The organism is Streptomyces sp. NPDC093064, from assembly GCF_044754605.1.
Lineage (GTDB): Bacteria > Actinomycetota > Actinomycetes > Streptomycetales > Streptomycetaceae > Streptomyces.
Window position 1 is genome coordinate 116919 of sequence record NZ_JBIVPK010000015.1, and the last position, 55805, is coordinate 172723.

Below are 55805 nucleotides of genomic sequence, written 5' to 3' on the forward strand. Positions count from 1 at the left end.
GGGTTTGCCCCCCCCCCGGGGGGGGCGGGGGGGGGGGCCGGCCCCGCCCCCCCCCGGGGGGGGGGGGGGCGCCCCCCCCCCCCCGCCCCGCCACCGCTGCCGACCCGCCGCACCGCGAAGGAGCACCTGCATGCCCTCGCCCCACCTCAGCCCGTCCCCGCCGTCCCTGCCTGGAAAGGGACGGCCGGGAAAGGGCCTGTCCAGAAGGGGACTGCTGCTCGCCGGTGCCGCGCTCGGCCTGGCCGCCCCGCCCGCCGGTGCCGCCGCCCGGCCGCAGCCGTTCGGCCGCCACGGCTCACCGGCCGCCCGCCATAACCCGCGCACCCTCTACGTCGACCCGGACGGCCGCGGCGACTTCACCCAGGTGCAGGCCGCGGTGAACGCTGCCGCCGGCGGCGGCTGGACCCTGGTCCTCGCGCCGGGCACCTACGGGGAGACCGTCTCCGTGGACGCCACCCGCACGGACATGACCTGGATCGGCGCCACGGGCGACGCCCGCGACGTGGTGATCGTGTACGACAACGCGGCCGGCACGCCCAGACCCGACGGCGGCACCTACGGCACCAGTGGATCGGCCACCACGACCGTTCAGGCGGACGGCTTCACCGCCCACCGGATCACCTTCGCCAACGACTGGCTGCGCGCCGACCACCCCGGTGTCAGCGGCACCCAGGCCGTCGCCGCCAAGGTGCAGGGCGACCGCTCGGCGTTCTGGCACTGCCGCTTCCTGGGCCACCAGGACACCCTGTACGCCGACACCAGGACCCTGTCCGCCTTCGCCCGCCACTACTACGCCCACTGCCACATCGAGGGCGACGTCGACTTCGTCTTCGGCCGGGCGACCGCGGTGTTCGAGCACTGTCACTTCCGCGCGCTGGACCGCAGCGATCTGGCGGCGGCACCGTACGGCTTCGTCTTCGCGCCCTCCACCGCGGTCGCCAACCCGCGCGGCTACCTGGTCACGCACGGCCGCGTCACCAGCCGGGCCCCGGACGGCGGCTACAAGCTCGCCCGCCCCTGGGTGCCCAGCTCGGACACGACCGCCCGCCCGATGCTGACCGTCCGCGACACCTGGCTCGGCGCGGGCATCGACACGGTCACGCCATACGCCAACATGTCGGACACGTACCCCTGGCGGGACCAGCGTTTCGCCGAGTACCGCAACTCCGGCCCCGGCGCGCGGATCACCGACCCGGCCGACCGTCCCCAGCTCACCCGCGCCGAGGCCCGGACGGCGACCCGGGAGGCGTACCTCGGCGACTGGACGCCGTGGCAGGGGCGCTGACGGCGCGTGACCGGCCGAGGTGAACGGCGGGTGGCGCAGGCGAATTGTCGGCCACGCCGGATATCGATCGGGCAAAAGGTACCCCGCACGGTCTCGCGCATCCGGGGGTGACGCGCGTAGAAAACGACTCATGCACAAGCCACTGCGTATCGCTGCCCTCGCCGCCACCTGCGTCCTCACCGGTGCCGTGATCTACGGTGCCGGTGCGGCCACCGCAGGTCAGTCGACCGCCAACTCCACCCACGAGCCCTACAACATCGGGCTCCTCACCCAGGACATCGACACCTACTACGGCACCAAGCCCGACGCCGACGGCGTCTACCAGGCGTCCCCGGACAGCCCGTACGCCAAGGACCTCGCGCGCGTCGACGCCGACGCCAGGAAGTGGATCGACAAGGCGGCGGACAAGGCGGACCACAAGGGCAAGAACAAGCCGGCCGTCGTCTTCGACATCGACGACACGCTGCTGCTCAGCCTGGACTACGAGAAGAAGAACAGCTACGGCTACAACAGCGCCACCTGGGCGGCCTATGTCAACAAGGCCGACCGCCCGGCGGTCTTCGGCAGCCCCGAACTCGTGCAGTACGCCGCGAAGAAGGGCGTCGAGGTCTTCTACAACTCCGGCCTGAGCGAGGCACAGCGCTCCGCCGCCGTGGAGAACCTGAAGAAGATCGGCGCCGACGTCAACCTCGACGCCGCGCACATGTTCCTCAAGGACGCGGCCAACCCGCCGTCCTACCTGAAGGACTGCGCCACCCCGGGCGCCTGGAAGTGCACCACCGTCCAGTACAAGTCCGGCACCCGCAAGCACATCGAGGACCTCGGGTACGACATCGTCGCCAACTTCGGCGACCAGTACTCCGACCTCGACGGCGGCCACGCCGAGCGTGGGTTCAAGCTGCCCAACCCGACGTACTTCGTCGGCTAGGCACATGACGTGCCCCGCCCGCTCCACGAGGCCGGGCGGGGCACATCACGCGTGCGCCCGTTGTCACCCGGCGTCGGCCCCCAGCGACAGCACCACCTCGTCGATCTCCTCGCCGCGCGCCTCGGCGAACCCCCGGGCCCGCGCGGACTCCCGGAAGCCGCATTTGGCGAGCACCCGCAGCGAGCCGGCGTTGTCCGCCGCCGCCCGCGCGTACAGCGGGCGTTCGGGGACCTCGGCCAGCAGGGCGCGCAGCGCGGCCGTGGCGACGCCACGGCCCCAGTAGGCGCGGTCCACCCAGTAGGTGACCTCGCGCTCGCCCGGCTCGCCGTAGACGGCGGCGCTGCCGACCACGTCACCGTCCAGCAGGACGGTGCGCAGCACGACGGAAGAGGCGCGCAGCCTTCGCCAGTGCGCCTCGAAAGCCTCGTGGTCGGCCGGGTCCTTCGGGGTGAAGGCGGCCATCCGCAGCGCCTCCGGGTCGTTCATCTGCCGGAAGAACACCGGCAGATCGCTGTCGTGGACCTCGCGGAGTACGACCTCCATGTGTCACAGCCTCCGGGTGGCGAGCGTCAGTCGGTCACGGGCGTCGAAGAGAGCATCCTTCACCATCTGCTCGTGCGCCGGCGTCAGACGCGCCACCGGGACCGAGCAGCTGACCGCGTCCCGGGCCGGGGTGCGGTACGGGATCGCCACCCCGAAGCAGCGCAGGCCCAGGGTGTTCTCCTCGCGGTCGACGGCGTACCCCTGCTCGCGGATCTGATGCAGCTCCTCGATGAGCCGCTCGCGGTCGGTGATGGTGTGCTCCGTCAGCGCGGGCAGCGTCTCGGGGAGCATCTTGCGCACCTGCTCGTCCGTGTACGTGCTCAGCAGTGCTTTGCCCAGCGAGGTGGAGTGGGCGGGCAGGCGGCGGCCGACCCGGGTGAAGGGGCGCAGATAGTGCTGCGACTGGCGGGTGGCCAGGTAGACGACGTTCGTGCCGTCCAGACGGGCGAGGTGGATCGTCTCGGTGGTGTCGTCGGACAGCCGGTCCAGCGTGGGACGGGCCGCCGCGACCACCTCGTCGCCGTCGATGTAGGAGGTGCCGACGAGCAGCGCCCGCACGCCGATGCCGTAGCGCGTGCCGGTGGCGTCGGTCTCCACCCAGCCCAGCTCGACGAGCGTGCGGAGCAGCATGTACAGGCTGGACTTGGGATAGCCGACGGCCTCCTGGACCGCGACCAGCGAGTGCATACCGGGCCGGCCGGCGAAGAACTCGAGCAACTCCACGGTCCGTACCGCGGACTTGACCTGCGCCCCGCCGCCTGCGTCGCCTGCCGACATCGCCCTGGACCCCTTCGTTCGAGGAGAAGCTGGAGATATAGTCTCCGACAGTGTATTCATCATCAGAGACAGCGTTCAGCATATCGAACGCCCTGGTGGTGACCCGAATCCGGCCGACCGTAGGGACCGGCCGGATACTGCGGCAAGACATGTGGAGGGATCCGCGGTGGCAGCACCAGTCTGGAGTGTCGACCCCCGTACCGGGAAGCAGCGGGAACAGGTTGCGGTGGAGGCCACAGCGCAGGAGGTGGACGCCGTCGTGCGGGCCGCGCACGAGGCGCGCGGGGCGCTCGCCGACCGCGCCGTCCGCGCGGCCTTCCTGCGCTCCGCCGCCGAGCGACTGGAAGGGGCCCGGGGCCGGCTCGTCGAGGCCGCCGACGCCGAGACCGCGCTCGGACCGGTCCGGCTCACCGGCGAACTGGCCCGGACCTGCTACCAGTTGCGGGCCTTCGCGGACATCGTCGACGAGGGCGCCTTCCTCGACGTGATCATCAACCACCCCGACGCCACCGCGGCCCCGCCGATCCCGGACCTGCGCCGCTTCAAGGTGCCGCTCGGGGTCGTCGCCGTCTACTCCGCCTCCAACTTCCCCTTCGCCTTCTCGGTCGCCGGCGGCGACACCGCGAGCGCGCTCGCCGCGGGCTGCCCCGTCGTCGTCAAGGCGCACCCCGACCACCCGGCACTGTCCGAACTGGTCGCCAGGGTGCTGCGCGGAGCGGCCGCGCACCACGGCATCCCCGAGTCCGTGATCGGTCTCGTCCACGGCTTCGAGGCGGGCGTCGAACTCGTCGGGCACCCGCTGGTGGCGGCCGCCGGCTTCACCGGTTCCGTGCGCGGCGGCCGGGCCCTGTTCGACGCGGCGGCCGCGCGGCCGGCGCCGATCCCGTTCCACGGCGAGCTGGGGTCGCTCAACCCGGTCCTCGTCACCGAGGCGGCGGCCGCCGAGCGGGCCGAGGCCATCGGGACCGGGCTGGCCGGGTCGATGACGATGGGGGTCGGGCAGTTCTGCGTGAAGCCCGGACTGGTCCTCGTGCCGTCCGGAGCCGCGGGCGACGGCCTGGTCAAGTCGCTCACCGACGCCGTCAGCGACACCGACCCGGGCGTCCTGCTCGACCACCGGATGCGCGACAACTTCCTCACCGGCATCGCCGAGCGCTCCGCACTGCCCGGCGTCGAGTCGCCGGTCACCCCGGGCGCGGGCGGCGAGCACTCGGTCAGCGCGGGCTTCCTGACCGTGCCGGCCGAGAAGCTCACCGAGGACGGGGAGCACGACCTGCTCCTGGAGGAGTGCTTCGGACCGGTCACCGTGGTCGCCCGCTACGAGAACGAGACCGAGGCCGAGGCCGTCCTGTCGCGGCTGCCCGGCAACCTCAGCGCGACCGTGCACCTGTCCACCGAGGAGGCGGCCGGCCAGGGACGCGGCGCCGAACTGCTCGCCCGGCTGACCCCGCTCGCCGGACGCGTACTCGTCAACGGCTGGCCGACCGGTGTCGCGGTGGCCCCCGCCCAGCACCACGGCGGCCCCTACCCCGCGACGACCTCGACGTCCACCTCCGTCGGCGGTACGGCGATCGAGCGGTGGATGCGCCCGGTGGCGTACCAGAACGCCCCGGAGGCGCTGCTCCCGCCCGAGTTGCGCGACGGCAACCCGCTCGGGCTGCCCCGTCGCTTCAACGGCCACCTGGAGCGCTGACCCCGTACAGCACGGAACCGGATCGCCGGGCCTCCGCGTCCTCCCTCGCATGATCGACAACAGTGCGGGCGGACGCCTGGTGATCCGTACGGCCGTACCCGCCGAGGCGGAGGCCGTCTCCGACCTGATGGTGCGCGCGCGGTCCACGTACTCCCCGGACGGCATCCCGGATGCCGACGCCGACTGGACCGCGCGATGGCACGAGGCCATCGCGCGCCCCGACGGCCATGTGCTGTGCGCCGTCGACCAGGGCCGCATCGTCGGCATCGCCTCCTTCCGCACCCCGTCGGACGGCCCCGCGGACACGGTCACGCTGTTCCAGTTCCACGTCGACCCCGGCCGCTGGCGCTCGGGCATCGGCACGGCGCTGCACGCGGCCTGCGTCGAGCAGTGGCGCACCGACGGCAGGCGGACGGCCGTCCTGGAAGTGCACACCGGCAACGAACGGGCACAGCGCTTCTACGCCCGGCAGGGCTGGACTCCGGATCCGCTGCGGCCCGCCGACGAGGGCGGCCACCATCTGGGGCTGCGCTACACGGTGACCGGGGAATGAAACCCGCTGATTGAACGTTCACGGACCCGGCGGAGGACGTCCACCTCCGCTTCCGTACGAGCGGGAGAGAGCCGAGAGCATGCGCGTCGAGATCTGGTCGGACATCGCCTGTCCCTGGTGCTACGTCGGGAAGGCGCGCTTCGAGAAGGCACTCGGGGCCTTCCCGCACCGGGAGCAGGTCGAGGTGGTGCACCGGTCGTTCGAGCTGGATCCGAGGCGGGCCAGGGACGACGTGCAGCCGGTGATCACCATGCTCACCAAAAAGTACGGGATGAGCGAGGCCCAGGCGCACGACGGCGAGGAGAACCTGGGACGGCAGGCCGCCGCCGAAGGGCTCGCGTACCGCACCCGGGGCCGGGACCACGGCAGCACCTTCGACATGCACCGCCTGCTGCACCTCGCCAAGGAGCACGGCAGGCAGAGCGAGCTGCTGGACGCGCTGTACCGGGCGAACTTCGCCGAGGAGCGGTCCGTCTTCACCGAGGGCGACGAGCGGCTGGTGGAGCTGGCCATCGCCGCCGGGCTCGACGCCGACGCCGCCCGGAAGGTGCTCGCCGACCCCGACGCCTACGCCGCCGAGGTCCGCGCCGACGAGCAGGAGGCCGCGCAACTCGGTGCCTCCGGCGTGCCGTTCTTCGTGCTCGACCGGAAGTACGGCGTCTCCGGTGCCCAGCCCGCCGACGTCTTCACCCAGGCCCTCACCCAGGCATGGGGCGAACGCTCGCCGCTGACCCTTTTCCAGGGCGGCGACGCGGACGGGGACGCCTGCGGCCCGGACGGATGCGCGGTGCCGCGGAGCTGAGCGGCGAGGACGAACCGCAGGTCGCGGCGGATCCATAAGGAATCTTTCGCGGACCTGCGTAGAAACGCGCGATGGACGGGGGCCGCGACGGGCCGCACAGTGGATCCATGGAAACCTTCGAGACCCTCGTCCGCGCCGAGTTCGCCCCGAAGACCACCTATCTGAACAGCGCGACCCTCGGTCTCCTGCCTGCCCGTACCGTGGAGGCCCTGGGCACCGCCGTGGCGGCGGCCGCCGCCGGGCAGCCGACCGACATGTTCGCCGACGTCGAGGCCGCCCGTGCCTCCTTCGCCCGGCTGATGAAGGTGCCGGACCGGCGCGTGGCGGCCGGCGCCTCCGTCGCCGTCTACACCGGGCTGATCGCCGCCGCACTGCCCGAGGGCGGCGAAGTCCTCACCGCCGAGGGCGACTTCAGCTCCCTGGTGAACCCCTTCCACATCCGCCGGGACCTGAAGGTGCGCAGCGCACCGCTGGAGCGGATCGCCGAGGCGGTACGGCCCGGCACGGCCCTGGTCGCGGTGAGCGCCGCACAGTCGGCCGACGGCCGCGTCGCCGACCTGCCCGCCATCCGCGCGGCCGCGCGCGAGCACGGCGCGCGCGTGTACGTCGACGCCTCCCAGGCCGCCGGCTGGCTGGACCTCGACGCGGACGCCTACGACTACGTCAGCGCCGTCGCCTTCAAGTGGCTCCTGTGCCCGCGGGGCGTGGCCTTCCTGGTCGTCCCCGACGACCTCGGCGGCCTCGACCCGCTGTTTGCGGGCTGGGTGGCGGGGGAACGGCCCTGGGACAGCTGCTACGGCCCCGTCGAAGAACTCGCCCACTCCGCACGGCGGTTCGACGAGAGTCCCGCCCTCTTCTGCTACGCGGGCGCCCGCCGCTCACTCGAACTCGTCGAGGAACTCGGCGTGTCCGCCGTACGCGCCCACGACCTCGCGCTCGCCGACCGCTTCCGCGCAGGGCTGCGCTCCCTCGGCCACGAACCGGTCCCGGCGCCGGGCTCCCCGATCGTCGCCGTGCCCGGACTCGGCTCCCGCCAGGGCGAGTTGAGCGCCAAGGGCATCGAGGTCTCCCAGCGCGCGGGCAATCTGCGGGCCGCGTTCCACCTCTACAACACGCCCGCCGACGTCGACCGCCTGCTGGACGCGCTGGCCGGCTGAGGCCGCCGCCGGGATCCGGACACGGGCCGGGGCCTCCCGTCCCACACGAGGAGGCCCCGATCCGTATCACCCACGGGTCACCGCACCGGGGTGAAGTCCCGCGCCCCAATGAACTCCGGACGCCGTACCGGCGCCGAGAACGGGTCCACCGCCGCGTTCTCCACGCTGTTGAAGACGATGAACACGTTGCTGCGCGGGAACGGCGTGATGTTGTCGCCGGAGCCGTGCATGCAGTTGCAGTCGAACCAGGTGGCCGAACCGGCCCTGCCCGTGAACAGCCTGATGCCGTACTGCCCGGCCAGGGCGGTCAGCGCCTCGTCGGACGGCGTGCCCGCGTCCTGCATCTGAAGCGACTTCTTGTAGTTGTCCTTCGGCGTGGCCCCCGCACAGCCGAGGAACGTCCGGTGCGACCCCGGCATGATCATGAGGCCGCCGTTGGTGTCGTAGTTCTCGGTCAGCGCGATCGAGACGGACACCGTCCGCATGTTCGGCAGGCCGTCCTCGGCGTGCCAGGTCTCGAAGTCCGAGTGCCAGTAGAAGCCGCTGGCCCCGAAGCCCGGCTTGACGTTGATCCGCGACTGGTGGACGTACACGTCCGAGCCGAGGATCTGCCGGGCTCGCCCGACGACGCGCTCGTCCCGCACCAGCCGGGCGAACACCTCGCTGATCCGGTGCACCTCGAAGACCGAGCGGATCTCCTTGGATGTCGGCTCCACGATGGAGCGTTCGTCGGCCCGGATCGCCGGGTCGCCCACCAGCCGGTCCAGCTCCCGCCGGTAGACGGCGACCTCGTCCTCGGAGATCAACTGGTCGACGGCGAGGAAGCCGTCGCGCTCGAACGACTGGAGGCCGGCGGCGTCGAACGGTCCGGGCGTGTCGGGGGAGCCCCAGACGACCGGGTCCTGACGGGGAGTGGTCACCTCGGTGGCGCCGCGGGTGGGGTACAGGTCGGTGACGTCGGTCATGGTGGTGTTCACACCTCCTCGGGCTCGCGGAGCAGGGGGTAGACGCCGTTCTCGTCGTGGTCCTCCCGGCCGGTGACGGGCGGGTTGAACACGCAGATGCAGCGGAAGTCCTCCTTGACGCGGAGCGTGTGCCGCTCGTGGCCGTCGAGGAGGTACATGGTCCCGGGCGTGATCGTGTAGGTCTTCCCGGTCTCGCGGTCGGTCAGCTCGGCCTCGCCCTCGACGCAGACGACGGCCTCGATGTGGTTCGCGTACCACATCGACGTCTCCGTACCCGCGTACAGGATCGTCTCGTGCACGGAGAAGCCGACCTTCTCCTTGGCGAGAACGATGCGCTTGCTCTCCCAGGTGCCGGACGCGGCCTTCACATGCCGGTCGGTGCCTTCGATGTCCTTGAACGAACGGACGATCACGGTGGTACGCGCCTCCTTGCGTCGATTTTTTTGGGGTTCCAGGGTTCCGGGGTTCCGGTGTTGCGGTGTTCTGGTGCTCCGCCGCTCGGTGGTCAGGCGGTCTCGCGGACCGCGCGGGCGAGGACGCTCATGCCCTCGTCCAGTTCCTCGGGGCTGATGGTCAGCGCCGGCAGCAGCTTGACGACCTCGCCCTGCGGGCCGGACGTCTCGACCAGCAGCCCGAGGTCGAAGGCGCGCCGCGCGATCCGCCCGGCCCGCTGCGGGTCGTGGAACTCCAGGCCCCACACCAGGCCCCGGCCCCGGTACTCCCTGACGTCCGCGAGGTTCTCCTCGGTGATCGAGATCAGCCACTGCTCGAGCAGCTCACCGCGGGCGCGGGTCTGCTTCTCCATCGCCGAGCCGTCCGTCCAGTAGGCCTCCAGGGCGGCGGTGGCCGTGACGAACGCCGGGTTGTTGCCGCGGAAGGTGCCGTTGTGCTCGCCCGGCTCCCACACGTCCAGCTCCGGCCGGAACAGACACAGCGACATCGGCAGGCCGTAGCCGCTGATGGACTTGGAGACGGTGACGATGTCGGGCACGATCCCGGCCTCCTCGAAGGAGAAGAAGGCCCCGGTGCGCCCGCACCCCATCTGGATGTCGTCGACGATCAGCAGCATGTCCTGCCGCTCGCACAGCTCCTTGAGCGCGCGCAGCCACTCGGGCCGGGCGACGTTGATGCCGCCCTCGCCCTGCACGGTCTCGACGATCACGGCGGCCGGCTTGTTCAGACCGGAACCCTGGTCCTCCAGCAGCCGCTCGAACCACAGGAAGTCCGGGACCTTGCCGTCGAAGTAGTTGTCGAACGGCATGGGCGTGCCGTGCACGAGCGGGATGCCGGCGCCGGCCCGCTTGAAGGCGTTCCCGGTGACGGCCAGGGAACCCAGCGACATGCCGTGGAAGGCGTTGGTGAACGACACGATCGCCTCGCGCCCCTTGACCTTGCGGGCCAGCTTCAGCGCCGACTCCACGGCGTTGGTGCCGGTCGGGCCCGGGAACATCACCTTGTACGGCAGGTCGCGCGGGCGCAGGACCAGGTTCTGGAAGGTCTGGAGGAACGTGCGCTTGGCGGTGGTCGACATGTCGAGCCCGTGGGTGACCCCGTCGCGCTCCAGGTAGTCGATCAACGCCCGTTTCAGTACGGGGTTGTTGTGGCCGTAGTTGAGCGAGCCTGCGCCCGCGAAGAAGTCGAGGTACTCGTGGCCGTCCTCGTCGTACATGCGGCTGCCGCGCGCCTGGTCGAAGACGGTGGGCCAGCCGCGGCAGTAGCTGCGCACCTCGGACTCCAGGGTCTCGAAGACGCTCAGGTCGGGCTGGGTGATGGTCACGACGAATCGCTCCTCGGTGGGGGAGTGAGAGGGAGGCGGGGGAGGGAGAGGTGGCCGGGGGCCGGAGAGCCGGAGGGGGAGCGGTCAGAAGGAGAGTGGACCGATCCGGTGGAGGACCTCCGGGTCGTGCGGCCCGTCCGGGAACTGCTCGGCCCCGAACAGGACCTCGCGCTCGACCGTGGCGCCGTGCCGGGCGGCGTAGGAGGTGAAGAGCCGCTCGGAGGCGGTGTTGCCCGGGGTGATCGTGGTCTCCACGGAGGTGAGCCCGCGCTCGGCGGCGACCCGGGCGGTGAGCGCGTCGAGCAGCCGGGCGGCCAGGCCCCGGCCTTGGTGGCCGGCGTCCACCGCCACCTGCCACACGAGCAGGGTGTGCGGGCGGTCGGGCCGCACGTATCCGGTGACGAAACCGACCGGCTCGCCGTCGGCGTCGCGCGCCACCGCGGACGTGGCGGCGAAGTCGCGGCACCAGAGGAGATAGCTGTACGAGGAGTTCACATCGAGCGTCCCGGATTCCTTCGCGAGCCGCCAGAGTGCGGCGCCGTCGGTGGGGGCGGGACGCTCGATGCGGAGCGCCTCGGGCAATTCTGTGTGGGGGGAATGCAGGTCTGCTTGGGCGGCAGTCATGTGGAATGAACTTACCGAGCAGAATTCAAAATTGCATCGCCCTGAGGCCTTACGTGAACCGGACTCGTGTGTTATCGCGCGGGCGCGTGATCGCGCGAGAGGGCAGCGATGCGAGTGGGTTTGTGCGTAATTTACTGGGCAAAAGGGTCGCTTTTGTGGAGTGCGTCACAGTCGCATAACGCTGCCCGGGGCCTTCGAATTGTGTCGCCGAGCGTTCATGAAATCTCTGCGTTTAGGCCCGGGGAAACGGGGCAGAAGAATATGGGAAGCTGCCCGGAATTGAATTCCCGAATTACTTCGCCGACAGGCCCCGTTAATCCCGTCCATCCGCTTTTGGAGAATGCGGGCCCGCCATTGTGCCGGGCGTAGTCCTCGATCGTGTCGCCCTCATGTTCACGAACACCACCACATCCCGGTCCCCGGCCAGCCCGCCGTCCGCGTGCCTGTCGCCGTCCGCGTGCCTACGGCCGCCAGGCCTCCGCGACCGCGTTCCGGGCTGCCGCGACGTCCACGGTCGTGCCGAGGCCGGTCAGGGCGGCGCCCAGGGCCGTCAGGGCGGCCTCGACCACGTCCCGGGTGGCGTCCGTCCCGTAGTGGTTGACGCGGATCATCTCCTTGGCGAGCGGGCCGCCGCCCGCGGCCAGCGGGAGGGCGGGGTCGGCCGCCAGGGCGCGGGCCACCAGCTCGGAGGCGTCGATGCCCGACGGGGCCCGCAGGGTGGTGGCGACCGGGGCCGCCTCGGACGCCTCGTGCACGTACGGCTCCAGGCCGCCGCCGAGGGCGTGCGCACCCGCGCGGGTGGCCGCGGCGGCGCGGCGGTGGCGTTGCATCACCGCGTCCAGGCCGACCGCCTCGATGCGCTCGAGACAGGCCTCGAGCGCCAGCATCTCCAACTGCGCGGGCGCGTGCAGCAGCGCCTTGCGGCCGCCGTCGATCCAGCGCTCCTTCCAGTCCAGCAGGGACAGGTAGGAGCGGCGCGGCGCCTGCGGGTTCGCCGCCATCCGGGCCCAGGCGCGCTCGCTGACCGACACCGCCGACACCCCGGCCGGCCCGCCCATCGCCTTCTGCGCCCCGATCACGCACAGGTCCACACCCCACGCGTCCGGCAGCACCGGTTCCGCGCCGACCGAGGCCACGGCGTCCAGGTAGAACAGTGCGCCCTGCTCCGACACGGCCTTGCCGATCTCCGCGACCGGGTTGGTGTTGCCGGTCGCCGCCTCCGCGTGCACCAGCGACACGAAGTCGATCTCCGGGTGCTCGGCGAAAGCCTCCCTGACCTGGTCCGCCGTGGCCGCCGTGTGGTACGGCACCGACAGGTCGTACACCGTCGCGCCGCAGTCGCGCAGCCAGTTGCCGAACGTCTGCCCGTACGGCCCGGTGATCACGTTCAGCGCGGTCGTGCCGGGGCCGGCCGTCCCTCTGATCGCGCCCTCCAGCGGCAGCAGCGCCTCGCCCTGCGTGATCACGACATCCTGCTCGGTGCCCAGCAGCCGCGCCACCCGGTCCTCGATCGAGGCGAATCGGTCGGCGCTCAGCGGAGCGAGGTCCAGGAACGGGTTCGTCACGGCGGTGCTCTCTTCGTACGGGCGAGGGTGAACGCGTCGAGCGTAGTCGGCGGGTCTGCCCCGCTTTCACCCGGTGACCCCGGACCGGGTGGTCCGCTGCGGGCACCGGCTCATTAAGGTGCGGTGCATGAGCGATCACGCGGTGCTGCACGTGAAGGGTCGGGTGCTCGTCGGCCCGGACGAGGATCAGGTCCGGGACGAGTTGTGGGTGGTCGACGGCCGGATCTCCTACGACCGTCCCGCCGGCGCCACCGACGTGACGACCGTCGAGGGCTGGGTGCTGCCCGGCCTGGTCGACGCGCACTGCCACGTCGGCCTCGACGAGCACGGACCGGTGCCCGACGACGTCTCGGAGAAGCAGGCGCTCACCGACCGCGAGGCCGGCACGCTCCTCCTCCGGGACGCGGGCTCGCCCTCGGACACCCGCTGGATCGACGAGCGCGAGGACCTGCCGAAGATCATCCGCGCGGGCCGCCACATCGCCCGCACCCGCCGCTACATCCGCAACTATGCCTGGGAGATCGAGCCGGAGGACCTGGTCGCCTACGTCGCCCAGGAGGCCCGGCGCGGCGACGGCTGGGTCAAGCTGGTCGGCGACTGGATCGACCGCGACCTCGGCGACCTGTCGGCCTGCTGGCCGCGCGAGGCGGTCGAGGCGGCGATAGCGGAGGCCCACCGCCTGGGCGCGCGCGTGACGGCCCACTGTTTCGCGAAGGACTCCCTGCGCGACCTGGTGGAGGCGGGCATCGACTGCATCGAGCACGCCACGGGGCTGACCGAGGACCTGATCCCGCTGTTCGCCGAACGCGGCGTCGCGATCGTCCCGACCCTCGTCAACATCGCCACCTTCCCCCGCCTCGCCGCCGGCGGCGAGGCCAAGTTCCCGCGCTGGTCGGCCCATATGCGACGCCTGCACGAACGCCGCTACGACACGGTCCGGGCCGCCTACGACGCCGGCATCCCGGTCTACGTCGGCACCGACGCCGGCGGCTCCCTGCCCCACGGCCTGGCGGCGGCCGAGGTCGCCGAACTGGTCAAGGCCGGCATCCCGCCGCTCGAAGCACTCTCGGCGACGACCTGGGCCGCCCGGACCTGGCTGGGCCGCCCCGGCCTCGACGAGGGCGCCCCCGCCGACCTCGTCGTCTACGACGAGGACCCGCGCGCGGACGTCCGCGCCCTGGCGGTACCGCGACGGGTGGTCCTGAACGGCAGGGTGGCCGGCTGAGGACCGGGCGTTGACGTGTGGCGTCACCGATTTCGGTGGCGTGCGCGCTGTTGTGGGCGTCGGGGTGGTGCCTCGTGTGCTCGTACGCGGAGGGGATGTGCGAGGGGCGGATGGGAACGTCCGTGCCGGGAGAATCGAAAGGACGGTCGGAAACCCCCCGAAGGGGTGAAGTCACGCTAGATCGCTGACCGTTCACCCTCAGTACGTAATTCTTACCGGGTCCCAAGCATTCCTTTCTGGGGGTCCCACACCTTGAACGGCAACAACTTCCGCATGTCCGCTCGCCGTTGCGCCACCGCCGCCGCGGCCACCGTCCTGGCCGCCGGCCCGGTGACGCTGGCCGGCGCGGGCTCCGCGCACGCGACCGGTGGGCAGGAGGGCCACGCGAGCGCCTCCGTCCTGCGCACCGAGCTGGACGTGTCCCTGCTCAACAAGACGGTGAACGTCCCGCTCGCCGTCTCCCTCAACGAGGTCGAGGCACCGCAGAGCGCGCAGCAGACGGCACTGACCGCCCGTCTCGACGGCGTCGACGGCGGGAAGCCCTTCAGCGTGATCCGCGCGGACGTGGCGAAGACCGACGCGACCGTCTCCGCGGACAAGGCGGAGGGCATGGTCCAACTGGCCCACGCCCGCATCCACGTCCCCGGCCTGCCCTTGCTGTCCCTGATCGAGGTCGACCAGGTCACGTCCAAGGCGACCTGCGAGGCCGGCGAGTCCCCGGTGGCGAGCAGCAACGTCCTGGGCTCCGTGAGGGTGCTCGGCAAGAGGGTGACGCTCACCGCCGGCGGCACGACCGACGTCCGTGTCCCCGGCGTCGGCGAGGTCCGCCTGGACCTGTCCAAGCGTGAGACGACCTCCCGCACGGCCGCGGCGACGGCCCTGGAACTCAAGGTCTCCGTCAACCCGCTCGAGCTGAACGTGGCCGAGGTGGAGGGCACGGTCACCCTCGCCAAGGCGACGTGCGAGTCCCCGACGGCGCCGGAGAAGGAGGCGGCCCCGCCCGCCGACCAGGGCGGCGACGACAAGCCCCAGGGCACCGACGAGAAGCCCCAGAGCAGCGACGTGAAGCCCCAGAGCGCCGATGTGAAGCCGCAGGCCGCAGCCGAGAAGAAGACCGTCGACCTCGCGGAGACGGGCGGCAGCTCCCTCACCCCCTACCTGGCGGCGGGCTCCGCCGTCCTGCTGGCGGCGGGTGGAGGCGCGCTGGCCGTGGCACGGCGGCGCCGGGGCTGACGGCCCTGACCCCGTGGCCCAGCCGGGAAGTCCTGGAGCGGCGGGACTTCCCGGCCCGGTGAGTCAGGGGGCGGCGGGCGGCGACAGCGCCGAGCCCAGGGCGCGCACGAAGCCGTCCACCGTCCCCCGGTCCCGCACCGCCAGCCGCAGCCATTCCCCGCCAAGGCCGGGGAACGTGTCCCCGCGCCGCACCGCGTATCCCAGCGTGCGCAACCGCCGCCGTACGTCCGCCGCCCCCGGCATGCGCACCAGTACGAAGGGACCCTCGGCCGGTCGCACCACCCGTACCCCGTGCCCCGCGAAGGAGGCCAGGCCCGCCACCAGGTGGGCCCGGTCCGTGGCGATACGGCGAGCCGCGTCCTCCGCCTCCGCCAGCGCCCGCGGCTCCACGCACGCGACCGCCGCCGCGAGCGCCGGAGTGGACACGGGCCACAGCGGCTGGGCCCGCTCCAACTCGGTGATCACCTCGGGCGACGACAGCACATAGCCGATCCGCAGCCCCGCAAGGCCCCACGTCTTGGTCAGGCTGCGCAGCACCACCAGGCCGGGCACGTCCGTCCGCCCCGCCAGCGCCTCCCGCTCGCCCGGCACCGCGTCCATGAAGGCCTCGTCGACCACCAACACCCGTCCCGGACGGGCCAGTTCGGCGATCACCGAGGCCGGGTGCAGCACCGACGTCGGGTTCGTCGGGTTGCCGACCACCACCAGGTCCGCGTCCTCGGGGACGGCCGCCGGATCGAGCCGGAAGCCGTCCTCCGCCCGCAGCAGCACCCGGTCCACCGTGCGCCCCGCGTCCCGCAGCGCCGCCTCCGGCTCGGTGAACTGCGGGTGCACGACGACCGGCCGCCGCACCTTCAACGCCCGCGCCAGCAGCACGAACGCCTCAGCGGCGCCCGCCGTCAGCAGCACCCGCTCCGCCGGCAGCCCGTGCCGCGCCGCCACCGCCGCCCGCGCGGCCCGCCCGTCCGGGTAGGCGGCGAGGCCGGTCAGCGAGGCGGCGATCCGCTCCCGCAGCCACGCCGGCGGCGTATCCGCCCGTACGTTCACGGCCAGATCGACCAGTGCCGCCCCGCCGTCGCGCACCTCGGCGTCCCCGTGGTGCCGCAGATCGTGCCCGGCCGCGTCCTCAGTGCGCATGGGAGTGAGCGTGCCCTCCATGGTGGTGGTGCCCGTGTCCGTGCCCGTCGTCGTCCGGGTGGAAGTGCGGCTGCTGCGGCAGCCCCACCTTGTCCTCGAAGCCCGGCAGCGCGATCCGGTACACGCACGAGTCGCAGTTCATCCGCAGATCGCCCCTCACCGCCTCCTCGTACCGCTCCAGCACGAGGTCCAGCAGTTCCGGCTCCGGCCCGATCACGTCCGCCGAGCGCACGTCGGTCTCCGGGTGCGCCGCCGCCCAGTCCGCGGTCTGCCGCCGCACCCGGTCCGGCAGGATGCCCGTGAACAGGAAGTAGGGGAGGACCACGATCCGCCGCGCGCCCAGCCGCACACACCTCTCCAGTCCGCTCGTCACGTCCGGAGCCGCCAGCGACACGAACGCCGTCTCCACGCCCGCGTATCCGCGCCCCTCCCACAGCAGCCGCGCGGCCTTGTGCACCTCGGCGTTGGCGTCCGGGTCGGTCGAGCCGCGCCCCACCAGCAGCACCGTCACGTCCGACCGCTCCCCGGCCGCACCCTCCAGCGCCTCCTCCAGCCGCCGCTCCAGCACGCTCAGCAGCGCGGGGTGCGGGCCCAGCGGCCGGCCGTAGGTGTACGAGATCCCCGGATGCCGTTCCTTCTCGCGGGCCAGCGCCGCCGGGATGTCGCCCTTGGCGTGCCCGGCGGACACCAGCATCAGCGGTACGGCGGCGAACCGCCGCACACCCCGCTCCACCAGTTCGGCGACGGCCTCGCCCAGCGGCGGCGGGGACAGCTCGATGAAGCCGCCCGCAACGGACAGTTCGGGCCGACAGCGCCCCAACTCCCGTACGAAATCGCGGAACGCCTCGGCTCCGGCGTCGTCCCGGGTGCCGTGACCGGCGATGAGCAGGGCGGGCGGCGGCGGGGTGGTCACAGGGTCTCCTCAAGCGAAGTGGGGTGGTACAGCAGGGCGTTGAGCGCGGCCGCGGCGACCGCCGAACCGCCCTTCTCGGACACGTTGCTCACGGCGGGCAGCCTGCTCTCGCGCAACGCGGCCTTGGACTCGGCCGCCCCGACGAAACCGACGGGCAGACCGATGACGAGCGCGGGGGAGGCGTCCAGCTCCAGCAGCTCCTCCAGGGCGGTCGGCGCGCAGCCGATCACCCACAGCGCACCCGGGCCGACGTCCTCGTACGCCAGCCGGATCGCGTGCGCCGAGCGGGTCATCCCGGGACCGGACCTGGCGTCCCTCAGCCGGCAGACGCTGGTGCGCCGGGTGATCCCGGCGGCCACCATCTCCACGTCCGCGACCACCGGAGCCCCCGCGTGCAGCGCGGCGTGCGCCGTCACCAGCTCGCCCTCGTCCATGACGAGGTCGGAGGCGTACTCCAGGTCGGCGGAGGAATGGACGACCCGCTCCACCACCGCCCGCGTCAGCGGCGCGAGGCGCGAGGTGTCCAGGCGGGAGCGCAGCCGCCGGAACGACTCCTGCTCGATCGGGTGGACGACACGGTTCACTTGGACTCCTCCCCAGGTGCCTGCCAGCGGTAGCCGCGCGGCGTGACCACGCGCCCCGCGATCTCGCGGGTCGCGGTGTTGCCCACGGTCACGACCGTCATCATGTCGACCGTCTCCGGGTCGAGACCGGCCAGCGTGGTGACCCGGCTGGACTCGCCGGGCCGCGAGGCGTTGCGCACGACACCGACCGGCGTCGTCGGCTCCCGGTGCCCGGCGAGGATCGCCAGCGCCTTCGGCAACTGCCAGTCCCGGCCCCGGGAGCGGGGGTTGTAGAACGTCACGACGAGATCCGCCTCGGCCGCCGCCCGCACCCGCCGCTCGATGACCTCCCACGGCGTGTGCAGGTCGGAGAGGCTGATCGACACATGGTCGTGCCCGAGCGGCGCGCCCAGGATCGCCCCGGCCGCGAGCGCCGCCGTGACCCCCGGAACGCCGGTCACGTCGATGTCGTCGGACGCCTCGGCGAGCGCAGGGGAGGCCATGGCGTACACCCCGGCGTCCCCGCTGCCGATCAGCGCGACGGCGTGCCCGCGCCGAGCCTCGGCGACCGCCGTGCGCGCCCGCTCCTCCTCCGCGCCCAGCCCCGACTGGAGGATCCGGGTGCCGGGCCGCAGCAGGTCGTGGATCTGGTCCACGTACTGGTCGAGCCCCACGAGCACGGAAGCGCGCCGCAACTCCGCCTGCGCGCGCGGCGTGAGCAGGTCCCGCGCGCCCGGCCCCAGCCCGACGACCGCGAGTCGCCCACGCCCAGGACGCCGTACGACCGCGCACGTGGCCATCGCGGGCGCCCCGTCGGTGCGCTCCGACTTCCGTTTGGGCACGAGGAGTTCACCCCCGCGCACGAGCGCGGCGGCCTCCGCGACCGACGGGGTGCCGACGGCGGCGAGCGGCGCCCGCGACGGGTTGGGCACGTCGACCGCCGCCAACTCATCGGCGGAGTACGTGATCAGGGGCACCCCGAGCCGCCGGGCCGCCTCGACGACGCCGGGCTCCTCCGCCTTGGCGTCGACCGTGGCCAGTTCGGCGAGCGACGCCGCTGACAGCCCGGCCTCCGCGAGCGCGCCCTCGACCAGGCCCACCACCTCGTCGGCAGGTGCGCCCCGGGACGCGCCGACGCCGACCACCAGGGTCGGCGGCCGCAGGACCACCTCCCGCTCGGCGGGGACGGCGGCACGGTCGGTGACCCGGATCGTGTACGCGCCCTCGGCGGCGACCGGCAGCGGCGGCAGCGGCCAGCGCACCTCCGCGTCCAGCACGACCGGCTCCCCGTCGAGCAACGCCCGCGAGACCCCGGCGACATCGCCCTCCACCGGAAGCCCGAGCGTGTCCAGGCCGGGCAGTCCCACGGCGTCCGTCGCGGTCGTCACGACCGGCTCCGCGCCCAGCACCTCGCCCACCGCGCGGGCCAGTTCGTTCGCCCCGCCCGCGTGCCCGCCCACCAGGGACACCGCGAACCGGCCGCCCTCGTCGACGCACACCACACCCGGATCGGAGGCCTTCTCGCCGAGCAGCGGCGCGATCAGCCGGACGACCGCCCCCGTCGCCAGGAAGCACACGAGCTGTCCGCACTCAGAGAAGGCGGCCCGCACGGCCTCCCCGACGGGCCCTTCGTACACCCGGGTACGGTCCGGCCAGGCCGCGGCCAGCCGGTCCCGCGCAGCCGCGCCCGCCGCCGTGGCGGAAATGAGGCCGATCACTCTGCGACTCCTTCATGAAGCACCGGGGGCCGCGTGCCCCACAGCAGAAAAACAGGATTGGTGGCCGCGAGCCGGGTCACGTCGCCCGGCAGCGGCGCCAGCCGCGAGGACTGGAGCAGCACGCCGTCGCAGGCGAACCCGGCGGCGGCCAGCGCCTCGCGCACGGCCGGCACCCGGTCGAGCGCCGCCACGGCGACCACGACGCTCCGCCGGGCCCGCCGCGCGCACGCGGCCACGACGGCGGGCAGCGCACGCCCACCGCCGCCCACGAATACCGCGTCGGGGTCGGCGAGTCGGGCCAGCGCCTCCGGCGCGGACCCGTGCACCACCGACACGTCCACGCCGTGCGCCGCCGCGTTGGCATGGATCCGCTCCACGCCGTCGGCCGTCTTCTCGACGGCGGTGACGGCGGCGCCCAGCCGGGCGCACTCGACGGCGACCGACCCGGAGCCCGCGCCCACGTCCCAGACCAGGTCGCCGAGGCGCGGCCCGAGCCGGGCCAGCGCCAGGGCGCGCACCTCGAACTTGGTGATCATCGAGTCGCGGTGGGCGAACTCGCTCTCCTCCAGGGCCCATCGGGACGGGCCGGCCGGCGGCCCCGCGACCGTGCGCAATGGCCCCGGCGTCCGCGCCCCGGAAAGACACAGCACCACGTTCACCGCCGTGCCCCAGTCGCGGGCGGCGGCCTCGGCCGGGGTGAGCCGTTCCACGCGTTCGCCCGCCGGGTCGCCCAGTGCGGAGGCGACGACCAGCATCCGGTCGTCGCCGCAGGTGCCGGCCAGCGCGGCGCCCAGCTCGGCGGGCCCGGCCCCCGGCCCGGTCAGCACGGCGACCTTCGCCCGCGCCCGGCACACGTTCACGGCCGTACGCAGATCCCGTCCGTGCGCGCTGACCACCACCGCGTCGTCCCAGGGCAGCCCGATCCGCGCGAAGGCGGCGGCGACGGAGGAGACCCCGGGGCGGACGTCCAGCAGCCCGGGCCCGAACCGCTCGGCGAGCGCCCGTACGATCCCGAAGAAACCGGGGTCCCCGGAGGCCAGCACCAGCACGGGCCGCTCCTTGCCGACGTACTCCCCGATGGTGTCGAGCGCGGGCGCCAGCGGACCCAGGACGACCCGCTCGGCGCCCTCCGGCAGCCGTGCGGCGTCCAGATGCCGCCGCGCGCCCACGACGAGCCGGGCGCCGGGCGGCACCGGAGTACCGTACGCCGCCCCGGTGCCCGTGCCGACGACCGTGATCACGTGCTCGCACCCCGCGCGCGCAGGGCCCTGCGGGCCTCGGGGTCGGCCTTGCGGTGGCCGTGGAAGTGACCGGGGTGGTACAGGTGCGAGCGGGTGCCGTGGGCGTCGAGAGCCGGTCCGACCAGGAACAGCGTGTGCTTCCAGAGCTTGTGCTCCTTGACCGTCTCCTCCAGCGTGCCGACCGTGCACCTGACGATCAGCTCCTCCGGCCAGGTCGCCTGGTACGCCACCACGACCGGCGTGGACGTCGGGTAGCCGCCCTCCAGCAGCTCCCGCACCAGCTGGCCGCTGCGGGCCGCCGACAGGAACACCGCCATGGTGGTGCCGTGCCGGGCGAACTCGCGCACCTCCTCGCCGGGCGGCATCGGTGTCTTTCCGCCACCGAGCCGGGTCAGCACGACCGACTGCGCGACCTCCGGAATCGTCAGCTCGCGCCGGGCCAGTGCGGCCACGGCGGAGAAGGACGAGACGCCGGGCACGATCTCCGTCGCGATCCCGATGTCCGCGCACCGGTCGAGCTGCTCCTGAGTGCCGCCCCACAGCGCCGGGTCGCCGGAGTGGATACGGGCCACTTTCAGCCCCTCCGCGTGCGCCCGCTGGTACACGGCGACGACGTCCTCCAGGGACATGGCCGCCGAGTCCAGGATCTCCGCGTCCTTGCGCGCGTGCTGGAGCACCTCGGCCTGCACCAGGCTGGCCGCCCAGATCACCACGTCGGCCTCGGCGATCGAGCGGGCGGCGCGGAACGTCAGCAGGTCGGCGGCGCCGGGGCCGGCACCGACGAAGGTCACCTTGCCGGTCGGGGCATCGGCCATGACTTCGGGTCCTCTCGTACGAAATGTCCTGGTATGCAGGGATGTAGCGGTGGCCGGATGTGCGCGATCGGGGCCTCATCGGATAGCAAGGGCACATGGCGGTCTTCGTCGCGCTCGGCGCGTTCCTGATGACGCTGGCCGGCGGCTGGACGGCACAGCGGGTGACCGACCGTCGCCACCTGGTCCTGGGACTGGCGGGCGGCCTGATGCTGGGCGTGGTCGGCCTGGACCTGCTGCCCGAGGCGCTGCACGCGGCCGGCCGGGAGGTGTTCGGCGTACCGGCGGCCCTGCTGCTGTTCGTGGCCGGGTTCCTGGTGGCCCACTTGGTGGAACGCCTGCTGGCCGCGCGGCAGGCCGCGCACGGCGGCGCCGAGCGGCACAACCACCGCGCCCCGGAGGTGGGCCTGACGGCGGCGGCCGCCATGGTCGGTCACAGCGCCATGGACGGCGTGGCCATAGGCGCCGCCTTCCAGGTGAACAACGGCATGGGCGCCGCGGTCGCGGTCGCGGTCATCGCCCACGACTTCGCCGACGGCTTCAACACGTTCACCATCACCAGCCTGTACGGCAACGCGCGCCGCAAGGCCGTCGCCATGCTCGTCGCGGACGCCCTCGCCCCCATGGTGGGCGCCGCCGCGACCACGCTCGTCAGCATCCCGGAGTGGTTCCTCGGCGGCTATCTCGGCCTCTTCGGCGGGGCGCTGCTCTACCTCGCCGCGGCCGAGATCCTCCCCGAAGCCCACCACGAGCACCCGGCCCGCTCGACCCTGCTGTGCACGGTCGCGGGCGTGGCCTTCATCTGGGTGGTGGTCGGCCTGGCGGCGTGACCGGTCGCCCCGCGCGCGGGTACGGCTCACAGCTTGCCGCCCCGCCCGCCCTCGCGCCGCGCGGGCGCGATGAGCGTCGAGAGGTACGGCAGCGGCGCCCCGTCCAGCCCCGACGCCGGCCGGATCGACTCCTCCGGCAGCCCCAGCGCCGACCCCCACACCGCGTCGTCGATCCGCCCGCTGTCCCGCAGCGCCTCGGCCACCTCACGCGCCTGCCGACCGAACTTGTACGCCACGACGGTCCCGGGCCCGCTCAGCGCCTCCTTGAGCACGGCGGCGCCCGCGGTGACCGGCACCAGGGTCAGCGGCTCGGTGCCCTCGGTCAGCACGGCCCCCGAACGCGCCGCCAGATCCTGCATCGCGGTGATCCCGGGCACCGTCTCCACCACGGTCCCCGGCACCAGGGCGGCGACGGTCTGCGCGAGATACGTGAAGGTCGAATAGACGTTGGGATCGCCGATGGTGGCGAAGGCGACCGTGCCGCGGGCCTCGAGCAGCCCGGCGACCCGCGCCCCGGCCGCGTCCCACGCGGCCTCCCGCCGGGCCCGGTCCGACCGCTCGTTCAGCGCGAACACCACCCGGACGACCTTCTCCGCGGGCACGTAGTGCAGCACGGTCGCCTCGGCACGCCCCCGCTCCCCGCCGTCCGTTCCGTCGGACGCGCCCATGACGGGCACGACGACGACGTCCGCGGCACGCAGGGCGTTGACGCCCTTGACGGTCACCAGCTCCGGATCGCCGGGACCCACCCCGACTCCGATCAGCCTGCTGCTCATGACGTCCGGCACCTCTCGACGAACCGACGGGCGACACCGGGCGCGGCGGCCCAGTGCGTGTGCAGATAACTCGCGTGCACGTTGCTCTGTACGAAGCCTTCGACCCGCCGCTCGGGGACGCGCACACCCCAGGCGGGGGCCGCCGCCCCCGTCCCCCAGCCGGGTTCGACGACGGTCCGGTGGAACTCGTGCCCCCGTATCCGCTCCCCGGCCCCGGCGAGCACGCTGTCGCTCACGGCCACGGCGTCCCGGTAGCCGAGCGTGAGCCGCCCGGTCATCCGTGCCGAGGCGTCCAGCACCCCGCACATGGGCTGCCCGTCCAGCTCCCGGCACAGATACAGCAGCCCCGCACACTCGGCGGCGACGGGAGCGCCGCCGAGCGCGAGCTCGGCGACGGCCCCGCGCAAGGGCTCGTTGGCGGTCAGCTCCGCCGCGTACACCTCGGGAAACCCGCCCCCGACGACCAGCCCGCGGGTCCCCTCGGGCAGCCGCTCGTCCCGCAGCGGGTCGAAGGGCACGACCTCGGCCCCGGCAGCACTCAGCAACTCGGCGTGCTCGGCGTAGGAGAAGGTGAAGGCGGATCCACCGGCGACGGCGACCCTCGGCCTCTCCCGGGAGGATCCCCCGCCGGAGGAGAGCAGGACCTCGGCCGCGTCCCAGGCCGCACACGGCAACGCCCCCGCACCGCGCGCCAGCGCGACCAGCGCCTCCAGATCGCACCCGTCGCAGACCTGCGCCGCCATCGCCGCCACCGCGTCCACGGCCGCCGCCCGCCGCTCGGCGACCGGCACCAGGCCGAGATGACGAGAGGGCGTGTCGACCTGCTCGACCCGCCGCAGAACTCCCAGTACGGGCACCCCGACCGCGTCCAGCGCCTCGCGCAGCAGTGCCTCGTGCCGGTCGGAGGCCACCTTGTTGAGGATCACGCCCCCGATCCGCACCTCCGGATCCCAGGTCACGAACCCGTGCACCAGCGCCGCCACCGACCGGGACTGCGACGACGCGTCGACGACCAGCACCACCGGCGCCCGCAGCAGCTTCGCCACCTGCGCGGTGGACGCCAGTTCACCCTCCCCGGCGGCCCCGTCGTACAGCCCCATCACGCCCTCGACGACGGCGATGTCACACCCGCGCGCCCCGTGCAGGAACAGCGGCCCGATCAGCTCCGGCCCGCACAGGTAGGCGTCCAGGTTCCGCCCCGCACGCCCGGTGGCGAGCGCGTGATACCCGGGGTCGATGTAGTCCGGGCCGACCTTGTGCGGGGACACCGAAAGGCCCCGCCGGGTCAGCGCGGCCATCAGCCCCGTGGCGACGGTGGTCTTGCCGCTGCCCGACGAGGGCGCGGCGACGACCAGCCGGGGCACGGACAGGGACGTCACCACTCGATGCCCCTCTGCCCCTTCTGCCCGGCGTCCATCGGATGCTTCACCTTGGACATGTCGGTGACGAGGTCGGCGAAGTCCACCAGCTCCTCGGGCGCGTTCCGCCCGGTGATCACCACATGCTGGGTCCCGGGCCGGTTCCGCAGCACCTCCACGACCTCGTCGGTGCCGATCCAGCCCCAGTGCATCGGATACGCGAACTCGTCGAGCACGTACAGCCGGTACGTCTCGGCGGCCAGGTCCCGCTTGACCTGCTCCCAGCCCTCACGTGCCTTCTGCTCGTTGTCCATCTGCGCGTCCCGCTGCACCCAGGACCAGCCCTCGCCCATCTTGTGCCACGCGACGGACCCGCCCTCGCCGGAGTCGCCGAGCACCCGCAGCGCGCGCTCCTCGCCGACCCGCCACTTCGCCGACTTGACGAACTGGAACACCCCGATCGGCCAGCCCTGGTTCCAGGCGCGCAGCGCCAGCCCGAAGGCGGCGGTGGACTTGCCCTTGCCGACCCCGGTGTGCACGACGACCAGCGGACGGTTGCGCCGCTGGCGGGTCGTCAGCCCGTCCTCCGGTACGACGCTCGGCTGCCCCTGAGGCATTACGCGGCCCTCCTCGAAGTCCCCTGAACGTCCCTGACAAGACCGGCGATGCTGTCCGCCCGCAGCTCGTCCAACGTCACGGCCGAACCGCCCAGTTCACCCGCGAGCTGCCCGGCGAGCCTCAGCCGCACCGGCCCCGACTCGCAGTCCACGACCACCGACGCGACCCCCTCGGCCGCGAACAGCCGCGCCGCACGTCCGGCCAGGGCCACCGGCTCCGGACCACCGGTGGCCCGCCCGTCGGTCACGACCACGACGAGCGCCCGCCGCGCGGGATCACGCAGCCGCTCGACCCGCAGCACCTCGTGCGCGCGCAGCAGCCCGGCCGCCAGCGGAGTGCGCCCGCCCGTCGGCAGCGACTCCAGCCGGGCCGCGGCGGCGTCCACGGACGAGGTGGGCGGCAGCGCGACCTGCGCGTCCTTGCCCCGGAAGGTCACCAGTCCCACCTTGTCCCGCCGCTGATAGGCGTCGAGGAGCAGCGACAGCACCGCCCCCTTCACGGCGCTCATCCGCTGCCGCGCGGCCATCGAGCCGGAGGCGTCGACCACGAACAGGACGAGGTTCCCCTCGCGCCCCTCGCGGGCCGCCTGCCGCAGATCGTCCCGGCGGACCACCAGCCCCGGCCCGGACCGCCCACGGGCCCGCTGGTGCGGGGCCGCCGCCTGCACGGTGGCCGCCAGGTGCAGCTTGGTCAGGGTGCCTCGGGGCCGCCGTGCCCCGGTCGTGCGCCCGTGCTCGGTCCGCGCCCGCGAACGCCGCCCGGCGGCACCCTCGCCGAGGCCGGGCACGCTCAGCACCTTGGTGCGGAACGGCTCGGAGGCGCGTACGGCGGACTGCTCACCGGCGCCGGCACCGGAGGGCTGCGGCTCGCCGCTGTCGCCGGCCTCGGGCTGCGCGGGCGAGTCCCCGTTGTCCTCGGGGCCGTCCTGCGGCGGCTGCCCGCCGCCTCCGCCCGGCCCGCCCGGCCCGTCCGGATCGGGGTCGGAGTCGTCGTCCGGGGAATCGCCGAACTGCTCCAGCGTCTCGTCGAGCTTGTCCTCGTCCAGCCCCGGCGCGTCGAACGGATTGCGCCGCCGCCGGTGGGGGAGGGCCAGCAGCGCGGCCTGCCGCACGTCCTCGGCGAGCACGTCGGTCCGCCCGGCCCAGGCGGCCAGCGCGGTGGCGGTCCGGGCCATGACGATGTCGGCGCGCATGCCGTCCACCTCGAAGGCGGCACACGTCGCGGCGATCTGCCGCAGCGCGCCATCGCCCAGCCGGACCTGCGGCAGCAGCTCCCGCGCGGCCACGATCCGCGCCCGCACGGCGGCCTCTTCGTCGGCCCAGCGTGCGGCGAAGGCGGCGGGGTCGTCGTCGTGGGCGAGCCGCCTGCGCACGACCTCCACCCGCTGGTCGGGCTCCCGCGAGGCCGCGACCTCGACGGTGAGCCCGAACCGGTCGAGGAGCTGCGGCCTCAACTCGCCCTCCTCCGGGTTCATGGTCCCGACGAGCAGGAAGCGCGCCGCGTGCCGCACGGAGACGCCCTCGCGCTCCACGTAGGAGGCGCCCATGGCGGCGGCGTCCAGCAGGAGGTCCACGAGGTGGTCGTGCAGAAGGTTGACCTCGTCGACGTAGAGGATCCCGCGGTGCGCGTCGGCGAGCAGGCCCGGCTCGAACGCCTTCACGCCCTCGGCGAGCGCCCGCTCGATGTCCAGCGCGCCCACGAGCCGGTCCTCGGAGGCCCCCACGGGCAGCTCGACCATCCGCGCCGGCCGCTCGGCACCGGCCCCCGGCTCGTGCGGCCCGTCCGGGCAGGCGGGGTCGGGCGAGCCGGGGTCACAGGAGAACCGGCACCCGGGGACGACGTCCACCTCGGGTAGAAGCGCGGAGAGGGCACGTACGGCGGTGCTCTTGGCGGTGCCCTTCTCGCCGCGCACGAGAACGCCGCCCACCTGCGGAGACACCGCATTCAGCAGCAGCGCCAACCGCAGGTCGTCCTGTCCGACGACAGCCGTGAACGGATACGGGGTGGTCACTTGTCCTCGCCCTCCAAGTCGCCCTCCAGCTCCAGGTAGGTGGCCCGCAGCCGCTCCAGCGTGTCCGCGTCCGGCTCGGCCCACAGCCCGCGGTCGGCCGCTTCCAGCAGCCGCTCGGTGATGCCCCGCAGCGCCCACGGGTTGGACTTCTTCATGAAGTCGCGGTTCTCGGCGTCGAAGACGTACTCGGCGCTGAGCTTCTCGTACATCCAGTCGTCGACCACGCCCGCCGTGGCGTCGTAGCCGAACAGGTAGTCCACGGTCGCCGCCATCTCGAAGGCGCCCTTGTAGCCGTGCCGTCGCATGGCCGCCATCCAGCGCGGGTTGACCACCCGGGCGCGGAAGACCCGATGCGTCTCCTCGCCCAGCGTGCGGGTCTTGACCTGGTCCGGGACGGCGGAGTCCCCGACGTACGCCTCCGGGCTCGTCCCTGTCAGATGGCGCACCATCGCGACCATGCCGCCGTGGTACTGGAAGTAGTCGTCCGCGTCGACCAGGTCGTGCTCACGGGTGTCGACGTTCTTCGCCGCCACCGCGATCCGCCGGAACGCCGTCTCCATGTCCCCGCGTGCCGCTCGCCCGTCGAGGCCGCGTCCGTAGGCGTAGCCGCCCCACACCGCGTACACCTCGGCGAGGTCCGCGTCCGAGCGCCAGTTGCGTGCGTCGATCAGCGGCAGCAGACCCGCGCCGTACGCGCCCGGCTTGGAGCCGAAGATACGGGCCGTGGCGCGGCGCCGGTCGCCGTGCTCGGCGGTGTCCTCGTCGGCGTGGGCCTTCACGAAGTTCCGCTCGGCAGGCTCGTCCAGCTCCGCCACCGCCCGTACCGCGTCGTCGATCAGCCCGACGACGTGCGGGAACGCGTCCCGGAAGAAGCCGGAGATGCGGACCGTCACGTCGATGCGCGGCCGGCCCAGCTCCGCCAGGGAGACCACCTCGAAGCCGGTCACGCGGCGGGAGGCGTCGTCCCACACCGGGCGGCAGCCCAGCAGCGCCAGGATCTCGGCGATGTCGTCGCCCTGGGTGCGCATCGCGGACGTGCCCCAGACCGTCAGGCCCACCGACTTCGGGTACGCGCCGGTGTCCTGGAGGTAGCGGGCGACCAGCGAGTCCGCGAGGGACTGGCCGACCTCCCAACTCAGCCGTGACGGGATCGCCTTGGGGTCGACCGAGTAGAAGTTGCGTCCGGTCGGCAGCACGTTGACCAGGCCCCGGGTCGGCGAGCCGGACGGCCCCGCGGGGACGTAACCGCCGTCCAGCGCCCGCAGGATGTGCCCGATCTCGTCCGTCGTACGGGCGAGCCGCGGCACGACCTCGGTGCAGGCGAACTCCAGCACGGCCGTCGCGTCCGGGAGTTCGGTGCCCAGCACCTCCCGGACGAGCGCCGGACCCGCGTCGGCCGCCCAGCCGCGCTCCTCCATGCCCTCGGCGATCCGCCGGCACAGCTGCTCCAGCAGGTCGATGGCGTCCGCGGCCGTGCGCGCCGGACCCTCCACCAGGTCCGTCAGCTCCACCGGCACCTTCACCGGAGCGCCCGGCTCGGCCAGCAACTCCTTCTCCACCAGGCCGAAGTGCTCCACGAGACAGGCCCGCAGCCCCGGCAGCGCGTTCGCCTGCCCGCCCCACACCTGCGAGGCGCGCAGCACGGCCAGCACCAGGTTCACGCGCGGCTCGCCGACCGGGCCGCCGCCGAGGATGTGCAGGCCGTCCCTGATCTGCACGTCCTTGATCTCGCACAGATAGCCGTCGATGTGCATGACGAACTCGTCGAACGCGTCGTCGTCCGGCTGCTCGTCCACCCGCAGGTCGTGGTGCAGCTCGGCGGCCTTGACCAGGGTCCAGATCTGGGCCCGCACGGCGGGAGCCTTCGCCGGGTCCAGGTCGGAGACGAGCGCGTACTCGTCGAGGAGCTGCTCCAGTTTGGCCAGGTCACCGTACGTGTCCGCGCGCGCCATCGGCGGGACGAGGTGGTCGACGACCGTGGCGTGCCCGCGCCGCTTGGCCTGGGTGCCCTCGCCGGGGTCGTTGACGATGAACGGGTACACCAGCGGCAGGTCGCCGAGCACCGCGTCCGGCGCGCATCCGCGGGACAGGCCCAGCCCCTTGCCGGGCAGCCACTCCATCGTGCCGTGCTTGCCCATGTGCACGATCGCGTCGGCGCCGAACGAGTTTTCCAGCCACCGGTAGGCCGCCATGTAGTGGTGGGACGGCGGCATGTCGGGGTCGTGGTAGATCGCGATCGGGTTCTCGCCGAAGCCGCGCGGCGGCTGGATCATGACGACCACGTTCCCGAACCGCAGGGAGGCCAGGACGATGTCGTCGCCGTCGACGTACAGGCCGCCCGGCGGCTCGCCCCACGCCTCCGTCATCGCGTTCCGCAGCTCCGGGTCCAGCCGGCCGAACCACGCCCGGTAGTCGGCCAGCGGCACACGTGCGGGCGCGGCGGCGAGCTGGTCCTCCGTCAGCCACTCCACGTCGTGACCGCCGGCCTCGATGAGGCGGTGGATGAGCTCGTCGCCGTTGTCGGGATAGCCCTCGACCGCATAGCCCGCGTCCCGCAGCGCGTCCAGGACCCGTACCGCCGACGCCGGGGTGTCGAGCCCCACCGCGTTGCCGACCCGCGAGTGCTTGGTCGGGTACGCCGTGAAGACGAGCGCGACCCGCTTCTCCGCGTTGGCCTTGTGCTTCAACCGCGCGTGCCGTACGGCGATCCCGGCGACCCGGGCGGCCCGCTCGGGGTCGGCGGTGTACACCGGCACGTCGTCCGGGCCCTGCTCCTTGAAGGAGAACGGGACGGTGGTCAGCCGCCCGTCGAACTCCGGGATCGCGACCTGCATGGCCGCGTCCATGGGGGACAGCGCGGCATCGGACCCGTCCCACGCGGCGCGCGAGGAGGTCAGGCAGAGCCCTTGCAGCACGGGGATGTCCAGGTCCGCGAGCGCCCCGATGTCCCAGGCCTCTTCGTCGCCTCCCGCCGACGCCTGCGACGCGTGCGTGCCGCCGGCCGCGAGGACGGTGGCGACCAGGGCGTCGGCGCGTCCGAGGATCTCGTACAGCCCGGCGTCCGCGCCGCGCAGCGAACCGCAGTAGACGGGAAGGGCGTTGGCGCCGTGCGCCTCGATCGCGTCGCACAGCGTGTCGACGAACGCGCTGTTGCCGCTCAGTTCGTGGGCGCGGTAGAAGAGCACGCCGACGGTCGGGCGGCCGGCCACCAGGGCACGTTCGCCGTGGACGCCGTACTCCGGCATCCGCCGCGGCTCCTCGAAGCCCTCGCCGGTCAGCAGCACCGTGTCGGAGAGGAACCGGGCGAGTTCCGCCAGGTTCTCCGGGCCGCCCTCGACGAGGTACTTCAGCGCCTCCGCCACGACTCCGGCCGGCACCGACGACTCGGCCATCAACTCGGCGTCCGGTACGGCCTCTCCGCCCAGCAGCACGGTCGGCACGCCGGCGGCCTTCAGCGCGGCGAGCCCGTCCTCCCAGGCGCGCTTGCCGCCGAGCAGCCGTACGACGGCGATGTCCGCGCCGTCGAGCAGCCCCGGAAGCTCCTCGTCGACGTCCACACGGGTCGGATTGCCGATCCGGTAGGAGGCGGCCGAGGCTCGGGCGGCGAGCAGATCGGTGTCGGCGGTCGACAACAACAACACTGTGCTCATGCGGGCGCTCCCGGTGGAATGAAAGGCAGTCCTTGCGGCGCGCCCGACTCGATGAGCCGCCAGAGCGCGTCCGTGTCCGCGTGCTGTTCGATCAGGTCGCCGAGCCGGTCGAGCTGCTCCTCGCGCAGCGCGGCGAACGAGGTGTCGGGCGCCGGCACGAAACGGCGCCCGGCGGCGGCCGCCACCTCGCGCAGGAAGGCGCGCCGGAAGCCGTCCGACTCCAGCGAGCCGTGCCAGTGCGTGCCCCAGACGGCCCCGACCCGGCAGCCGTCCAAGAAGGGCTCCCCGCCGGTGACTTCGGCGACCCCGTGGTGGATCTCGTATCCCTCGACCCGCTCGCCGAGGGCTTCGCCCCGCGGCCGGGTGAGGGTCTTCTCGCGGGCGAAGGCGACCCGTACGGGCAGCAGGCCCAGCCCGTCGACGTGTCCGCGCCGGCTCTCCACGTCGTCCTCGATGTGCTCGCCGAGGATCTGGAAGCCGCCGCAGATGCCCAGCACCGGCCGCCCCTCGGCGGCCCTGCTCGCCAGAGCCCGTGCGAGCCCCCGCTCCCGCAGCCATTCCAGCGCCCTGACCGTGCCGCGTGTGCCGGGCACGACGACGAGGTCGGCGTCGGTCAGCTCCTCGGGCCGGTCCACGAACCGCACGACGACGCCCGGTTCGGCGGCGAGCGCGTCCACGTCGGTGAAGTTGGACATCAGCGGCACGGCGCAGACGGCGACCCGCAGCACGTCCTCCCCGACCGGGGGCGCCACGGCGGACTCCCGCACGGCGCCCCGCAGAGACACGCGCAGCCCGTCCTCCTCGTCGATGCCGAGCCCGTGCCGGAACGGCAGCACGCCGTACGTACGCCGGCCGGTGAGCCCGTGCAGCATGTCGAGCCCGGGTTCGAGCAGCGAGACGTCCCCGCGGAACTTGTTGACGAGGAACCCGGCGACGAGTTCCTGGTCCTCCGGCGACAGCAGCGCGAGCGTGCCGTAGAAGGAGGCGAAGACGCCACCGCGGTCGATGTCGCCGACGACGAGCACGGGCAGCCGCGCGCCGCGCGCGATCCCCATGTTGACGATGTCGGTCCGGCGCAGGTTGATCTCCGCCGGGCTGCCCGCCCCCTCGCAGATCACCGCGTCGTACGTGCTCCGCAGCTCGGCGAGGCAGTCCAGCACGGTGCCGAGGAGCTTCTGCTGCCGCCCGCCGTGGTAGCCGCGCGCGCTCAACTCGCCCACCGGTTTGCCCAGCAGGACGACCTGGCTGCTCTGCTCGCCGCCCGGCTTGAGCAGCACCGGGTTCATCAGCGCGGTCGGCTCGATGCGGCAAGCCTGGGCCTGCATGGCCTGCGCCCGCCCGATCTCGGCGCCCTCCCGGGTGACGAACGAGTTGAGGGACATGTTCTGCGCCTTGAAGGGGGCGACCTTCACGCCCTGGCGCACCAGCCACCGGCAGATCCCGGCGGTGACGACGCTCTTCCCGGCGTCGGAGGTGGTGCCGGCGACGAGCAGACCGCCACTCATGACGTCCGTCCTCTCTTCAACAGCCGTACGCCCGCGCACACGCCGAGCGCGAGCCAGCCCACGCGGCGGGAGAGCCGTACCGCGCGCTCGATGTCACCCGGCCGGACGGCGCGTCCGGCGCCGTTGAGCACCGGGCGGTGCTCAACACGCCCGGCGTACGAGAGCGTGCCGCCCAGCCGCACCCCGAGCGCCCCCGCGAACGCGGCTTCCACCGGACCGGCGTTGGGGCTCGGATGCTTCCCGGCGTCGGCGCGCCAGGCCCGTACGGCACCGCGCGGGTCGTCGCCCGCGACGGCCGCCAGGGCGGCGGTGAGCCGTGCCCCCGGCCATCCGGCGAGGTCGTCGAGCCGGGCCGAGGCCCAGCCGTAGCGGCGGTACCGGGGGGACTTGTGCCCGACCATGGCGTCCAGGGTGTTGACCGCGCGGAAACCGAGGAGGCCCGGCACACCGGCGGCGGCGCCCCACACCAGCGCGCCCACCACCGCGTCGGACGTGTTCTCGGCGACGGACTCGACGACGGCCCGGGCGATCCCGTCGGCGTCCAGCGCCTGCGGATCACGCCCGCACAGATGCGGCAGCCGCGCCCGGGCGTCCTCGACGTCCCCGGCCCCCAGCGCGCGCCCGATCTCCCGCGCCTCACGGGCGAGGGAGGTCCCGCCGACGACGGCCCAGGTGGCTGCGGCGGTCAGCGCGACGGACGCGGTACGGGAGGAACGCGCGGCGGACACGGCCAGCGCGGCCGACGACACGACGCCCCCCACGCACACGGCGGTGTGCAGGGCGCCCCAGCCGCGGTGATCCCGCCACAGCGCGCGTTCCACGGCACCCGCGGCCCGTCCGAACACGGCGACGGGATGCCCGCGGCGCGGATCGCCGAGGATCAGGTCACCGAGGAGGCCGGCGGCGGCGCCGTACGCGAAGTCGCGATCGGCACCCATCGGGTCAGCCGGTCGTGCGGTCGGTCGGACAGACGCTGGTGAACCTTGGTCGGCAGCCGCGCATGGCGATATGTGTCCTCACTCAGGGTGTCCACGCCCTGGTTCGACGAGACCGGCGGCGAGAGTTCCTGACTCCCGGGGAAGTTCTTCCCCGGTCACAGTGGCGGGACCGCGCCGGATTCGCACCGGACTTCCTCTCCTGCCGCCGTACTTGGCTCCGGCAGTCCACCACGCACCGCGAACACCCGTCAACCTGCCGTTGACCTGCGCGGGGGTACTGAGATGAGGCCCACACCGCGGGCACCGGGGACCAGAAGACCCGCCCTTCCCGGGCCGCCGTGGGGACGGCCCGGGAAGGGCGGGTGACGTGAGGGGGCGGGACCCGGACCCGAACCCGGTTGCCAGGGTCCGGGCCGCGCCGGGCTATGCCACGATCAGGTAGATCCCGTAGGCCACGGCGGCGGCGCACGCGGCGAAGCAGGCGTAGGCGCCGGTGACCGCGAGGGTCCCGCCGCCGTGGCCCGCGGCGACGGCCCGCTCGCGGCGGGAGAGGCCGGCGATGCCGAGGGTGAACAGGGCCACGAGGCCCACTGCGACGCCGAGGCTGACGCCGAAGACGGAGCCGAGGGCCACCCAGTCGATCTTCATGGTGCTTCTCTTCCTTCTGCCTGTGGCGCGGGCTCAGACGGCGGCGGCCGGCGGGGTCGCCACGGACGCGGGATCACCGGCGGGCGCGGAGGCCTGCGCGGGGATCGTGGCCGTGAGCTCTTCGGTCACCGGGGAGGCCGGGGGCGGGGTGACGGCGGCGATGGCCTGGGTGACCACGCCGGCCGGCTCCTCGGTCTCGTTGACGTTGGTGTGGTCGACGACCTCGCGGCGGGAGATCTTCCAGATGGCGGCGCTGGAGGCCACCAGGAACGCGGCGACGAGCCAGGTGCCCCAGTCGCCGAGGCGCGTCACCGCCTCCGCGCCGGCCGCGACCAGGGCCGCGGCGGGCAGCGTGAGGGCCCAGGCGACGGCCATGCGGGTCGCGGTGGACCAGCGGACCACGCCGCCCTTGCGGCCCAGGCCCGCGCCCATCACCGAACCGGAGACGACGTGCGTGGTGGAGAGGGAGAAGCCGAGGTGGGAGGAGGCCAGGATGGCGGTGGCCGCGCTGGTCTGCGCGGCGAAGCCCTGCTGCGGCTGGAGGTCGGTCAGGCCCTTGCCCATGGTGCGGATGATGCGCCAGCCGCCGATGTAGGTGCCGAGCGCGATGGCCAGGCCCGCCGAGAGGATGACCCAGGTGGGAGGGTTGGACCCGGGGGAGAGGGCGCCGCCGGCGATCAGGGCGAGGGTGATGACGCCCATCGTCTTCTGCGCGTCGTTGGTGCCGTGGGCCAGCGAGACCAGGCCCGCGGAGGCGATCTGCCCGGCGCGGTGGCCCTTCTCGGCCGCCTTGCCGTTCGAATGCGACTTACGGCCGATGCCGTACGACAGCCGGGTCGAGACCAGCGCGGCGAGACCCGCGACGACCGGGGCGGCGACCGCCGGGATGAGGACCTTGGTGAGCAGGACACCGCCGTGCACGGCGCTGAAGCCGGCCGAGGCGATGGTGGCGCCGATCAGACCGCCCATGAGGGCGTGCGAGGAACTGGAGGGGAGTCCGACCAGCCAGGTCAGCAGGTTCCAGAGGATCGCGCCCACCAGGGCGGCGAAGATGACTTCGGGACGGATGCCGTTCTCGTCGACGAGACCCTTGGAGATCGTGTTGGCGACCTCCACGGACAGGAAGGCGCCCACCAGGTTCAGCACGGCGGACATGGCCACCGCGACCTTGGGCTTGAGCGCACCGGTGGAGATGGTCGTGGCCATCGCGTTTGCGGTGTCGTGGAAACCGTTCGTGAAATCGAACGCGAGTGCGGTGATCACCACTATCGCGAGGATCAGCGAGAAGCTTTCCATTTACCCAGGCAATCGTTCGAGCGTCATTGGCGCGTTGAACGTAGGTAACCCGGGTGAACGGAAGATGAACTGAGTCGGTCATCGGGGTGTCCGTTCCCGGGGTCCGATGAGGAGAGAGCGGTCGCTCGCGGAAGGTGTCCTGGCAGGATCGGCACATGACCGAACTCGGAGAGACGGCCCGCGCCTGGCGGGCGCTGGTCGCGGCGGCCCGCCGCACGGTGTCCGACGGACTGGTCGTCGGCACCTCCGGCAACGTGTCCGTACGCGTGGGCGACACCGTGCTGGTCACCCCCTCGGGCGTCCCCTACGACCGGCTCACGGACGACGACGTCACCGGCGTCGGCCTGGACGGCCGGCAGGTGCTCGGCACACTGGTGCCGACCAGCGAACTGCCCATGCACCTCGCGGTCTACCGCGGTACCGACGCGGGCGCCGTCGTCCACACCCACGCCGTGCACGCGACGGCCGTCTCGACCCTCGTCACCGAACTCCCGCTGATCCACTACATGGCCGGCGCGCTCGGCGGGCCCGTCCGCGTGGCCCCGTACGCCACGTACGGCACCGAGGAACTGGCCGGGAACATGCTGCGCGCCCTCGACGGCCGCACCGGCTGCCTGCTGCGCAACCACGGCACCGTCACCTACGGCGCCACCCTCGACCAGGCCTACGACCGTACGGCCCAGTTGGAGTGGATGTGTCGTGTGTGGCTGGCGGCGTCCAGCGTCCCCGGCCTGACACCTGCTCTGCTGACGCCGGAGCAACTGGCCCAGGCGGGGGAGCGGCTGCGGGCGTACGGACAGCCGGGGCCGGGGCCGGGGCCGGGGCGGAGGTAGGGACAGGGGCGGGAGCCGGGGCAGGGAATCGGGAACGCGCTGGTCGGTAGCCCCGTTTGCGGGTGGCGCCGGCCCCGTGTGCGGGCGGCGCCGGAATGAACGCCGCTCTCCATGGAACTCGCGCGGACATGTCACCCCGACCCTTCGTCCCACTGGCCGGTGACCGGGTGCGCCAGGACACTGGAGCCGTGCCCACAGTCAAAGCGACGGCCGCGGCCGTCACCGCAGCCCTGGCGGCCGGCGCGGCGAGCGTCGCCGCGGGCCGGCTCGCCAGCGACGCCGCGCTCAAGGCGCTTCCGGGCCGGCCCCTGCCCACCGAACCCCGGCTCAGCGTGCACGGCACGGCCGCCGGGCAGATCAGCCTCACCCGGGACCTGGCCTCCCTGCGTCCGGGCACCTACGGCCTGTCCGGCAACGGCTCCCACGCGGTGGTCGGCCCCGTCCTGCCCACCGCCCCGCACCGGCCCGACACCGTCGTACGCCGACTGGAGCGCGTCACCCACGGCGCCCTGCACCGCGGCGACAAGGTGTGGCTCACCCCGAACCTGCATGTCGGCAACCCGCGCTCCGCCCTCGGCATCGAGCACGCCGACGTCGACATACCGGGCGAACTCGGCCCCCTGCCCGCGTGGTTCGTGCCCGGGGTCCGCGAGACCTGGGTGATCGCGGTGCACGGCCTGGGCGCCACCCGCGAACTCCCCATGAACATCATGGGGTTCCTGCACCGCCGGCACTTCCCGGTGCTGGCCCTCGCCTACCGCGGCGACCTCGGCGCGCCCCGTCCGCCGGACGGCCTGAACCACCTCGGCGAGACCGAGTGGCGCGACCTGGACGCGGCGATCCGCTACGCCGTGCGGTACGGCGCCGAGCGGATCGTTCTGCACGGCTGGTCCACCGGCGCCACGATGGCGCTGCGCGCCGCCACCCGCTCGGCGGTGCGCGAGCGGATCTCCGGACTGGTGCTGGACTCCCCGGTGCTCAACTGGGAGGTGACACTGCGGGCCCTGGCCCGGGCGCGGCACACCCCGGGCCCGCTGCTGCCGCTCGCGGTGCGCGCCGCGCAGGGGCGCACCGGTCTGTACGGCGACCGCCTGGCCGCGGCGACGGACCCGGAGGGGCTCACGGTACCGACGCTGATCTTCCACGGTCCGGGTGACCAGGTGGCCCCCTGGCAGCTCTCCCGCCGCCTCGCCGAACGCCGTCCCAACCTGGTCGCGCTGCACACGGTGCCGAACGCTCCGCACGGCGCGATGTGGAACGCCGACCCCGAGGGGTACGAGGAAGCCCTGCGGCGCTTCCTGACGCCGCTGATGTGAGGTGGGGGCACGGTTCCGGTTCGCCGCGTGTCACCTGCCTCGGGGTCGGCGTCCGGACGGGTCTTCGGACCCCTTTCGGAACCGGCCGGATCGTGCCCGACCGGGGTCCTCTTTGCCCTCCCTTGGCCTTCTCCATCGCCTGCCGTGACATTCCGTTTGGGTTTTCGGACCGTCAACCGGAAGACTGCACCCGTGACGTCCCGTATCCCGCGCGACTCCAGGCTTCGCATCGTCCGCCCACGACCCCTGGCCGCCGCCCCCCGAGCCGTGAACCAGCGGCACACGCGCCGCCCCGCCCCGCGCCCCCCGGAGGGCACTCCGGCACCCGCGGAGCTGGCCAGAATGGCGCGCTCCCGTCTGGCCGGGGCGGCCCGCCTCGCCCGCTGGGCGGACGCCGCCCTCGGGCCCGGCCGCGGGGGGCCGACCACCGACGACAAGGCCACCCTCTCCGACGCGACCGCCGAGCGGGCGGCCGCCGATCTGGGCCTGACCGCCGCTCAGGTCCGTGCCGACTGGGACACCGCCCGGCTCGCCGGCCTCATCGAGGTGCACGGCGACAACGCCCGCCCCGGCTGGCGGCTGCGTGCCTGGCACCGCGACGACAGCGCCGTCCTGCGCGGCTGGGTGGCCCTCTTCGACGCCTGGTCGCTCGCCTGCCCGGAACCGGAGGGCCACGAGGCGGCCGCCGTCGCCGAGGTCGTCTCGGCCATGCCGCAGGTCCTGTCCTTCCTCCAGCTCTCCGCCGGACCCGTCCCCGTCGAGCAGCTCCTCGACCTCCTCCGCCAGCGCGTCACGGAACTGCGCACCGACCGCTGCGAGGTTTCCTACGACCCGGACGCCGCCGGTCCGGCGCCGGACGGCGCCACGACCGCGGCGGTCGAGCCCGCCCCCGAACCGAAGACGGGCCTCCGGGCGGCCCCCACCGCCGTCCCCGACGACGCGGCGGCTTCGGCGCCGGACGGTGCCGCGACCCACGCGTCCTCGGCCACCGCCACCGGGCTCGGCGCCGTCCCCGGACCGGGGGCGGGCCTCCGGGCGGCGCCTGCCGTCCGGGCCACCGCCGTCTCCGAGCCTGACAGCGCGGCGGCTGCCGCCTCCGGGCCTGCCCCCGGTGCCGGTCTCGGGCTGGAGGACGGGGCGTCGGCCCCGGCGATCCACGCGCCCGAGCCCGCCGCTCCCGTGTCCGGGACGCGCGTCCAGGTCCCGGGTGGTCCGGCCGCGGCCGTCTCCGGGCCCGAGGGCCAGGCGGCCCCGGCCCCCGGCGGCGCCCTTGCCGCCGTGCGCGAGGCCGGGAGCGCCGTGACCGCGCTGTCCGGTGCCGCCGCCGAGGGCACCTCGCTCGCGCCGCTCCTCGACTGGGCCCTCCGGGCACTCGCCGCGGTGGGGGCGCTGACCGACGGGGACGGGCAGGCCACACTCACCCCGCTCGGAAGCTGGGCGGTGTGGGTGAAGCTGGAGCAGATCTGCGTGGCCGCGCAGAGCCCCGCCGGGAACATCGAGCAGTCGGCCGAGGACATGCTCCGCGGCTGCGCGCAACTGCGGCCCAACGCGGCCCGCGCCGAGTACCGCGCCTGGCTCGCCGCCCGCCCCGTCGGCAGCGCCGTCACCGAGCTGCTCGGCGGCGCCCGCGGGGAGGACGCCCTACTGCGCGGACTTGCCTTCGAGGCGCTGCGGGTCGTCGGCGCGCCCGCCGAGCCCGACGTACGGGCCGTGCTCGACGAGCCGGCGCTCAGGCCCTACGCCCTGCTGTGGCTCGCCGAGCACGACGGCATCGACGCGGAGGACGCCCACGAGGTGCTCACCCGCGAGGAGGCCACGTGGCTGTGGGTCGACACCGCCGCCGCCGTCACCGACCACGGCGAGGCCTCGATGCTCGTACGGCATCTGGAGGCCGCGGTGCAGCCCACCGTCCCGATGCTGCTCGACGAGGTGCGCACCGTGGGCCACCCCCGCACCGTGCAGGTGCTGGTCGCGCTCGCTGCCGCGCACCCGGACCCGGCGCTGGCCAAGGCCGTCCGCCGGGCGGCCTTCCAGGTCCACACCGGAGGCAGCTGACCCCCGGGACCGCGGGGCCGGTCAGCCCTCGACGCGGGGGGCGTACGTGCCGAAGCTCCAGATGTTGCCCTCGACGTCCCGGGCCATGTAGTCCCGGGAGCCGTAGTCCTGGTCGGTCGGGGGCATCAGGATCTCCGCGCCGTGGTCCGCCGCACGCCGGTGGTGGGCGTCCACGTCGTCCACCACGACGTACACCCCCGTGGGCCCCGCGCCGCGCATCGCCTCGTCGAAGCGGCCGCCGCGGCCCTTCGAGCCCAGCATCACCGCGCCGTGGCCCTGCACCAGCTCGGCGTGGTGCACGAGGCCGTCCTCGCCCTCGTACACCGCCAGTTCCGTGAAGCCGAAGGCCTCCGTCAGCTGCTTGACGGCCGCCTTGGCGTCCGCGTACAGCAGCGTCGGGTAGATGCTCGGGCGTTCGCCGGCCGTGTCCGCCATGCCGATCACTTCCTTGTGAGTCGGTTCGCACCGAGGAGTCCGGTGCGCCGCCCAGTCTGGCACCGGCCACTGACAGCGCCCCGGCGCAAACACCCGGAAAAGCGCTTGCCCGCCCCCGTTAGACTGTCCCCCATGGCCATTCTCCTCGTGCATTAGACGGCGGGTACGTCCCCAGCCGCCCACCCGCCACTCTCCCCCCAAGCTCTTCGAGCAGGGGGCACCCCAGCCCTGGAGTCTGTCCGTGATCTCCGCTTCCGGCATCGAGCTGCGCGCCGGTGCCCGCGTCCTCATCGAGTCCGCCACCTTCCGCGTCGCCAAGGGCGACCGCATCGGCCTGGTCGGCCGCAACGGCGCCGGCAAGACCACCCTCACCAAGGTCCTGGCCGGCGAGGGCATCCCCGCCGGCGGCACCGTCACCCGGTCCGGTGAGGTCGGCTACCTCCCGCAGGACCCGCGCACCGGCGACCTCGACGTACTCGCCCGCGACCGCGTCCTCTCCGCGCGCGGCCTGGACGTGCTGATCCGCAGGATGCGCGACAACGAGCAGCGCATCGCCACCGGCAAGGGCTCCACCCGCGAGAAGGCGCTCAAGCAGTACGAGCGCCAGGAGACCGAGTTCCTCACCAAGGGCGGGTACTCCGCCGAGGCCGAGGCCGCCACCATCGCCGCCGCGCTCAACCTGCCCGACCGGGTGCTCGGCCAGCCCCTGCACACCCTCTCCGGCGGTCAGCGCCGCCGCATCGAGCTGGCCCGGATCCTCTTCTCCGACGCCGACACCCTGCTCCTCGACGAGCCCACCAACCACCTCGACGCCGACTCGATCATCTGGCTGCGCGACTACCTGAAGACCTACCGCGGCGGCTTCATCGTGATCTCCCACGACGTCGACCTGGTCGAGACGGTCGTCAACAAGGTGTTCTACCTGGATGCCAACCGCGCCCAGATCGACGTCTACAACATGGGCTGGAAGCTCTACCAGCAGCAGCGCGAGGCCGACGAGAAGCGCCGCAAGCGGGAGCGCGCCAACGCAGAGAAGAAGGCCGCCGCGCTCAACGCGCAGGCCGACAAGATGCGCGCCAAGGCCACCAAGACGGTCGCCGCGCAGAACATGGCCCGCCGCGCGGACAAGCTGCTCAGCGGCCTGGAAGCGGTCCGCCAGTCCGACAAGGTCGCCAAGCTCCGCTTCCCGGAGCCGGCGCCCTGCGGCAAGACGCCGCTGACTGCCGAGGGCCTGTCGAAGTCGTACGGCTCCCTGGAGATCTTCACCGACGTCGACCTGGCCATCGACAAGGGCTCCCGAGTCGTCATCCTCGGCCTGAACGGCGCGGGCAAGACCACGCTGCTGCGCCTGCTGGGCGGGGTGGAGACCCCCGACACCGGCCGGGTCGTCGAGGGCCACGGCCTCAAGCTCGGCTACTACGCCCAGGAGCACGAGACCCTGGACGCCGACCGCACGGTGCTGGAGAACATGCGCTCGGCCGCTCCCGACATGGACCTGGTCGAGGTCCGCAAGGTGCTGGGCTCGTTCCTGTTCTCCGGCGAGGACGTCGACAAGCCGGCCGGGGTCCTCTCCGGCGGCGAGAAGACCCGCCTGGCGCTGGCGACGCTGGTCGTCTCCTCCGCCAACGTCCTGCTGCTCGACGAGCCCACCAACAACCTCGACCCGGCCAGCCGCGAGGAGATCCTCGGCGCGCTGCGCACCTACAAGGGCGCCGTCGTCCTCGTCACGCACGACGAGGGCGCGGTCGAGGCGCTGCAACCGGAGCGGATCATCCTGCTGCCCGACGGCGTCGAGGACCTGTGGGGCGCGGACTACGCGGATCTCGTCGCCCTCGCTTGACCGAACAGCTGATCAACGGAGTATGGATCATTCGGCCCATCGGTGATCCATCATCTGTGTGAGATCTCCTCGTATCGAGGTGTGTCCTCCATCGATTTCGCGGCCGAGCCCTTATGTGCCAAGGGCTCGGCCGCTGTGCGTCGCTGACCAGGTACTTCGCGGAAGAACCCGATCGGCGGTACGGACGCCGAGGCGCGGAAGAATGGATTCCGCTTGTGGGGATGTACTCCTGTCGTCACGGGCGGGTCTCACGGACCTTGCCGAATGGGTGGCCATCGGGCCCCGGAGGGGTGATCATGAGGGGACCAGAGCGCACTTCCCATGAGGAGGCACGGGTGGCCGAGACTCTGAAGAAGGGCAGCCGGGTGACCGGCGCCGCGCGCGACAAGCTCGCGGCAGACCTGAAGAAGAAGTACGACGCCGGTGCGAGCATTCGGGCGTTGGCCGAGGAGACCGGCCGCTCGTATGGCTTCGTCCACCGGATGCTCAGCGAGTCGGGTGTCACGCTCCGTGGGCGTGGCGGGGCGACGCGGGGCAAGAAGGCCGCCTCGGCCTGAAACCGCGGGCGGCCCATCGGCGTTCGACGGTGACCACCCGGTCGGTTCTCCGATCGGCCGGATGGTTACTGTGCAGTCACTTACGATGCCTGCAGGGCATCCACGATGACCGCACCCGTCGGAGGCGCACCATGGCTTCGCCCAAGCACGACCTCGATTCGGTACTCGACAAGGACGGCGTACGGGTCACCGTCGACGACGCGGTCGCCACGGTGACGCTGGCCAACCCGGCCAAGCGCAACGCGCAGAGCCCGGCTCTGTGGCGGGCGCTGACCGAGGCCGGGCGGCTGCTGCCGGGCTCCGTCCGCGTCGTGCTGCTGCGCGGCGAGGGCAAGTCCTTCTCCGCGGGGCTCGACCGGCAGGCGTTCACGCCCGAGGGCTTCGACGGCGAGCCGTCGTTCATGGACCTCGCGCGTGGCTCCGATGCCGAGCTGGACGCGGCCATCGCCGAGTACCAGCAGGCGTTCACCTGGTGGCGCCGCAACGACATCGTGTCCGTCGCGGCGGTCCAGGGGCACGCCATCGGGGCGGGCTTCCAGTTGGCACTCGCCTGTGATCTGCGCGTCGTCGCGGACGACGTGCAGTTCGCCATGCGCGAGACCAGCCTCGGGCTGGTGCCGGACCTCACCGGCACGCATCCGCTGGTGGGGCTTGTCGGCTACGGCCGCGCGCTGGAGATCTGCCTCACCGGCCGGTACGTGGGCGCAGCCGAGGCGGTGAACACCGGGCTGGCGAACCTCGCCGTGCCCGCGGACCAGCTCGACGAGACGGCACGGGACCTGGCCGCGGCGCTCCTGGCCGCGCCCCGTGACGCCGTGGTCGAGACCAAGGCGTTGCTGCACGGTGCCCGGGAGCGGTCGTACGAGGAGCAGCGCGCCGCCGAACGCGAGGCGCAGGCCCGGCGCCTGCGGGACCTGGCCGGCGCCGGCGACTGACGGCGGCGCCGATCGGGCGCGCGATCGTGCCGGTCCGCCTACCGTGGTTCGGGACGAGGACCGAAAGGACGTACGGCGATGACCACGGAACAGGACCGGACGAGGACCTCCGAGGGCGAGCGGGAGGTACCTGAGACCACCGCGACCCGCAGGACACCCACCCGGCGCGGTCTGGGAGATCCCGCCACCCGGGGGCGGACCACCATCGCCGACGGGGTCGTGGAGAAGATCGCCGGGATGGCCGCGCGCGACGTGGTCGGCGTGAGCGCCATGGGCAGCGGGTTCTCCCGGACCTTCGGGGCCGTGCGGGACCGCGTCCCGGGCGGTGCGAAGTCCGTGACCCGAGGGGTGAAGGCCGAGGTCGGCGAGGTGCAGACCGCACTCGACCTGGAGATCGTCGTCGACTACGGGGTGTCGATCATCGAGGTGGCGCGGGCGGTCCGGGAGAACGTGATCGCGTCGGTGGAGCGGATGACCGGTCTCGAGGTCGTCGAGGTCAACATCGCCGTCAGCGACGTGCAGCTGCCGGAGGAAGAGGAGGAGGAGATCGAGCCGCGCATCCAGTGACGCACCGGCCACCACGCCGGCGAAGAACGGATGACGAGGGGCGACCGGACGACGGCCCGGCGACGGCCGAGGAGTTGAGGAGCGCGCAATGAGCATGGCCGTGGCCGGCATGATCGCCGGTATGGCGCTGGGCTTCGCCGGGTACTTCGGCGGGTTCGGCGCCTTCCTGCTGGTGGCGGCCCTGGGCGCCGTCGGCTTCGTCGTCGGCCGGTTCCTGGAGGGGGACCTGGAACTCGGCGACTTCTTCCGCCCCCGTGACCACCGCCGGAGGTGACCGGCGGTGAGCGGCGGGAACGGCGAGCCGGGCACCACCCCGGCCGGCATGCTGCCCGGCGAGCGCGGCGCGACGACGATCGCCGACCGCGTCGTCGCCAAGATCGCCGCACGGGCGGCCCGCGAGGCGCTCGGCGACCTGCCGCCGGACGCCGCGCCGCCGCACGCCACGGTGGTGGTGCGCCACGACGTCGCACGCGTCCGGATCGTCCTCGACCTCGCCTACCCGAGCGACATCGGCGCGTCCTGCCGTGAGGTGCGTCGCCAAGTGGTCGAGCGGGTAAGCGCGTTGGTGGGAATGCAGGTGCCGGAGGTCGCGGTCCGCGTGGAACGGCTGCACCTGGCACCCGCGTACGGCGCGGCACAGGGGAGGACGCGATGAGCGAGCCTCAGGGCTCCGACGGCACCACGCAGCGCCTGCCGGTCCTCGAGAAGGACGACGCCGTCGGGCGGCCCGCCGCCCCGGACACCGACGGCTCCCCGCCCGTCCAGGAGGGCGCGGACGGCCGCGGCGGCCGCTTCTGGTCGGTGCGCCGGGTGCCCGCGGGCATCGTCGCGCTGCTGCTCCTGATCGTGGCGGGCGCCTTCCTGTACGACATCGCGGCCGTCCGCGCCGGCCGGCCCGCCCTGCGCTGGCGCCGGGAGCTGGCCCGGCAACTGGCGCAGCGGCCGCTGGACGACACCTGGGTGCTCGCCGGCGCGGGCGTCGCCGCGGTCCTCGGCCTGTGGCTGATCGTGCTGGCCGCCACTCCGGGGCTGCGCCGCCTGCTGCCCATGCGGCGCACCCACCCCGACGTACGGGCCGGGCTGCACCGGGAGGCCGCCGCGCTGGTACTGCGCGACCGGGCCATGGAGATCGCCGGTGTGCGGTCGGTGCGCGTACGGCTGCAACGCCGCAGGGCCGACGTCCGCGTGGTCTCGCACTTCCGGGCGCTGGAGGAGGTGCGCGCAGACCTGGACACCGTGCTCGCCGAGGCGGTCCGGGGGCTGGGCCTGATCCGGCCGCCCGCCCTGTCGGTGCGCGTCGCGCGGCCCGGGCGGAAGGGGTGAGGTCGTGCTCAGGATCGTCAATCGGGTGCTGACCGGGCTCATCGGTCTTGTGCTGCTGGTGGTGGGCGGATCGGTGCTCGCCGTGGGGCTGGGCGTACGGCCGCCGTCGTGGTGGATCCACCACGGCCGGCACGACGTCCTGTTGAGCACCGCCGAGCGGACGCGGTGGCGGGAGGCCGGCTGGTGGTGGCCCGCCGTCCTCGCCGCCCTGGCGGTCCTGGTGCTGCTGGCCCTGTGGTGGCTGGTCGCGGTGGTGCGCCGGCGGCGGCTCGGCGAGGTGGTCGTCGACACCGGGGACGGCGAGGCGGCCCTGCTCTGGGGCCGGGCCCTGGAGGGCGTCCTGGCCGCGGACGCCGAGCAGCAGGACGGTGTCGCCGGCGCCCAGGTCCGTCTGACCGGCCGCCGCGGCGCCCCCAGGACCCATGTGCAGCTCCTCCTGGAACCCCACGTGGACCCGGGAGCGGCCCTGGACCACCTCACCGGCCAGGCCCTCGCCCACGCCCGGGATTCCGCCTGCCTCGCGGCGCTTCCGGCGGAGGTGCGGCTGAGGGCGGTCGGGCACCGTGCGGAACGGGTGAGCTGACCCGTCCGCGGCCCCGGCGCCCCGGCCGCGCCGCGCTCAGAACCCGTGCCGGGCCCCGCCGTCCACCGGCAGCATCACACCGGTGATGTAGGACGCCGCGGGCGACAGCAGGAACGCGGCCGCCCGGCCGAACTCCTCCGGCGCCCCGTACCTGCGCAGCGGCACCCGCGACTCGGCGGCCGCCCGTGTCGCCTCCGGATCCGCGGACAGCGCGTCCAGCTCGCGCACGCGGTCCGTGTCGATGCGGCCCGGCAGCACACCCACGACCCGGATGCCCCGCGATCCCAGCTCGTCGGCGAGGGACTTGGCGAACCCGGCCAGGCCGGGCCGCAGCCCGTTGGAGATGGTCAGCCCCGGAATCGGCTCGTACACGGACCCGGACAGTACGAACCCGACGACCCCGCCCGGCTCCAGCTCGGCCGCCGCCGCGCGGGCGAGCCGCACCGCGCCGAGGAACACCGACTCGAACGCGGCCTGCCACTGCTCGTCGGTGTTGTCGGCGACGAAGCCGGCCGGCGGCCCGCCGACGCTCACGAGTACGCCGTGGAAGCCGCCGAAGTGTTCCCGCGCCGCCGCGATCAGCTGCGCCGGCGCCTCGGCGTCCGCGTTGTCCACGGCCATCCCGACCGCGTTCGGCCCCAGCTCGGCCGCCGCCTCCGCGACCCGCTCGCCGTCCCGCCCGGTGATGACCACCTTCGCGCCGTCGGCGACGAGCTCGCGCGCGGTGGCGTTGCCCAGTCCGCGCGTGGCGCCGGTGACGACGTACACCCGGTCCTTCAGTCCAAGATCCATGGCCCCTATCCTGCCCGGTCGCTGCGGCGCGGGGCGAGGCCGACGGGAACGTCCCGCGCTACACCGCCGCGGGTTCCGCCTCCGGCGTCGCTTCCTTCGCCGCCGCCTGCGCGCGCTCGCGGGCCTCGCGGCGCAGCAGGACCACCCAGCCGACCGGGACGCCCGCCGTGAACAGCCACCACTGGATGGCATACGCCAGGTGCGGGCCGATGTCGCCGTGCTCCGGGTCGGGCAGCAACTGGGGGCTGCCGCCCTGGGGCGCGGGCGAGGTCATCTGGACGTAGCCGCCGAGGACCTGCTTCCCGAGCCGCTCGGCCTGCTGCGTGCTGCTGATCAGCATCACCTGGCGGTCGGGCAGGCCCTTGACGTCCTTGATGCCGCTCGCCGCGGTCGTCTCGTCGGGCATCAGCCGGCCGGTGACGGTGATCTCTCCGCGCGGAGGCGCCGGGATCGTCGGGAACGTCGTCTGCGAGGCGTCCGCGGCGACCCAGCCCCGGTTGACCAGCAGAATCCTGCCGTCCTCGAGGACGAAGGGGGTCAGCACGTGGTAGCCGACATCGCCGTTGTCGTTGGTGCGGCGGCGCACGACCTCCTCGTCCGCAGTGTCGAAGTGCCCCTTGGCGGTGACCCTGCGGTACAGGTCGGCGTGCTTCACGGTCGCGCCGGGCGAGGCCAGCGACTCGGCCGGCACCGGCCGCGCGGCCAGCGATTCGGCGATCACCTGGTTCAGCGCGACCTTGTGCTCATGGCGGTGCAACTGCCAGAAACCCAGCCGGATCATCGTCGGGATCAGCGCGATCGCGACAAGGGTGAGGATCACCCACTGGCGGGTCAACAGGAAGCGGTACACCCCACGACGGTACCTCTGCGGTCGTGGGGTGTTTTCGGCAGGGGTGTCCTCAAACGCGGTCGACGATCCCGACCCTCCCCTCGGCGCGGGCGCAGTGCGCGCCGCAGTACCAGTGGCCCTCGACCTCGACGCCCTGCCCGATGATCTGGACACGACAGTGCTCGCAGATCGGTGCCATGCGGTGGATCGCGCAGGCGAAGCAGTCGAAGACGTGCACCGAGCCCTGGGCGTGCACCTCGAAGGTCATTCCGTAGTCATTGCCGCATACTTCACATCTCGCCATGCGCCACAGGGTGAGCCGTGGCCGCGGCGCGGGCGAGCGGACCGTGGGCGAGTCGCCCGGTAATCACCCGTACGCCCGTCAGCGGCTCTCCGCCGGCTCCACGTCCCTGAGCAACTGCCCGAACGCCGCCTCGTCCACCACCGGAGTGCCGTACTGGCGCGCCTTGACCACCTTCGACGTGCCCGAGTCCGGGTCGTTGGTCACCAGCAGGCTGGTCAGCCGGGACAGACTGGTGGCCACGTGCAGTCCGGCCTCGGTGGCCCGGTCCTCCAGCAGTTCGCGGTCGGTGGAGGTGTCGCCGGAGAAGGCCACCCGCATGCCCTGCTTGAGGCGCTTGCCGTCCTCGTAGCGCCCCGGGTTGGGGTACGGGCACGCGGGCCGCTTGCGCGAGGGGCGCCAACTGCCCGCGCGGTAGCCGCCGTAGCCCCCCGACTGCTGCCGGGGCACGGGCCGGTCCGACCACTCCGTCAGCGGGCGGCACTCCAGCAGCGGCAGCCGCATCCCGCCCGCCGCCGCGGCCCGCAGGCTCGGCCGGAACGCCTCGGCCAGCACGCGCGCGTCGTCCAGCGCGTGGTGCGCCCGCTGCTGCACGACGCCGAAGTGCGCCGCCAGCGACTCCAGCTTGTGGTTGGGCAGGGGCAGGTCCAGCTCCTTGGCGAGCGCGATGGTGCACAGCCGCTGCCGCACCGGCGCCTCACGCTTCGCGCGCGCGTACTCCCGCGCGATCATCTGCCAGTCGAACACCGCGTTGTGCGCGACGAGCACCCGGTCCGCCAGCCGCACGGCGAACTCCTCGGCGATGTCCGCGAACAGCGGCGCGCCCTCCAGGGTGTCGCTCGTCAGTCCGTGGATCCACACCGGCCCCGGATCCCGCTCGGGGTTGACCAGCGTGTACCAGTGGTCCTCGACCTCGCCGCGCGCGTCCAGCCGGTAGACCGCCGCGGAGATGATGCGGTCGTCCCGGGCCAGGCCGGTGGTCTCCACGTCAACGACCGCGTATCCCTTCGGATACGCGGTCGGCCACGATGTGGGGGACAACCCTGCGAGCGTGCGGTCTTCGAGCATGGTCACTGAGGATACGGGCCACGACTGACACCCTCGCCCACCGGTCGCCCCACGGAGCCGGCGAACGGCCTCCCACGGGACCGGGGGTGTGCCTCACGGGACATCAGGAACCGTGCGGGGACAGGAAGGGCGAACCGTGCGATCCTCCGTCCTGTGACGGAACCAACGCATGACGAGCCGCACGGCGACGCGCTCGGCTCGCGGCTCAACTGGCTGCGGGCGGCCGTCCTCGGCGCCAACGACGGCATCGTGTCCACCGCGGGACTCGTCGTCGGCGTGGCCGGTGCGACGGACTCCCGTTCGGCGCTGCTGACCGCGGGACTGGCCGGTCTGCTCGCCGGGTCTATGTCGATGGCCGCGGGGGAGTACGTGTCGGTGTCGACGCAGCGGGACTCGGAGATGGCCGCGCTGGCCGTGGAGAAACGGGAGCTGCGCGAGCAGCCCGAGGCGGAGCTGCGGGAGCTGACCGACCTGCTCCAGGCGCGCGGACTCTCGCGTGCCGTGGCCAGGGAGGCGGCGGAACAGCTCACCGAGCGGGACGCGCTGCGCGCGCACGCCAGCGTGGAGCTCGGCATCAACCCCGACGAGCTGACCAACCCGTGGCACGCGGCCGGGGCGAGCTTCCTGGCGTTCACGGTGGGCGCGCTGCTCCCCCTGCTGGCGATCGTGCTCCCGCCGGCGGCCTGGCGGTTGGGCGTCACCGTGCTGTCCGTCCTGGCCGCCCTCGTCCTCACCGGCTGGAGCAGTGCCCGGCTGGGGGCGGCCAGGCCGGGCCGGGCGGTGCTGCGGAACGCGGCCGGCGGGGCGCTGGCCATGGCGGTGACCTATGTCGCGGGGACCCTGCTGGGCGCGGTCGGGGTCTGACGCCCCCTTCGCGCACCGAGCCCGCCCCCTTCGCGCACCGAGCCCGCCGGCTCCGCTCACCAGCGGATCGGCAGCGGCAGCGCCGTCAGCAGCCCCGACACCGCGACAACCGCGCCGAGGACGGCGACCTCGGCCCGCGCGGGGGCGCAGGCGGTCAGCGGGTCGGGTGCCCGCCGCAGCCGGATCCGGGCCCACAGGGCGAGCAGGGCGACGCCGGCCACGAGGATCACCTTGGCGAGCAGGGTGCGGCCGTAGGCCGTCGCCGTCAGCTGGTGCAGCACCGTGTCCGCCGGCATCCGGCGCAGCGTGCTGCACACACCCGTCGCAGTCACCCCGGCGAGCGCGGCGGCCGCCACGCGCGCGTAGCGGCCGAGCAGGGCGGCACCCGCCGCCGCCCCGCGCCACAGTCGCAGCGTGCGCAGCACGTGCAGCAGACCGCCCACCCACAGGGCGCCGCAGACCAGGTGCACGACGGTCAGCGCGGAGCCGACGAGCGGCGTGCTCTCGGTCCCGGGGTGCGCGCGCAGGGCCTCGGCCACGACCACGGCGGCGAGCGGCCACAGCTGCGCCGCCGGGCGCCGGGAGACGGCGAACAGGCCGGTGACGAGGAAGGCGTTGACCTCCAGCAGGGCCAGAGCCCCGTCCCGGGTCCGGTAGAGGCCGCCGACGTCGATCTGTGCGGGGCTGTGCGGCACCAGGTTGCCGGTGGCCACCACGGAAGCGAGGCCTACGGCGGCGAGGAGACCGGCGGCGGCCGCGTAGGGGGCCCAACTGCGGGGAAGTTCGGCTGGGGCCCCGGGCAGGCGGGCGGCCGGCCGGTTCACGAACAGCTCGCCGACGGGGACGCAGACCGCCGCGAACAGCACCGTCCGCAGCACCGCTATGCCGCCGGTGCCGGGGGCCGCCGCCTCTCCGGTGCCGTGCAGGGCGGCGGACGGACCCAGCAGGGGTATGAGCGCGGCGAGCGCCACCAGAACGAGGACCGCGACGGCCCGGGCCGTCGCGCTGCGCCGCCCCGTCTCTCGCGCGTCCCCCGTCCCGGCGGCCGGTCGTATGAGCGTCACCCAATGATCTTCGCCAGCCACCCCGAACGGGGCAAGCGCACGCGGCCAAGTGGGGGAGCACGGTTCCGCCCGCACCGTCTTGGCGTCTTGACGCACCCTGTCCCGGGCGACTCCCGGCGTCAGGTGCCGGCACGTGCCCCGAGCCCGCTGGCGCGGGCACAGACCGAGCCGGACGTCGTCGTCACCTCACCCGACGACGCCCGCGCGGCGATCGCGGCCGACGCGCCCGCCGCCGGCGTCCCGGTGTGCGTGGAGAAGCCGTCGGCCACCCGGCTGCCGACCGTTTCGGTCAGGTCCAGCGGGGTGCGTCCGTGCCCCAGGGCCCCGGCGGCCGGGACCAGTCGGACGGGGCGCCGGTGAAGGAGACGGGCGTGCGTGCGTGGAGCAGGCGCCCGATCCTGCTGGTTGTCTCGCCGAGCCAGGGGCCGGGACCGTCGTACGCGGAGCCCTTTACGGAGTCCGTCGCGGGGACCGGTCCGGTGCCGGTCCGCGTCAGCCAGGACGCCGTGCGCGCCAGGGCCAGCCGCACGACCCGGGTGCCGCCCTCCCACGTCTGCTCGGTCAGGGCGCGCAGCACCGCCGCCGCCAGCAGATAGCCCGTGCCGTGGTCCAGGGCCTGCGCGGGCAGGGCGCCGGGCTGCTCGGGCGACCCCTCGATCGCGGCGATGCCGGTGGCGACCTGTACGAGGCTGTCGAAGCCCCGGCGTCCGCCCCACGGTCCGTATGCGCCCCATGCCGACAGCTGTGCCACGACCAGGCCGGGCCGCCGCTCGGCCAGCGCCTCGGCGGAAAGCCCGAACCGGTCCAGGGCGCCGGGCCGGTACCCGGTGACCACGACGTCCGCCGCGGCGAGCAGTTCCTCGAGGGCGGCCCGGTCGGCCGCGAGGTCCAGGGCCGCCGACCGCTTCCCGAAACCGGTGTCCGCGTGCAGGCCTGCCTCTTCGGGATGGTCCGGCGCGTCCACGCGCAGCACGTCCGCGCCCAGCAGGGCGAGCGTGCGGGTGGCGACAGGGCCCGCGAGCACCCGGGTCAGGTCGAGCACACGCAGTCCGGCGGCGGGCAGCAGGGGAGCACTCGGCACGGGCGAGAGCACGCGCGCGTGTGCCTCGTCCAGCCGCTCCCGCTCGACCAGCGGCCGGGCGGCCACCACGGCACCCTGCTCGTGCGTGGCCCATTCCTCGGGAGTGCGCAGTGCGACGGCGAGGCCTCCGGCCGCGTACACGGCCTCCTCGACCTCCCGCGCGGACCGTTCGGCGAGCGCGGACGCGACCCGGTCCACGTCGTCCGGCGCTTCCAGCGCGCGGAGCAACCGCTCCCGGTGGTGGGGGTAGTTGGCGTGCGTGCGCACCCAGCCGTCCGCCGTCCGCCAGAACCGCGACAGCGGCGCGAAGGTGACGGGCGCGTTCCCGTCCACCCGCAGCTGCCGCTCGCTCGTGAAGGCCGCGGCCACGGCGCCGTCGTCCCCCCGAACCGCCGGCACCGCGGCGAGCCCCGCCCGCAGCGCGCCCAGTTCGGCGGCGGCCAGGGCACAGGCACACACGCAGGTGCGTGCCAGTTCCCGTACGGGAAGGCGCGCCGCAAGCGCGCCTTCCCGCTGCACGGTGGTGACCCGCGACAGGAGGGCGGGATCGCCGCCCAGCGCGGACCACGCGAAGGTGATGTCAGTCATGACTGCACTATGCAGGGCTGACCGACGTCTCCCGTGTCTACTTGGTCACAGCGTTCAGGGCGTTGACGATGCCCTCGCCGTAGAAGGCGTTCTTGCCCTCGCCGCCCTGGCACACGGCGTCGATCTTGCCGTCACCGTTGATGTCGTACGGGGTCGTGCACTCCTTCTTGTCGGCACCCTGGGCCAGCAGCGCCTTCACCTGGTTCGGCCTGGCCTCCGGGTGGGTCGACTTGATGAGCGCGGCGACACCCGCGACGTGCGGTGACGCCATCGACGTACCGGCCATGTAGCCGTACCCGCCGCCCGGCAGCGTGCTGTAAATCCGGCCGTCGACGGCAGGGGCGTCGGGCGCCTGGTAGCGGGTCGAGTCGCCGCCCGGCGCGGCGACGTCGATGATGCCCTGGCCGTAGTTGGAGAACGACGACTTGATGCCCTTGGCGCCGACGGAGGCGACCGTGACGACACCCGGCAGCTGCGCCGGGATGTCCAGGCACTTCTTCGGGTCGATCACCCGCTTACCGGCGGTGCCGTCGTTCGGGCTGACCACGTCGAGGATGGACTTGCCGGCCAGGTCCCAGTTGTCGTTGCCGGCGGCCGCGACGTTGACCGTGCCCTTGCTCTCCGCGTACTTGGTGGCGCGCGACACGGCCTCCACCAGAGCCTTCTGGTCCAGGTCGTCCCCGCAGTTGAACTGCCACGGGTCGGTGTAGTAGCTGTTGTTGGTGACGTCCACGCCGTGCTCGGCGGCCCAGACGAAGCCGCACACCACGGCCTCCGTGTAGAACCAGCCGCCGGGCGTCGACACCTTGATGCCGGACACCTTCACACCCGGGGCGACCCCGACCACGCCGATGCCGTTCTTCGCGGCGGCGATCTCACCGGCGACGTGCGTGCCGTGCGCGCTCTCGCCCTTGTTCGGCCGCCAGGCGCCGTCGGCCGTGTTCGGCTTGCCCGACACGCAGTTCACGGACGCCGCCCGGTCGAAGTTGGGGGCGAGGTCCGGGTGGGTGTCGTCCACACCGGTGTCGATCACGCCGACCGTGACGTTCGGACTGCCGAGCGTGATCTCATGTGCCTTGTCGGCCTTCATCATCGGCAGGTCCCACTGCAGGTGCTGCAGCGGCTCCTGGCCGGGGACGGCCGCCTCGGCCGCAGCCTGCACCTCCTCGGCGGTCATCACCTTCGGCGTCCCCACCTCGGTGGTCATCTGCGGGGACAGCGGAGCGGTCCGGGTGGCGCCGGCCGACTCGACCCCCTGGTCCTTGCGTATCTCCTCGGCGAAGTCGGCGTTCTTCGAGTGGACGACGATGACGCCGATCTGGTCGTAGGCGATGACGACCGAGCCGCCGGCCTTGCCGATCGCCTTCTGCACGGCCGCGGAGCTGTGGCCGGGACGGACGTTGACGACGTAGCTCAGCGCGTCCCCGTCGGCGGCGGCGGAGATGCTCTGCGCGGCGGCCACCTGCTGACCGGCCTCGGTGGCGGACGCCACGTTCGGCAGGAACGCGAGAGCGGAGGCGACGGCCATGCCGAGCGGGATGGTGACGGTACGCCGGTTGAGGCGAACGCTCATGTGAACTCCAGAGTTTCGAACCATTGCAGTGCGGCATGCGACAGGCATGCGAAGCGTGGGGGGAGTCTGTGGAAGTGACGGACCGTGCCGGTCACTTGACCGCGCGGAGCGCGTTGACGATGCCGGAGCCGTAGAAACCGTTGTGGTCCTTGTTGCCCTTGCAGAACGAGTCGACGACGCCGTTGCCGTCGGGGTCGTAGGGCTCGACGGGGCATCCCGGGTTGTCCGCCTGGGCCTTGAGCAGGGCCATCAGCTCGGCGGGCGTCGCCTTCGGATGCGTCGACTTCAGCAGCGCGGCGACACCGGCGACGTGCGGGGCCGCCATCGAGGTTCCCTGCAGGTAGGCGTACTGGCCATTCGGCATCGTGGACAGGATGCGGCCATTGCCCGACGGGGTGTCGGGGATCTGGTACTTGTCGCCGCCCGGCGCGGCGACGTCGATGACGCCGTGGCCGTAGTTGGAGTAGTACGACTTGAGGTTCTGCACGCCGGTGGCGGCGACCGTCACCACACCCGGCAGCTGGGCCGGTGCGTCGAGGCACTTCTTCGGGTCGATCGTGCGGCTCACCGGGGTCGTGTCGTTCGGGCTGGAGTCGTCGATGATCGACTTGGCGGCCAGATCGTGGTTGGAGTTGCCCGCCGAGGCCACGTTCAGGGTGCCCTTGCCCTGGGCGTACAGCTGAGCGCGGTTGACGGCGTCGGCGATGGCCTTCTGGTCCGCCTCGTCACGGCAGTTGTACTTCCACGGGTCCACGTAGTAGCTGTTGTTGGTTATCTGGACGTCGTGGTCGGCGGCGAACACGAAGGCGCAGACGACGCTCTCGGCGTAGAACCACTGGTTCTCGTCCGGCTGGGCGACCGTGATGCCCGAGACCCGCACACCGGGCGCCACACCCGCGACCCCGGTGCCGTTGCGGGCCGCGGCTATCTCACCCGCCACGTGCGTGCCGTGGTAGTGGTCCGCGTCCACCGGCCGCCAGGAGCCGTACGTGGTGTCCGCCTTGCCGCTGACGCAGTTCGCGGACTGGGCGGCGGAGAAGTTCGGGGCGAGGTTCGGGTGGGTGTCGTCGACGCCGGTGTCGATCACGGCGACGGTGACCTTCGCACTGCCCGGGTTGATCGCGGCGGCCTTGTCGGCACCGATCGCCCGCAGGTCCCACTGGTTGGCCTCGAGCGGCTCGAGGGGCACCGAACCCTTCGTCTGCTTCGCCGTCTTGGCGGCCTTCGTCAGCTGCGCGACCTCGTCCTTGGACAGGTACTGCGCCGCGCCCACGTCTGTCGTCCCCGACGCGGTCAGCGGCGCGGTACGGGTGGCACCCGCCGAGTCCACTCCGGGGGTTTTGCGGATGGTACTGCCGAAGTCCGGGTTCGCGGAGCGGACCACGATGACGCCGATCTGGTCGTACGTCATCACGACGGTGCCGCCGGCCGCGGTGATCGACCGTTGTACCTGGGCGATCGTGTGACGGTCCGTCTTGGTGTTGACGACGTAAGACATAGTCGGCGCGTCCTGCGCCTCCGCCGCCGAGGCCGCGCGGGGCGCCGCCGACGCCGCCGAGGGCAGGAAGCCGAGTGACGCGGTCAGCGACAGCGCGACCGGTACGGCCAGGGCGAGGCGGCGTCTGGAACGCAGATGAGCCATGGGGTCTCCACATCATCCGGGTGAAGACCTGCCCGGCGACAGGTGGCAGCCCAGGCAGGTACATGACGGGTAGTGCAGGGTGAAGCTATCCCGCCGCCTCCCTCACCAGCAATGACTTAGCAATGACTTGTTCAGACCGGTTGCGAAACAACCAACGGGACTTGAACCGGTCACCGCGTGGCGCCGTGGACCTTGGGCGGGGCACCCGAGCACGATCGGGCCCCTGTCCCAACCGCATCCGACACGCGAGGAGACCGAAGTGGCCACCGAGACACCGCCACCCTCGAAGACCCAGGCCCCACTCCCGACCACCGAGGAGTTCCTCGCGGTGCGGGACAGCGCGGAGTTCGGTGAACTGCGCCGTTCCTACCGATCCTTCGCCTTCCCGCTGACCGTCGCCTTCATCGCCTGGTACCTG

At 73.2% G+C, this 55805-nt stretch carries 53 protein-coding genes and 1 riboswitch (1 of these 54 only partly in view); of the genes, 22 read left to right on the plus strand and 31 right to left on the minus strand.

Annotated features, from left to right (window positions below):
- Positions 1-130 precede the first annotated feature (130 nt).
- Together ACIQFZ_RS20155 and ACIQFZ_RS20160 are read left to right on the plus strand one after the other, a co-directional pair.
- On the plus strand, positions 131-1285 hold the full coding sequence (locus tag ACIQFZ_RS20155; RefSeq protein WP_402691813.1) for a pectinesterase family protein: 1155 nt from the start codon (positions 131-133) through the stop codon (positions 1283-1285).
- 130 nt (positions 1286-1415) lie between these two features.
- Entirely contained in the window at positions 1416-2213 is a 798-nt protein-coding gene (locus ACIQFZ_RS20160; RefSeq protein ID WP_365433387.1) for an HAD family acid phosphatase, read from the plus strand.
- 63 nt (positions 2214-2276) lie between these two features.
- Here ACIQFZ_RS20160 and ACIQFZ_RS20165 read toward each other — a convergent pair whose 3' ends face one another.
- A complete protein-coding gene (locus ACIQFZ_RS20165; protein WP_365433390.1) occupies positions 2277-2756 on the minus strand; it encodes a GNAT family N-acetyltransferase in 480 nt (159 codons plus the stop codon).
- Between the two features lie 3 nt (positions 2757-2759).
- A complete protein-coding gene (locus ACIQFZ_RS20170) occupies positions 2760-3533 on the minus strand; it encodes an IclR family transcriptional regulator (RefSeq protein WP_402691814.1) in 774 nt (257 codons plus the stop codon).
- 166 nt (positions 3534-3699) lie between these two features.
- On the opposite strand from ACIQFZ_RS20170, the gene ACIQFZ_RS20175 reads away from it, so the two are divergent.
- The 4 genes from ACIQFZ_RS20175 (at position 3700) to ACIQFZ_RS20190 (ending at position 7738) form a co-directional block, all read left to right on the plus strand.
- Entirely contained in the window at positions 3700-5226 is a 1527-nt protein-coding gene (locus ACIQFZ_RS20175; RefSeq protein ID WP_402691815.1) for an aldehyde dehydrogenase (NADP(+)), read from the plus strand.
- Between the two features lie 49 nt (positions 5227-5275).
- Positions 5276-5779 carry a GNAT family N-acetyltransferase gene (locus tag ACIQFZ_RS20180; RefSeq protein WP_402691816.1) on the plus strand — a complete coding sequence of 168 codons (504 nt, stop codon included), beginning with the start codon at positions 5276-5278 and terminating at the stop codon, positions 5777-5779.
- 79 nt (positions 5780-5858) lie between these two features.
- Positions 5859-6581 (plus strand): DsbA family oxidoreductase, encoded by a 723-nt coding sequence (locus tag ACIQFZ_RS20185; protein ID WP_402691817.1) that lies wholly within the window; start codon positions 5859-5861, stop codon positions 6579-6581.
- 107 nt (positions 6582-6688) lie between these two features.
- Complete coding sequence (locus tag ACIQFZ_RS20190; protein WP_402691818.1) at positions 6689-7738, plus strand: aminotransferase class V-fold PLP-dependent enzyme; 1050 nt, start codon at positions 6689-6691, stop codon at positions 7736-7738.
- Positions 7739-7815: 77 nt separating this feature from the next.
- Here ACIQFZ_RS20190 and thpD read toward each other — a convergent pair whose 3' ends face one another.
- The 5 genes from thpD to ACIQFZ_RS20215 all read right to left on the minus strand — a co-directional run bounded on the left by thpD (position 7816) and on the right by ACIQFZ_RS20215 (position 12669).
- On the minus strand, positions 7816-8715 hold the full coding sequence (gene thpD, locus ACIQFZ_RS20195; RefSeq protein WP_402691819.1) for an ectoine hydroxylase: 900 nt from the start codon (positions 8713-8715) through the stop codon (positions 7816-7818).
- On the minus strand, positions 8712-9116 hold the full coding sequence (locus ACIQFZ_RS20200) for an ectoine synthase (RefSeq protein WP_365425105.1): 405 nt from the start codon (positions 9114-9116) through the stop codon (positions 8712-8714). Before ACIQFZ_RS20200 ends, thpD begins: the two co-directional genes overlap by 4 nt.
- A 92-nt stretch (positions 9117-9208) precedes the next feature.
- Positions 9209-10480, minus strand: a complete 1272-nt coding sequence (ectB, locus tag ACIQFZ_RS20205; RefSeq protein WP_376651366.1) for a diaminobutyrate--2-oxoglutarate transaminase — start codon at positions 10478-10480, stop codon at positions 9209-9211.
- An 84-nt stretch (positions 10481-10564) separates the two neighbouring features.
- Complete coding sequence (ectA, locus tag ACIQFZ_RS20210) at positions 10565-11104, minus strand: diaminobutyrate acetyltransferase (RefSeq protein WP_365425101.1); 540 nt, start codon at positions 11102-11104, stop codon at positions 10565-10567.
- Between the two features lie 461 nt (positions 11105-11565).
- Positions 11566-12669, minus strand: coding sequence for a pyridoxal-phosphate-dependent aminotransferase family protein (locus ACIQFZ_RS20215; protein ID WP_402691820.1), 1104 nt, complete (start codon positions 12667-12669; stop codon positions 11566-11568).
- Between the two features lie 127 nt (positions 12670-12796).
- Between ACIQFZ_RS20215 and ACIQFZ_RS20220 the strand changes: the two genes are divergently transcribed.
- Both ACIQFZ_RS20220 and ACIQFZ_RS20225 read left to right on the plus strand, forming a co-directional pair.
- A complete protein-coding gene (locus ACIQFZ_RS20220; protein ID WP_383057413.1) occupies positions 12797-13894 on the plus strand; it encodes an amidohydrolase family protein in 1098 nt (365 codons plus the stop codon).
- A gap of 252 nt (positions 13895-14146) precedes the next feature.
- Positions 14147-15127: an SCO1860 family LAETG-anchored protein gene (locus ACIQFZ_RS20225; protein ID WP_383057415.1), complete on the plus strand. Its 981-nt coding sequence runs from the start codon at positions 14147-14149 to the stop codon at positions 15125-15127.
- 63 nt (positions 15128-15190) lie between these two features.
- Here ACIQFZ_RS20225 and cobC read toward each other — a convergent pair whose 3' ends face one another.
- The 6 genes from cobC to cobM are packed head-to-tail and all read right to left on the minus strand — an operon-like array spanning position 15191 to position 21514.
- Positions 15191-16264, minus strand: a complete 1074-nt coding sequence (gene cobC, locus ACIQFZ_RS20230; RefSeq protein WP_402691821.1) for an Rv2231c family pyridoxal phosphate-dependent protein CobC — start codon at positions 16262-16264, stop codon at positions 15191-15193.
- Positions 16254-17177: a sirohydrochlorin chelatase gene (locus ACIQFZ_RS20235; RefSeq protein ID WP_402691822.1), complete on the minus strand. Its 924-nt coding sequence runs from the start codon at positions 17175-17177 to the stop codon at positions 16254-16256. The genes cobC and ACIQFZ_RS20235 overlap by 11 nt, the downstream gene beginning before the upstream one ends.
- On the minus strand, positions 17174-17761 hold the full coding sequence (locus ACIQFZ_RS20240; protein WP_376651363.1) for a precorrin-8X methylmutase: 588 nt from the start codon (positions 17759-17761) through the stop codon (positions 17174-17176). The genes ACIQFZ_RS20235 and ACIQFZ_RS20240 overlap by 4 nt, the downstream gene beginning before the upstream one ends.
- Positions 17758-19458, minus strand: coding sequence for a precorrin-3B C(17)-methyltransferase (gene cobJ / locus ACIQFZ_RS20245; RefSeq protein WP_402691823.1), 1701 nt, complete (start codon positions 19456-19458; stop codon positions 17758-17760). The genes ACIQFZ_RS20240 and cobJ overlap by 4 nt, the downstream gene beginning before the upstream one ends.
- Entirely contained in the window at positions 19455-20699 is a 1245-nt protein-coding gene (gene cbiE / locus ACIQFZ_RS20250) for a precorrin-6y C5,15-methyltransferase (decarboxylating) subunit CbiE (protein WP_402691824.1), read from the minus strand. The genes cobJ and cbiE overlap by 4 nt, the downstream gene beginning before the upstream one ends.
- A complete protein-coding gene (gene cobM / locus ACIQFZ_RS20255; protein WP_365425085.1) occupies positions 20696-21514 on the minus strand; it encodes a precorrin-4 C(11)-methyltransferase in 819 nt (272 codons plus the stop codon). Before cobM ends, cbiE begins: the two co-directional genes overlap by 4 nt.
- 95 nt (positions 21515-21609) lie before the next feature.
- On the opposite strand from cobM, the gene ACIQFZ_RS20260 reads away from it, so the two are divergent.
- Entirely contained in the window at positions 21610-22341 is a 732-nt protein-coding gene (locus tag ACIQFZ_RS20260; protein ID WP_383057425.1) for a ZIP family metal transporter, read from the plus strand.
- Positions 22342-22367: 26 nt separating this feature from the next.
- On the opposite strand, the gene cobI is transcribed toward ACIQFZ_RS20260, so the two are convergent.
- From cobI to ACIQFZ_RS20305, 9 genes are all read right to left on the minus strand, one after another.
- Positions 22368-23117: a precorrin-2 C(20)-methyltransferase gene (cobI, locus tag ACIQFZ_RS20265; protein WP_361411260.1), complete on the minus strand. Its 750-nt coding sequence runs from the start codon at positions 23115-23117 to the stop codon at positions 22368-22370.
- Entirely contained in the window at positions 23114-24499 is a 1386-nt protein-coding gene (locus ACIQFZ_RS20270) for a cobyrinate a,c-diamide synthase (RefSeq protein WP_402691825.1), read from the minus strand. The genes cobI and ACIQFZ_RS20270 overlap by 4 nt, the downstream gene beginning before the upstream one ends.
- The gene (gene cobO, locus ACIQFZ_RS20275) at positions 24493-25092 is read right to left on the minus strand and encodes a cob(I)yrinic acid a,c-diamide adenosyltransferase (RefSeq protein WP_365430231.1); all 600 of its coding nucleotides are present in this window, start codon (positions 25090-25092) and stop codon (positions 24493-24495) included. Before cobO ends, ACIQFZ_RS20270 begins: the two co-directional genes overlap by 7 nt.
- Positions 25092-27104, minus strand: coding sequence for a putative cobaltochelatase (locus ACIQFZ_RS20280; RefSeq protein WP_402691826.1), 2013 nt, complete (start codon positions 27102-27104; stop codon positions 25092-25094). The genes cobO and ACIQFZ_RS20280 overlap by 1 nt, the downstream gene beginning before the upstream one ends.
- The gene (cobN, locus tag ACIQFZ_RS20285; protein ID WP_402691827.1) at positions 27101-30754 is read right to left on the minus strand and encodes a cobaltochelatase subunit CobN; all 3654 of its coding nucleotides are present in this window, start codon (positions 30752-30754) and stop codon (positions 27101-27103) included. Before cobN ends, ACIQFZ_RS20280 begins: the two co-directional genes overlap by 4 nt.
- Complete coding sequence (locus tag ACIQFZ_RS20290; RefSeq protein ID WP_365430225.1) at positions 30751-32259, minus strand: cobyric acid synthase; 1509 nt, start codon at positions 32257-32259, stop codon at positions 30751-30753. The genes cobN and ACIQFZ_RS20290 overlap by 4 nt, the downstream gene beginning before the upstream one ends.
- Positions 32256-33197 carry a cobalamin biosynthesis protein gene (locus ACIQFZ_RS20295; protein ID WP_365430223.1) on the minus strand — a complete coding sequence of 314 codons (942 nt, stop codon included), beginning with the start codon at positions 33195-33197 and terminating at the stop codon, positions 32256-32258. Before ACIQFZ_RS20295 ends, ACIQFZ_RS20290 begins: the two co-directional genes overlap by 4 nt.
- A 99-nt stretch (positions 33198-33296) precedes the next feature.
- A riboswitch (cobalamin riboswitch) is annotated at positions 33297-33434 on the minus strand.
- 186 nt (positions 33435-33620) lie between these two features.
- Complete coding sequence (locus tag ACIQFZ_RS20300; protein ID WP_365775903.1) at positions 33621-33845, minus strand: hypothetical protein; 225 nt, start codon at positions 33843-33845, stop codon at positions 33621-33623.
- A gap of 33 nt (positions 33846-33878) precedes the next feature.
- Positions 33879-35141 carry an inorganic phosphate transporter gene (locus tag ACIQFZ_RS20305; protein WP_365425378.1) on the minus strand — a complete coding sequence of 421 codons (1263 nt, stop codon included), beginning with the start codon at positions 35139-35141 and terminating at the stop codon, positions 33879-33881.
- Positions 35142-35296: 155 nt separating this feature from the next.
- Between ACIQFZ_RS20305 and ACIQFZ_RS20310 the strand changes: the two genes are divergently transcribed.
- From ACIQFZ_RS20310 to ACIQFZ_RS20320, 3 genes are all read left to right on the plus strand, one after another.
- Positions 35297-35974: a class II aldolase/adducin family protein gene (locus tag ACIQFZ_RS20310; RefSeq protein WP_365425380.1), complete on the plus strand. Its 678-nt coding sequence runs from the start codon at positions 35297-35299 to the stop codon at positions 35972-35974.
- Positions 35975-36162: 188 nt separating this feature from the next.
- Positions 36163-37290, plus strand: coding sequence for an alpha/beta fold hydrolase (locus ACIQFZ_RS20315; RefSeq protein ID WP_365425382.1), 1128 nt, complete (start codon positions 36163-36165; stop codon positions 37288-37290).
- Positions 37291-37632: 342 nt separating this feature from the next.
- The gene (locus ACIQFZ_RS20320) at positions 37633-39345 is read left to right on the plus strand and encodes a hypothetical protein (protein ID WP_402691828.1); all 1713 of its coding nucleotides are present in this window, start codon (positions 37633-37635) and stop codon (positions 39343-39345) included.
- 21 nt (positions 39346-39366) lie between these two features.
- Here the strand turns inward: ACIQFZ_RS20320 and ACIQFZ_RS20325 are convergent, their stop codons facing one another.
- The gene (locus tag ACIQFZ_RS20325) at positions 39367-39780 is read right to left on the minus strand and encodes a VOC family protein (protein ID WP_361411236.1); all 414 of its coding nucleotides are present in this window, start codon (positions 39778-39780) and stop codon (positions 39367-39369) included.
- A gap of 241 nt (positions 39781-40021) precedes the next feature.
- On the opposite strand from ACIQFZ_RS20325, the gene ACIQFZ_RS20330 reads away from it, so the two are divergent.
- The 8 genes from ACIQFZ_RS20330 (at position 40022) to amaP (ending at position 45585) form a co-directional block, all read left to right on the plus strand.
- Positions 40022-41620: an ABC-F family ATP-binding cassette domain-containing protein gene (locus tag ACIQFZ_RS20330; RefSeq protein ID WP_365425386.1), complete on the plus strand. Its 1599-nt coding sequence runs from the start codon at positions 40022-40024 to the stop codon at positions 41618-41620.
- Positions 41621-41955: 335 nt separating this feature from the next.
- Entirely contained in the window at positions 41956-42177 is a 222-nt protein-coding gene (locus ACIQFZ_RS20335; RefSeq protein ID WP_018567695.1) for a helix-turn-helix domain-containing protein, read from the plus strand.
- 131 nt (positions 42178-42308) lie between these two features.
- Positions 42309-43112, plus strand: a complete 804-nt coding sequence (locus ACIQFZ_RS20340) for an enoyl-CoA hydratase/isomerase family protein (RefSeq protein WP_365425388.1) — start codon at positions 42309-42311, stop codon at positions 43110-43112.
- A 78-nt stretch (positions 43113-43190) separates the two neighbouring features.
- The gene (locus tag ACIQFZ_RS20345; protein ID WP_365425390.1) at positions 43191-43679 is read left to right on the plus strand and encodes an Asp23/Gls24 family envelope stress response protein; all 489 of its coding nucleotides are present in this window, start codon (positions 43191-43193) and stop codon (positions 43677-43679) included.
- Positions 43680-43767: 88 nt separating this feature from the next.
- Complete coding sequence (locus ACIQFZ_RS20350; RefSeq protein ID WP_141362204.1) at positions 43768-43953, plus strand: hypothetical protein; 186 nt, start codon at positions 43768-43770, stop codon at positions 43951-43953.
- Positions 43954-44001: 48 nt separating this feature from the next.
- Positions 44002-44334: a hypothetical protein gene (locus tag ACIQFZ_RS20355; RefSeq protein WP_361411651.1), complete on the plus strand. Its 333-nt coding sequence runs from the start codon at positions 44002-44004 to the stop codon at positions 44332-44334.
- Positions 44331-45002: a DUF6286 domain-containing protein gene (locus ACIQFZ_RS20360; protein WP_402691829.1), complete on the plus strand. Its 672-nt coding sequence runs from the start codon at positions 44331-44333 to the stop codon at positions 45000-45002. Before ACIQFZ_RS20355 ends, ACIQFZ_RS20360 begins: the two co-directional genes overlap by 4 nt.
- Positions 45003-45006: 4 nt before the next feature.
- Positions 45007-45585 (plus strand): alkaline shock response membrane anchor protein AmaP, encoded by a 579-nt coding sequence (gene amaP / locus ACIQFZ_RS20365; protein ID WP_402691830.1) that lies wholly within the window; start codon positions 45007-45009, stop codon positions 45583-45585.
- A gap of 36 nt (positions 45586-45621) precedes the next feature.
- Here the strand turns inward: amaP and ACIQFZ_RS20370 are convergent, their stop codons facing one another.
- The 4 genes from ACIQFZ_RS20370 to ACIQFZ_RS20385 all read right to left on the minus strand — a co-directional run bounded on the left by ACIQFZ_RS20370 (position 45622) and on the right by ACIQFZ_RS20385 (position 48575).
- Complete coding sequence (locus tag ACIQFZ_RS20370; protein ID WP_383057437.1) at positions 45622-46377, minus strand: SDR family oxidoreductase; 756 nt, start codon at positions 46375-46377, stop codon at positions 45622-45624.
- Positions 46378-46435: 58 nt separating this feature from the next.
- Positions 46436-47227, minus strand: a complete 792-nt coding sequence (locus ACIQFZ_RS20375) for an SURF1 family protein (RefSeq protein WP_402691831.1) — start codon at positions 47225-47227, stop codon at positions 46436-46438.
- A gap of 49 nt (positions 47228-47276) precedes the next feature.
- A complete protein-coding gene (locus tag ACIQFZ_RS20380) occupies positions 47277-47510 on the minus strand; it encodes a hypothetical protein (protein ID WP_141362214.1) in 234 nt (77 codons plus the stop codon).
- 78 nt (positions 47511-47588) lie between these two features.
- On the minus strand, positions 47589-48575 hold the full coding sequence (locus ACIQFZ_RS20385) for a DEDDh family exonuclease (protein ID WP_365425400.1): 987 nt from the start codon (positions 48573-48575) through the stop codon (positions 47589-47591).
- 153 nt (positions 48576-48728) lie between these two features.
- On the opposite strand from ACIQFZ_RS20385, the gene ACIQFZ_RS20390 reads away from it, so the two are divergent.
- Positions 48729-49439 (plus strand): VIT family protein, encoded by a 711-nt coding sequence (locus tag ACIQFZ_RS20390; RefSeq protein WP_383057440.1) that lies wholly within the window; start codon positions 48729-48731, stop codon positions 49437-49439.
- A 56-nt stretch (positions 49440-49495) separates the two neighbouring features.
- Here ACIQFZ_RS20390 and ACIQFZ_RS20395 read toward each other — a convergent pair whose 3' ends face one another.
- The 4 genes from ACIQFZ_RS20395 to ACIQFZ_RS20410 form a co-directional block, all read right to left on the minus strand.
- Positions 49496-50503: a CopD family protein gene (locus tag ACIQFZ_RS20395; protein WP_376651351.1), complete on the minus strand. Its 1008-nt coding sequence runs from the start codon at positions 50501-50503 to the stop codon at positions 49496-49498.
- A gap of 289 nt (positions 50504-50792) precedes the next feature.
- Positions 50793-52172: a CoA transferase gene (locus ACIQFZ_RS20400; protein ID WP_402691832.1), complete on the minus strand. Its 1380-nt coding sequence runs from the start codon at positions 52170-52172 to the stop codon at positions 50793-50795.
- A 37-nt stretch (positions 52173-52209) separates the two neighbouring features.
- Positions 52210-53745 carry a S8 family peptidase gene (locus tag ACIQFZ_RS20405; protein ID WP_402691833.1) on the minus strand — a complete coding sequence of 512 codons (1536 nt, stop codon included), beginning with the start codon at positions 53743-53745 and terminating at the stop codon, positions 52210-52212.
- Between the two features lie 91 nt (positions 53746-53836).
- The gene (locus ACIQFZ_RS20410) at positions 53837-55387 is read right to left on the minus strand and encodes a S8 family peptidase (RefSeq protein WP_402691834.1); all 1551 of its coding nucleotides are present in this window, start codon (positions 55385-55387) and stop codon (positions 53837-53839) included.
- A gap of 259 nt (positions 55388-55646) precedes the next feature.
- Here ACIQFZ_RS20410 and ACIQFZ_RS20415 point away from each other — a divergent pair, with 259 nt between their 5' ends.
- On the plus strand, positions 55647-55805 hold the beginning of the coding sequence (locus tag ACIQFZ_RS20415; protein ID WP_365428686.1) for a DUF485 domain-containing protein. The gene runs 198 nt beyond the window's last position; the window shows 159 of its 357 coding nt (coding positions 1-159); the start codon lies at positions 55647-55649; its stop codon lies beyond the right edge, outside the window.

Excerpts from the sequence above, each read along its gene's own strand:
- ACIQFZ_RS20325 (WP_361411236.1), bottom strand. The coding sequence starts at position 39,780 with ATGGCGGACACGGCCGGCGAACGCCCGAGCATCTACCCGACGCTGCTG.
- ACIQFZ_RS20305 (WP_365425378.1), bottom strand. The coding sequence starts at position 35,141 with ATGGAAAGCTTCTCGCTGATCCTCGCGATAGTGGTGATCACCGCACTC.
- ACIQFZ_RS20360 (WP_402691829.1), top strand. The coding sequence starts at position 44,331 with ATGAGCGAGCCTCAGGGCTCCGACGGCACCACGCAGCGCCTGCCGGTC.
- ACIQFZ_RS20160 (WP_365433387.1), top strand. The coding sequence starts at position 1,416 with ATGCACAAGCCACTGCGTATCGCTGCCCTCGCCGCCACCTGCGTCCTC.
- ACIQFZ_RS20350 (WP_141362204.1), top strand. The coding sequence starts at position 43,768 with ATGAGCATGGCCGTGGCCGGCATGATCGCCGGTATGGCGCTGGGCTTC.
- ACIQFZ_RS20400 (WP_402691832.1), bottom strand. The coding sequence starts at position 52,172 with ATGACTGACATCACCTTCGCGTGGTCCGCGCTGGGCGGCGATCCCGCC.
- ACIQFZ_RS20380 (WP_141362214.1), bottom strand. The coding sequence starts at position 47,510 with ATGGCGAGATGTGAAGTATGCGGCAATGACTACGGAATGACCTTCGAG.
- ACIQFZ_RS20345 (WP_365425390.1), top strand. The coding sequence starts at position 43,191 with ATGACCACGGAACAGGACCGGACGAGGACCTCCGAGGGCGAGCGGGAG.
- cobI (WP_361411260.1), bottom strand. The coding sequence starts at position 23,117 with ATGAGCAGCAGGCTGATCGGAGTCGGGGTGGGTCCCGGCGATCCGGAG.
- ACIQFZ_RS20180 (WP_402691816.1), top strand. The coding sequence starts at position 5,276 with ATGATCGACAACAGTGCGGGCGGACGCCTGGTGATCCGTACGGCCGTA.
- ACIQFZ_RS20295 (WP_365430223.1), bottom strand. The coding sequence starts at position 33,197 with ATGGGTGCCGATCGCGACTTCGCGTACGGCGCCGCCGCCGGCCTCCTC.
- ACIQFZ_RS20405 (WP_402691833.1), bottom strand. The coding sequence starts at position 53,745 with ATGAGCGTTCGCCTCAACCGGCGTACCGTCACCATCCCGCTCGGCATG.
- cobO (WP_365430231.1), bottom strand. The coding sequence starts at position 25,092 with ATGCCTCAGGGGCAGCCGAGCGTCGTACCGGAGGACGGGCTGACGACC.
- ACIQFZ_RS20290 (WP_365430225.1), bottom strand. The coding sequence starts at position 32,259 with ATGAGTGGCGGTCTGCTCGTCGCCGGCACCACCTCCGACGCCGGGAAG.
- ACIQFZ_RS20190 (WP_402691818.1), top strand. The coding sequence starts at position 6,689 with ATGGAAACCTTCGAGACCCTCGTCCGCGCCGAGTTCGCCCCGAAGACC.
- ACIQFZ_RS20385 (WP_365425400.1), bottom strand. The coding sequence starts at position 48,575 with ATGCTCGAAGACCGCACGCTCGCAGGGTTGTCCCCCACATCGTGGCCG.
- cobN (WP_402691827.1), bottom strand. The coding sequence starts at position 30,754 with ATGAGCACAGTGTTGTTGTTGTCGACCGCCGACACCGATCTGCTCGCC.
- cobM (WP_365425085.1), bottom strand. The coding sequence starts at position 21,514 with ATGGCCGATGCCCCGACCGGCAAGGTGACCTTCGTCGGTGCCGGCCCC.
- ACIQFZ_RS20310 (WP_365425380.1), top strand. The coding sequence starts at position 35,297 with ATGACCGAACTCGGAGAGACGGCCCGCGCCTGGCGGGCGCTGGTCGCG.
- ACIQFZ_RS20220 (WP_383057413.1), top strand. The coding sequence starts at position 12,797 with ATGAGCGATCACGCGGTGCTGCACGTGAAGGGTCGGGTGCTCGTCGGC.
- ACIQFZ_RS20300 (WP_365775903.1), bottom strand. The coding sequence starts at position 33,845 with ATGAAGATCGACTGGGTGGCCCTCGGCTCCGTCTTCGGCGTCAGCCTC.
- ACIQFZ_RS20155 (WP_402691813.1), top strand. The coding sequence starts at position 131 with ATGCCCTCGCCCCACCTCAGCCCGTCCCCGCCGTCCCTGCCTGGAAAG.
- ACIQFZ_RS20355 (WP_361411651.1), top strand. The coding sequence starts at position 44,002 with ATGCTGCCCGGCGAGCGCGGCGCGACGACGATCGCCGACCGCGTCGTC.
- ACIQFZ_RS20165 (WP_365433390.1), bottom strand. The coding sequence starts at position 2,756 with ATGGAGGTCGTACTCCGCGAGGTCCACGACAGCGATCTGCCGGTGTTC.
- ACIQFZ_RS20260 (WP_383057425.1), top strand. The coding sequence starts at position 21,610 with ATGGCGGTCTTCGTCGCGCTCGGCGCGTTCCTGATGACGCTGGCCGGC.
- ACIQFZ_RS20170 (WP_402691814.1), bottom strand. The coding sequence starts at position 3,533 with ATGTCGGCAGGCGACGCAGGCGGCGGGGCGCAGGTCAAGTCCGCGGTA.
- ACIQFZ_RS20320 (WP_402691828.1), top strand. The coding sequence starts at position 37,633 with ATGGCGCGCTCCCGTCTGGCCGGGGCGGCCCGCCTCGCCCGCTGGGCG.
- ACIQFZ_RS20185 (WP_402691817.1), top strand. The coding sequence starts at position 5,859 with ATGCGCGTCGAGATCTGGTCGGACATCGCCTGTCCCTGGTGCTACGTC.
- ACIQFZ_RS20410 (WP_402691834.1), bottom strand. The coding sequence starts at position 55,387 with ATGGCTCATCTGCGTTCCAGACGCCGCCTCGCCCTGGCCGTACCGGTC.
- cobC (WP_402691821.1), bottom strand. The coding sequence starts at position 16,264 with ATGCGCACTGAGGACGCGGCCGGGCACGATCTGCGGCACCACGGGGAC.
- ACIQFZ_RS20340 (WP_365425388.1), top strand. The coding sequence starts at position 42,309 with ATGGCTTCGCCCAAGCACGACCTCGATTCGGTACTCGACAAGGACGGC.
- ACIQFZ_RS20370 (WP_383057437.1), bottom strand. The coding sequence starts at position 46,377 with ATGGATCTTGGACTGAAGGACCGGGTGTACGTCGTCACCGGCGCCACG.
- ectA (WP_365425101.1), bottom strand. The coding sequence starts at position 11,104 with ATGACTGCCGCCCAAGCAGACCTGCATTCCCCCCACACAGAATTGCCC.